Origin of the sequence: Fodinibius halophilus, from assembly GCF_011059105.1 — a bacterium.
Lineage (GTDB): Bacteria > Bacteroidota > Rhodothermia > Balneolales > Balneolaceae > Fodinibius > Fodinibius halophilus.
Map to the genome: position 1 here is coordinate 171,999 of NZ_JAALLS010000002.1, position 57,671 is coordinate 229,669.

The following is a 57,671-nucleotide window of genomic DNA, read 5'->3' on the forward strand; positions in this document are numbered from 1 at the left end:
CACCGGCGTTAACGATATCCGCAACACTGCCCAGTGGACGTATCTTGTAACTTTTATTTTGTGTAGTATTTGTGACTGTCTGTTTTTCCGGATCAATTTCCAGTTCATCCCCGGTTTCTACTTCTTTGCTTAGGTTTTCCAGGCTTTCATATGGGATTACAAAGCCCCCATCAACGGAATTACGATAGAAGATGCGCGCAAAAGTAGGAGCAATGATTGCTTCCACACCGGCAATGTCGAGTGAGGCCGGGGCATGTTCGCGGGATGAGCCGCAACCGAAATTAGGTCCGCCCACAATAATACTGAACTCACTTTCAAAGGCATCTTCTTCCACAAGGGGAATACCGCCTTCCGGTAATCCGGACTGCTCATCCGGCACACCCGAGAGGGCATGGCGGCCATAAAATTTCCGTTCTTCCGGATCATCGAGGCTGTAGACAAGATGCTCAGCCGGAATAATCTGATCGGTGTCGATATTTCTACCGAGTACAAAAGCTTTTCCTGTAATTTTTTGTTTACTCATGATTGTTTAACTAGTGATTATTTTTTGGATCAAACTTTAAATTTCAAAGCAGGATAATTGATATGAATCTATGTACTACCTAAAATTAGCCATTGTTTGAAATTGCTATCATCCCCCTTAATCCCCCTTCGAAGGGGGACTGGGGGATGATGGTCTATATAAAGTTGAGGCAATCGATTCAATAAAGAAGCTATTATCCTATTATTGTGATTTTTAAATGACCGTTTCTTGGATGAAAACGCGTGGATCGGTAACCTTTCCGGTTACGGCAGAAGCCGCCACGGTGTAAGGTGAAGCCAGGTATACAGCCGAATCCTTGGACCCCATACGCCCCGGGTAATTACGGTTAGTCGTAGAAATACAGACCTCCTGGTTATTCAGGCGACCGAAAGTATCCGACGGACCACCAAGGCAGGCCGCACATGAAGCATTTCCAATTTTGCAGCCTGCTTCTTTGAATATTTCGATAAGTGGACGCCCGTTAAGGGTTTCCGTTTCCAGTCTGCGGGCAATCTCAGTGGTAGCAGGAACGACATATGTATCGATCTTGAGATCGTGGCCCGTAATAATTTCTGCGGCTGCTTTAAAATCAGAAAGCTTACCACCGGTGCAAGAACCAATATAGGCACGGTCCAGTTTAGTACCCTCGAGTTCTAAGGCCGTTGCTTTGTTGTCGGGGCTATGGGGCTTGGCCACCATCGGCACCATCTCTTCCAGGTTGTACTGGTAGGTGCTGTGGTACTCGGCATCGGGATCACTGTATACCGGCTCAAAATCCTTATCGGTGCGTTCCCGCACATAAGCTTCCGTTTTGGCATCGGGCTCTACTACTCCATTTTTTCCGCCCGCTTCAATGACCATGTTGGTCAATGTCATCCGATCCTCCATGCTCATGCAGCTGATGCCCGGACCGCCAAACTCCATCGTACGATAGGTGGCACCGTCAACACCAATATCCCCAATAATTTGGAGGATAATATCTTTGGCCATCAGGTAGGGGGGCATAGAGCTGCCATTGAATTCAAAGCGCATAGTTTCGGGCACTTTTACCCAAAGCTGACCGGTACCCATAATAAAGGCGGCATCCGTATTACCGATGCCCGTGGCAAATTGGCCGAAAGCCCCGGCCGTGCAGGTGTGAGAGTCGGTACCAAAGAGTACTTCGCCCGGGCGTGTAAATCCTTCTTCGGGCAGGGCGATATGGCAAACTCCTTTATAACTTTCCGATCCTACATCATAGAAGTGCGGTAGATCCTGGTCGGCAGCAAAGGCGCGCAGGATATCTACATTACGATTGGCATATTTGTCATTGGTAAAAATATAGTGATCGGGGATAATAACGAGCTTATCTTTATCCCAGACGCGGGCATCTTCGCCAAATTGATCCCGAAATATGGAGATCGAAGGCGGTCCGCAGACGTCATGTGTCATAAGTACATCAACATCTACCCAGACACTTTCGCCGGGTTCCACGGATGAGGCGCCGCTGTGGTTTGCTAAGATTTTTTCTGTGAGAGTCATTCCCATAATTCTAAGTGTTTAATGAATTCGTTATTTGGTAATTATTGTGTAAGATCAGATTCAATTATCCAGCTACTTTCGGGTCCCCATCTGCTGGTTGGTGAGAAAGCGTATCTATGATAAGGTCAAGAATATCGCTTTCTTTAACTTTTTTCTTCTCGTCAGCAACTTGTGTGAACTTGAAATAAACCCGGTTCAACTCGTCTTTCTCGAGTTCATATCCCATCTTCTGGAGTTTTTTATTAAGGGCAAAACGTCCCGAGTGTTTACCCAGCACGATCTTGTTGCTTTCAAGTCCCACCGATTGTGGGGTCATAATTTCGTAGGTCATCGGATTGTTCAGTACCCCATGCTGATGGATGCCTGCTTCATGAGCAAAAGCGTTATCGCCCACAATAGCCTTGTTGGGTTGCACGTTGTGACCGGTAATTTCAGACAATAGCTTACTTGACGGCACCAGTTCTTCAGTTACTACCTTTGTTTCGCGGTCATCGTCACGGGTGGCAATAGCCATCACAATTTCTTCCAGTGAGGCATTACCGGCGCGTTCGCCGATACCATTAATGGTACATTCAACCTGGTCGGCACCATTTCGGATAGCCATCAGAGAATTTGCAACAGCTACTCCTAAATCGTTATGGCAGTGTACACTAAGAGTTGCCTGATCGATATTGGGGACATTTTCTTTAATACCTTTGATAAGGTTTCCGTATTCCCAGGGCATTGCATAGCCCACGGTATCCGGGACATTGATTGTTTTTGCCCCGGCCTTAATTACTTCTTCAAAAATTTGATAAAGAAAGTCGGGATCACTTCGGGAGGCATCTTCGGCAGAAAACTCTACATCATCACAATATTGTGTAGCATGTTCCACGGCATCAACAGCGGAATCCAACACTTCATCCCGGGTTTTCTTCAGCTTGTATTTCATGTGGATATCCGAAGTCGCAATAAAAGTGTGGATGCGCGGTTTCGCCGCCGGTTCTACGGCAGCTGCAGCTCGGTCGATATCTTTATGTCTGGTACGGCACAGGGCCGCCACAGTACTGTTGGTGATATGCTTGCTGATTTCGCGAACGGTCTCAAAGTCTCCATCCGAAGCGATAGGGAAGCCGGCTTCAATGACATCAACCTGCAGGCGCTCAAGTTGGTGAGCAAGCTGCAGTTTTTCTTCTTGGTTCATACTAAATCCCGGAGATTGTTCGCCGTCGCGAAGCGTAGTGTCAAAAATTTCAATGTGGTTGTTCATAATAATTGTCTGGTGGATTTGATGACGTTTTTTGTGCGATGAATGATCGGTTTGAGCATAGTAGTTGTAGGTTTAGTTTTGGCAGAAAACTGCCTAGTAGTCCGGATAGTAGCAGGTGTAGATTGGTCATTGTTATATGGCTTTTTTGTTGTGCGTTTGTTCGTGTTGATTGGCTAAATAGTAGTTAAAACTGTCTGAGAGGGCTTCCCAACTGGCGTCGATGATATTGCGAGAGACGCCTACGGTAGTCCATGGTTCATCATTTTTTACCGAATCGATGAGTACCCGTACTTTGGCGTCGGTACCGTCTTTGTGATCCAGAACCCGCACCTTATAATCCTGCAGGTGCATGTCGGCGATACCGGGATAGAAACGGTGAACCGCTTTTCGCAACGCTTTGTCGAGGGCGTGAACAGGTCCGCTCCCTTCGGCAGCGCAATGTTCCATCTGCCCGTTAACGGTTAGGCGGATAGTTGCTTCCGTTCGGGAATCCCCGGAAATATTCTTTTCTACGATGATGCGGAAGCCTTCAAGTTTGAAGTAATCTTCCCACTGTTTTTTCATTTTCTGAACTAACAGTTCCAGGGAGGCTTCGGCCGCCTCAAACTGGTACCCTTCATTTTCCATCTGTTTAAGCTTATCCACGATAGCTGGAATCTCTTCGCTCTCTTTGTCGAGATCGATACCCAGTTGATCGGATTTGTAGCGGATATTGCTTTTCCCCGAGAGATCTGATACCAGCACCCGGCGGCGATTCCCTACGCTTTCAGGAGTAACATGTTCATAGGTATCTGCATTTTTCATCACGGCACTAACGTGGATGCCTCCTTTATGTGCAAAGGCACTTTGTCCTACATATGGCTGACGATGGTTGGGATTAAGGTTTGCGACCTCACTGACAAAGCGGGAGAGCGAAGAAAGCTCAGATACTTTTTCTTCCGGCACGCACTGGTATTGCTGTTTCAGCTGCAGGTTGGGGATGATCGAGCAGAGATTCGCATTTCCACATCGCTCCCCATAGCCGTTGACAGTTCCCTGCAAATGAACACATCCAGAGTTTACCGCTGCAAGCGTATTGGCCACTGCCAGCTCGCAATCGTTATGGGCGTGGATACCGAGCGGTGTATCTACATGTTCTTTTACCTCATTGACAATTTTCCTGATTTCATTGGGGAACGTCCCGCCGTTGGTATCACAAAGTACCAAGGTATCAGCGCCGGCCGACTCAGCAGATTTAATAGTGGATAACGCATATTCGGGATTCGCTTTGTATCCGTCGAAAAAATGTTCGGCGTCGTAGATCACTTCTTTGTCGTGTTCTTTGAGATACCGCACCGAATCATGGATCATGCGGATGTTCTCCATGGTATCAATCTTCAGAGCCTCTTCGACATGGAGCAGCCAACTTTTTCCAAAAATCGAGACTGCTGGAGTCCCGGCATCAATAAGCATCTGTATATTGTGATCTTCCTCCGGGCTGTTATTAGCACGACAAGTACTGCCGAATGCCACAACCTTGGCATGATCGAAGGTGTGGTCACGCGCCAGCTCAAAAAACTGCATATCTTTGGGATTAGACCCCGGCCAGCCGCCTTCGATATAATCAATACCAAAGGCGTCGAGCCGTTGTGCAATACGCAGTTTATCTTTAGCCGAGAAAGCGACTTTTTCACCCTGCGTGCCGTCACGCAAGGTAGTATCAAATAGGTGGATCGTCTGGTTCATTATTCTGCGGCCTCTACCACTTCATCTTCACTTTCATCGATCCAGTTCATCATAGAGCGCAGTTGCTTGCCCACTTTCTCGATCTGGTGGTCGCCCAGTTTAGCCCGCAGTTGTTTTAGTTTAGGGATGCCGGCCTTGTTTTCTTCCATCCACTCATCAGCAAAGGTGCCTTCCTGAACTTGTTTTAGTACCTCTTCCATACGCTCCTTATTGACGCTATCCACCACATCAGCACCGCGGGTGAGTCCGCCGTATTCTGCCGTATCGCTTACTGAGTAGTACATGCGTTCAATGCCGCCTTCGTACATCAGGTCCACAATGAGTTTGAGCTCGTGGAGGCATTCGAAGTAGGCGATTTCGGGCTGATATCCCGCTTCGGTCAGTACTTCAAAGCCCTGTTTTACCATTTCTGATACGCCTCCACAAAGGATAGCTTGTTCCCCGAAAAGGTCAGTTTCGGTCTCTTCTTTGAAGGTGGTCTCAATGACTCCGGCTCTGGTGCCGCCAATGGCTTTGGCATAGGCCAGGGCCGTATCTTTAGCGGTGCCGGAATAATCTTGTTCTACGGCAACCAGGCAGGGTACGCCCGATCCTTTTTGGTATACGCGTCGTACCAGGTGCCCCGGACTTTTGGGGGCGATCATAAATACATCGACTTCATCTTTGGGTTCGATCTGTCCAAAGTGAATGTTAAAGCCGTGGGCAAAAGCAAGGACGTTGCCTTCTTCCAGGTTTGGTTCAATAGCATTTTCATAGAGATCAGCCTGGTATTGATCCGGAATAAGGACCATCACAATATCACCGCGCTTGGCTGCCTCGGCGGGAGCTACTACTTTCAGCCCTTCCTTTTCAGCTTCGGCCCGGGATGAACTTCCTTCCCGAAGTCCCACAACCACCTCAACACCGCTGTCTTTCAGGTTGAGGGCATGGGCGTGGCCTTGACTGCCGTAGCCTAGAATGGCTACCGTTTTTCCGTTTAAGTGATCAAGGTTTGCGTCGTCGTTATAATATGTTTTTGCTTTCATTGTAGGTGTAAGTGTTCGTTGTTTGATTTAAACTGATCCGTTGAATTCTCTTTTAAGTGCTACGCTGCCGGTCCGGGCTAATTCGATAATGCCGAAAGGGCGAACCATACCGATAAAGGCATCGATTTTATCCCGGTTACCGGTAATCTCGATAGCGAGTTTGCCGGGACTGATATCAATAACCTTGGCCCGGAAAACCTGTGTAATCTGCATGATTTCTGATCGCGCAGAATTGCTGGCTTTTACTTTTACCAAAGCCAGTTCGCGCTCCACAAAACTTTCGTAGGTGAGATCGGCTACCGTTACCACGTCGATAATCTTATGCAGCTGTTTGGTGATCTGTTCGATAATCTGCTCATCTCCATGCGTGGTGATAGTAATGCGAGCCAGTCCCGACTCTTTTCCCGAGCCAAAGCTGATGCTGTCGATCTCAAATCCCTTGCTGCTAAAAATGCCGATGATGCGTGAAAGGGCATTCAGGTTGTAGCTTACGACTACCGAGAGCGTATGCTTTTGTTCGTCTGTTTGAACTTGTTTCTGTGCAGTGCTCATCTATTCATCCCCCAAAACCATTTCGTTTATCGCTGCTCCGGCAGGGACCATCGGGTAGCAGTTTTCATGCTCCTCGACTTGGAAATCCATGACTACCGGCCGGTCGTTGACCTCCATGGCTTGTTGAAGAACTTTATCCATCTCTTTGGGAGTGGTTGCACGAAGACCAACAGCGCCATAGCTTTCGGCCAGCTTTACAAAGTCGGGATTCCCTTTCTTGAGGATAGAGTGGCTGTAACGCTCATCATAAAAAAGCTCTTGCCATTGCCGTACCATGCCAAGGCACTGGTTATTCATAATGGCAATTTTAAGCGGGATTTCATGTTCTACCGCAGTAGAAAGTTCATAGGGGGTCATCTGGAATCCGCCATCGCCGGTAATACAGACCACCGTACGATCCGGGCAGGCAAAAGCCGCTCCCATGGCTGCCGGGAATCCGTATCCCATAGTGCCCAGTCCCCCCGAAGAGAGAAATGAGCGCGGGTTGTTGAATGTGTAGTGCTGGGCGGTCCACATCTGGTGTTGCCCTACATCGGTAGCCACAATCGCGTCACCATTGGTGACATCAGAAATAGCTTCGATCATCTGTTGCGGCTTAATAGTATCTCCTTTTTCTGGTACGTTAAGAGGATGATCTTTTTGCCACTTTCGGATTGTCTGCCACCATTTACCGGTATTGGGCGTGTCCACCTTTTCGTCAATTTCGGGGAGTACCTGTTTTACATCGCCCACGATAGGAACCTCTACCGCTACATTTTTGCCGATATTTGTGGGATCAATATCGATATGGATCTTTTTGGAATGTGGAGAAAAGCCTTCCAGGTTCCCGGTTACCCGATCATCAAAGCGGGCACCTACTGCAAGCAGTACATCACATTCAGTAGTCGCCATATTAGCCGTATACGTACCATGCATTCCCAGCATGCCCAATGATTGTGGTTTGCCTTCGGGGAATCCGCCGAGCCCCATCAGCGTGGTCGTAACCGGGATGTTGTGGCGTTCGGCCATCACGGTAAGTTCGTTCCAGGCTTCACCCAATACCACTCCGCCTCCTGCATAGATAAGCGGTTTTTGGGCATCACTTAACAACTCTGCTGCCTTTTTGATCTGGCTAAAATGTCCTTTTTCGGTAGGACTGTAACTGGGAATAGAAACTTTTCGAAGTCCGCTATAGTGGCCTTTGGTTTTGAGCATATCCTTGGGAAGATCCACCAATACCGGGCCGGGACGTCCGCTGGTAGCTACGTGAAAAGCTTTACGTGTTACCTGCTCCAGGTCATTAACATCATCCACCAGGTAATTGTGTTTGGTAATCGGACGAGTGATGCCAACAATATCCGCTTCTTGAAAAGCATCATTTCCGATAAGGTCGGTAGGAACCTGTCCCGTAAAGACGACAAGCGGAATGGAATCCATGGCTGCCGTAGCAATACCGGTAACCGTATTGGTGCCGCCGGGACCTGATGTGGCAAGTACAACGCCCGGTTTTCCGGTTACACGAGCATAACCATCAGCGGCGTGGGTACCGGCTTGTTCATGGCGAACAAGCACGTGGTTAATGTCGTGAGTATCAAATAGTTCGTCATAAAGGGGGAGTACGGCCCCTCCCGGATACCCGAAAATGGTATCCACCTCGAGATCTTGCAGCGTGTTGATAAGAATCCCAGCACCGTTCAGTACGGACGGGCCGGAGTCTTCTGGAGGTTCTTGCTTTTTATTTTGTTTGAGTTTGTGAGCTTTTGCGTTGTCCATGACGTATAACGGATATAGTTTTCCCGCCAGAGGTCAGAGAAAGTTGGAATGTGATTCGGAACTTGGTTTCTAACCTCTGGCTGTTATGGTTAGCTAATAATTAGGATTAGGTTAATAATGCCAGAAATTAGAATAGGTAGAATAATTAGTAGACTTAGCACACTTAGGACAGTGTTTATACTAATTACATCTACCACAGGGGAGATAGAAATAGATACAGGTACTATAAGAGAGATAAGAGATACCACAAGTAACATAGCCATACCAAAAGCATCGGACAGCGCGGAAAGGAGATCCGGCAACCGGTTGGCGTTATTGGTATGTATTACTTGTGAGTACAAATGCAACTATTTCTTTCAATTTGAATTTTCATAATAGATAATGGAGATTTCGATGTCAAATAAAAAAACAAAAAGATGAAAGTTTAACTGTTTCGGTTTTTTACTAGTTGCCCAAAAAAAGAAATAAGGGTTTTAAAACCTTTCTTTTAGGGTGTTGTTATATTTGGTTACTTTATTTTTATAAAAATCAATAAATAGTGCTCATGGCCCAGAAACTCAATAAATACAGCTCAGAACTAACACAAAAAGAATCTCAGGTTGGCTCGCGTGCGATGCTCTACGGTGCGGGCTTGACCGATGAAGATATGGATAAACCTCAGGTTGGAATTGCCAGCACGGGTTGGGATGGCAATCCGTGTAACATGCACCTGAATGGGTTGGGTAAGCATATTCGTGAGAGCGTTTGGGATGCCGGACTGGTTGGATTCATGTTTCACAGTATTGGAGTAAGTGATGGTATTTCGATGGGAACGCAGGGTATGAAGTATTCGCTGCAGTCGCGAGAGGTTATTGCCGATTCCATTGAAACGGTGATGCGAGCCCAGTGGTACGATGCTAATATTTCTGTTGTGGGATGTGATAAAAACATGCCGGGTTCAATAATAGCTATGGCACGTTTTGATCGTCCTTCTATTATGGTGTACGGCGGAACCATCCGCCCCGGGAAGTACCAGGGAGAAGATCTGGATGTGGTTTCAGCATTTGAATCGTATGGCGAATACCTTTCGGATGAAATCACCAAAGAAGAGATGGATGAGGTACTCCGCCACGCTTGTCCCGGGGCCGGAGCTTGCGGGGGCATGTATACTGCCAATACCATGGCCTCGGCTATTGAGACAATGGGGATGAGCTTGCCGTTTAGTTCGTCTATTCCGGCTACACATCAGCAGAAGGTGGATGAGTGCCACCGTGCGGGAGAGGCAATACTCAACTTGATGGAGCAGGATATTACGCCCCGGGATATCATCACAAGAAAAGCACTCGAAAATGCAGTAACGATTACGATTGCGCTTGGTGGTTCCACCAATGCGGTGATGCACCTGCTGGCTATTGCCCGATCTGCGGAAGTGCCTTTTACCATTGATGATTTCCAGGATATTAGTACGCAAACGCCTTACTTGGCTGATCTAAAACCCAGCGGACAGTATGTAATGGAAGATCTGTATAATGTGGGAGGAGTACCGGCAGTGCAGAAATTGTTGTTAAAGGAAGAGCTTTTGCATGGTGACCCACTTACCGTTACAGGGAAAAGCCTCGAAGAGAATGTGGCCGACGTACCCGGACTGTTTGAGGAGCAGAAAATTATTTCACCGGTGAGTAATCCCATCAAAAAAACAGGACACCTGCAGATCTTATATGGAAACCTGGCCTCTGAAGGGGCAGTAGCCAAGATCACCGGAAAGGAGGGGACCCGATTTACCGGCACGGCGCGGGTTTATAACTCGGAAGAAGAAAGTCTTGAAGGAATTGAGAATGGCGAGGTGAAAGCGGGAGATGTGGTAGTGATTCGCTATGAAGGGCCCAAAGGTGGACCCGGAATGCGTGAGATGCTTTCGATAACGGCGGCTATTATGGGCGCCGGACTTGGAAAAGAGGTTGCTCTTATTACCGATGGACGATTTTCGGGCGGGAGTCACGGTTTTGTGATTGGTCATGTTACGCCGGAAGCACAGGTGGGTGGGACCATTGCCCTTATTGAAGATGGGGATACCATTACCATTGATGCTGACAGCAGGGAGATTGACGTGGATCTTTCGGATGAAGAGCTGGCAGAGCGTAGAAAAAGCTGGGAGCCTCCCTCGTTGGATGTAAAAGGGGCGCTCTATAAATATGCCCAGTTGGTATCGTCTGCCTCGGAAGGTTGTGTTACGGATAGGTAAATGTTATGACTGATAGGTACGCGGATTGTGTGTCTGCTGGTTATAGTGTGGGCTGTTTAGCACGAGCGGGATGCTCGCACTATCCATTGTTTGTGTCGGGGCAGAATTTGTAATATCGGGCAACCAATGCCCCCACAGGTCATTTCGAACGTAGTGGAAAATTTCCACCGTTCTACTCCTTCCAGAGCAGAGCACTGGAAGGAGTAGAATAAATTTAGCCCCCTCCTACTTCCAGTGCTCTGCTCTGGAAGGAGGTAGGGGCTATAACCAGTTTAAAACATCATCCTGGGGCTTCTCTATCTCAATATAACTCTCAAATATTTCGCTGAGACTGGCATCCTTCTGCAGCTCCTTGCGGCTTTCAGAATCCAGGTAAGCAATGATTTCCTGGTTGTGCAGGATGGCAATATCATCACAGAGATTCTCCACAATTTCCAGAATATGACTGGTAATAATAATGGTGACCCCTTTGTTTTGAAGCTGGTTAAGAATGGTTTTCATACGGCCGATAGAGATCACATCAATACTTTCAAAGGGTTCATCCAGGAACAAAATGTTAGGTTTGCTAAGAATAGCGGCGCAGAAAGAGAGCTTTTTTCGGCTGCCGGCAGAAAGTTTGTTAATTTTTGCATACTCAAATTCTTGCAGGCCCAAGTAATTGAGCAGGGAATTAATTTTAGGTTGACGACCTTCGCTGGGTATTTCGTAGATATCACAGATATAATGCAGAAAATCGTTACTCGTGAAGTGTTCAAAAAGAAGGGGCGGCTGTAGAACCGAGGCTACCCGTCGCTTTATTTTAAGTTCATTTTCTTCGGTCAAGGGTAAGCCATCGATGATAATTTGGCCATCGTCATAATCCAGTAGACCGGTAAGTATTCCGATCAGCGTACTTTTCCCCGCACCGTTGGGACCAATGAGTCCAAATATATTGCCCGATGGAACGCTAAGATCAAAATTATCAAGTACAGGCGTATCTCCATACGATTTTTGCAGGGCGTTAATTTCTATGGCTTGTTCCATACCTAGGGGGTGTTGAACTAACGAATTCGTTTCTATTCAACTACTCAAACAAAATTATTTCTAATTAATTTCATGGCAAAATAAGGAGTACGCTTAGGTGGTATAAACACTGGTTTGTTTAAGATTATATTTAGTTATTGTCCGGCATCATCCCAGACTTGGTGCAGAATATGTTTGTCAAAGGCGCGGACCAGTACATTCATATTGCGCCACAGGTATACGCTTATTGCCAGGATAAGCCCACCCATTACGTAGAGGCGATAGATTTGTAGATTACCAATAGGTGCAAAAACGGCGTATCCCAATCCAAAGATCAGGAAGACCATCATAAAAGTGACCTTTTGTGAAATAATGGGATGCTTGAAACTAAAAGAGGTATAGTCGGCCTTTTTGTAGTAGTAAAATGATGACCAGATGAATACCAACATGAAACAGGCAAAGAAAAAAGTATTTGCGATATAGATGCCAACTACCGAGCCCAGTTGGGGCAGGTAGAGTATTTCAGCTGTAGTAATCAGGTAAAAGATAAGAAGCGGGACAACGATAATCCCCAGGAAGCGCTCTTTAAGCTGCCTTTCAAAAGAACTGGGAAATTGTCGGTGTAGTAAAAATTCTTTGTTTTCGTAACCATACATATTAGCCATACCCATGGCCAGCAGAGCAACGGGGATTGCAGCGAGCATTGTGGGGATGAGTAGTGCGCTATAGTAATTGTTGTTTAGCTGCAATAAGAGGGGGATATAAACAGCAGGGATGAGCGCAATAGTTAACAGCTGCAGGCGATTGTAGGAGTGGGAGAGTACATAATAATAAAACTTGCCGGCATGTAGGCCCAACCACTTTTTGAGAAAGTGCCACAATTGGTTTTTTTTGTAGATTTTTCGTTCTTGTATGGGCTGCAATAATCCTTCTCTAGTTTTTAAAAAATGATCACGAAAAATTAAAAAGATAAGTAGGGCAGTGAAGCCGTAGATTGCAGAAGCCACACCAAGGCTATATTCACCGGTGGCTGTGTATTGTAACAAGCCTCCGGGGGTATAAAAGAGGTAGCTGTTTAGGGTTGTTATGCCTGGAAGGTATTGGGCGACGACATACTCAAATTCACGAGAGATAATTGCTATAGCTTGAATAGTTCCAAAAATGACAAACAAGGCACTAAACACAATAAGCTTAAAGCGTTTCTCGATAACTTTTAGAAATCGATGTTTTATGGAGTAGATAATGGCATAGTTAAGTAGTACTACGGCTAAAACCACGGGAACATACATAAGGTGTTTAATTTGTATGAGCAGAAAAACAAGCCACGTAAAGTTATAAATGAGATTGAGCGGGTGTAGAAAGCCCATTAAATTAAGATGCCAGCTTAGTTTTTTTACCGGGTAACCAAACGCAAGAAGCTTGCGGTTTTCTGGCATGTTTAGCAGGCGGGTACTAGTAAAAGAGAAGTGGAGTATCCATAGGACATTGGCAAAGATGAGTGTAATAAGCTGATGTATCTCGGAGGTAAGCCATGGCAGTTGACTTATTACTGCAGGGTTATGATCGAAGAGGACAATGACCAATGCAGATCCCAAGAGGTTGGAAAAGAGTATCAAAAGAAAGATGATATACCCAATAACCAAAAAGGCCTGAAAATTAGTAAGTCGTGCCAAAAAAGCCGACCAATTGAGATATATGAGCTTTCTAAACATAATGTTCTCAGAGCACTTAACTTATTGGCGTATTCCCTTAAAGGTTTAACTTACGAGCAACAAGCCGCTTTTAGAAAGAGTTCATCCCGGCAAAAGAAAAAGCAATGATAGGGATGATCTATTCAGATTTTCTGGGTACTTTTAGTATTGTTGAAGAGTGGTGGTGATTATTTATCCAATATTAATAGTGATCGTTATTTAAACAGATATTAAAGACGAATGACTTCTAAAAATATACTCAAATACATATTTATTGCTGCAGTACTAGTATTAGCGAGTTTAGCACTTGCTGATGCATTGGGCTATTTCAACCAGAAGTCGTATACCGCTGTGTCTCATGGTTCACATGCCCATTATGTGCCTCACGACCGGGATCCTGATGTGCCCATTAATAAATTTCCGCGTGAAGAACCGGCCCCGGGAGAAAAAATTACGCCTACTGGTCAGATAGTCCCGGCAGAGGAATAAATGCAAAGTGGTTATTTGTTTTTAGAAACTAAATCCGCCTACTATAGAGAGCACACTGTTTTTACCGGCGTCTTCAATATCAAGGTTAGATGTGAGCCCAAAATTATAACGGACACCAATATTTAGTTTGGCAGCACCGACATTTAGGTCCGTCCCTGCACCTACAACACCCCCGAAATCGGTCTTTGTGTTATCCAAATCAATACTCAAACTTCCGCCCGAGACTTCACTGTTGAAAACAAAACCGGCATACGGTCCAAAATAGACATGAGGTTGGACCGGGCCAGGGGCAAAGCTGAACTTGGCAAGTACTGGTACTTCAATATAATCCAGCTTTAAGGTGCCACCGAGTGCTTTGTATCCCTTTTGGGTATAGAGCACTTCGGGTTGAATAGATATCGGACTCATCGGGACTTTCAGGTTCAAATATCCGCCTAGCATTAGCCCGGTGCGGTTACTTGGATCCAAATTGTCAGGCTGATCATTGAGATTGCTGTAATTAACTCCGGCACGAATGCCGATCTCTGCCTGTGCTTTGGCTTTATTAACAGAAAAGATGGTAATAGTTGCGAATAGTAAGAGGGGTATTAATAATTTTTTCATAACGTCATTCTTCATTTTTAGGATTCTCTATAATCTTTTATGAAGAATCGAAGCCTTTTGTTCCTTTCGGATGGTTAGGGTATTAATTAAAGTCCCTGTATTTGAGCTAACTTTATGTCGGGTTACGTATTTATAGGTGTAGCAATGGTATACTTCGAGCTCATATTATTAATTGAAAAGGAATTGAAGAGATATGAATTATTTCAATAGCAGTCAGTTAAGAATTAGCAACTTTTTTATCGGTATGATGATATTCTGCAGCGTATTAACTGCATTTAGTTTTGTGACAGGCTGCGAAGGACCAGCCGGAGCAGAAGGGCCAAAGGGTGAAGAAGGGCAGGTAGGGCCTGCCGGTGAAGACGGCAGTGAAATGTATGCCGGGCAGGGTGCACCGGCATCCGACCTGGGAAGTAATGGTGATTATTATCTGGATAAGAATACGGGTGAAATTTACGGTCCCCAAACCGATACCGGTTGGGGAACGCCCCTGATGCTACGAGGAGAAGATGGAAAAGATGGCAGTGAAATACATGCGGGAAGTGGTTCACCGGCAGATACTCTTGGAAAGATAGGTGATTATTATCTCGATCGTAGTTCGGCTAAGCTGTATGGGCCTAAGACAGACAGTGGGTGGATCTCTTTTGTTTTCTTAAAAGGTCCCAAAGGTGATCCTGGTGAAGATGGGAATGCGAATGTTATTTCGAGTGGTTGGACTCAGATTCCTGCCGGTGATTGGATGCAGAGTGGAGCCTACGAATCCCCCAATGATATTTCAACTTATCCTATTTCGGCAGCAAGCGGGGGTTGGTTTGGGTTGAGTTCCGTAGATCAACTTAATGGGGCGGTATTTGTTTATGTTAGGGGGCTGGGCAAACAGTCTGGAGGTAGAGATTCAGATGTCATGCAGTTGCCTGCGAGCGCCAAAGTATCAGGAGGCGGACAATCCGGAGGTATAGAACTGAGGTTCACACATGGTGGAGACCCCAACTATGCCATGTGGATTGTACCTAACGTTGGTTTGCAGAGCGGTGCTTGGGATACCAGCTATATGATGAATACGTATCTGCCGGATTTAGAGTTTAAGGCCGTAGTTATTCCCGCCACTACCTATGAATCAAACGGGATACCTCCGCTTGATTTCTCGAATTACGAAGCAGTTGTGGGTTACTATAATTTAGATAGATAACCAAAGAATTAGGCATATTTGTAGGGCTCCATGTTATTAGGGAGCCCTATTTATTTGGATACTAGTTGGACAGTTTTGTTGGGTTTGGCTTTACTAGCAATTTTTCCTGTTTTAGCTAACTGAGCTGTTTATTGTAAGTGCTTTATAGCTACTTAGTATACCCTTCTTATTTTTGAGATAGGCACTTCTCATTGATCAATATTGGTAGCTCCTAAAAAATTTATTGTAGGTTATTTGAGGACAGGCAACCTTATAAAGGTAAAAAGGAATCTCTTGCATATAGATGATAAGAATAAGAAAAAAAGTAATTTGTCCTCTGATTAGGAAATATCACGCATAAACTGAGTGAGTCTACATTCATGCGTTACTGAATAATAAAAAATCAAGAAAAATGGATACGTCTACAGAAGAGCAGTTGCTTAAATACGTTAAAATGGAAAATGTAAAATTAATGGCATTGTCATTGGTTGTTGGTTTGGCAATGATTGTGGGATGTGAGGGACCGCAAGGTTCGGAAGGGCCAGAAGGCCCGCAGGGTCCCCAGGGACCAAAAGGTGATGATGGTACGGCCAATGTTATCTATTCGGATTGGCATAATGCGGATACATGGAAACCCGCTGAATTTTTTGGAGATTCTGTGAGACATTTTGATATGGTAACCTCTGATCTAACACAGGAAATCGTGGACCAAGGTGTTGTTAAGGTATATGTTGATTTTCAAAATGTAGAGGCTATATACCAGTTGCCGTTTTCTGGTGATGTGGCAGGTTTTCTTGACGGTCTTCAACTTTATCATAAAGTACTGCCGGATACCGTAAGGGTAGAAGTCTTTGACAAGAACAATCCAAATTCAGATCCGGGTTCTTTCTCTTCTGATAATAGATTTCGATATGTCCTTATTCCCGGCGGACAGGCATCTTCCGGGAGTTCGTCAAAAGTTAATCCTAACAGGGGAGTATGGGAAGACATGTCCTATGAGGAGCTACAGCAGCGTTTCGATATTCCTGATCATGGTTCGGGGACGATATCTCTTGACTAGTATATAACAGTAGTTAAATATTTTGTGGATGTGCTGCACCCTACAGGTGCAGCACATTTTTTATGTTAATAACAGTTAAAGTCACAGGTTATTAAGGTGTAAACTGGGCAGCCAAATTAGGTTTATCCCATACAGAGTAGAGTTTGCTGAGAGCTTTTTTGCTCCGTTGGGTTCTCCAGTTATTATTACCAAACTGTTCCTTAAATATTTGGTGGGTTCGTAATAATGTATTCTCGGCTTGCTCATATTTACCTTGCTCAATATCTATTAATGCAAGTATGCCCTGAGCGGCAGCCACCTTCCAATGTTCTGAGGGTAGATGCTGTTTAAAACTCCGGAATGCATTTTGAACCAGAGGTATAGCCTTGCTACTGTGCCCTTGTTCAATTACAACCCAACCGAGCCTGAGCTGAGAAGCTGCGATATAGGTATGTCCTGGAGGAAATGCTTTTTTTCGCATGGACAATACCCTTCTAAACTGTTTCTCAGCTTCTACTAACTCACCTTTTTGATGTTTGATTTGAGCAATACCAGAGAGGGCATTGGCATGAGAAATGCGAGCTTGTTTTTTGTCAGACAGCATATTAAGGCATCGTTGAAGGGTGGCTTCTGCTTTTTTGAACTCTCCCAGATCCTTCAATAAATAGCCCAGGTCATTTAAAGCGCCGGTAATGGCTGGCGAACTATTAGCCTCATAAATATTAATGGCTCTTTGATAATGACTGAGAGCCTTTTGCGGGCGACCAGTTTCTGAATACAGAAATCCCAGCATTTTAAGAGCATAGGCAAAATCAGGATTGTTTTTTCCCAGATTTTTCTTGAAAATCTGTTTACTGCGTTTAAAGGAAGCTTCAGCCTTATGGTAATTCCCTTGTCTCAGCAATAAATAGCCAAGTTTATTTGTCGTGTATGCAACATTCTGATGGTTAGTTCCTAGCTCATTAGCATAAATATCCACCGTATTTTTTAATAGAGGTTTTGCCTTGGGGTATAAGGCCAGGCCTGTATACACATTACCTAAAGCTCCCAGAAGTTCTGCTCGTACCAGCGGTTGCTTTTGTAGGGTGTTTTTAATCTTGGTGACGCCTCTGTCAAGTACTTCACGGACAGTGATATCTTTACTTCCGGTTTGTGAAAAGGGATCACCACTTTGAAAAATATCAATGAGTAAGGTTTTAACCTGCTCTGCTTTTTTGGCTTCTAAACGAGCAGTATCGCGCTCATCGGCAAGTTTTATAGTATAATACCCAATAAGTGACGTCAGGATAAGAATAAAAGATATAGCAGCAGCAATTTTTTTTCCATGCCGTTTAATAAATTTCACTATTCGATATTTTATGACATCTTTTTTTGCTAGCAGAGGTTTGTTCTGCAGATACAGCGAAATGTCATCTTTTAGTTGGCTAATTGAATCATAACGTGCCTCCGGTTCCTTGCGAAGGGTTTTTTGGATGATGGAGAGTAGGTCACCTCTCAGTGTCTTAATTAATTTTTGGGGTTGGGTTGATCGCTTTTTTGCTATTTTGCTAACCTTTACCCCATTGTTTAGGTCTTGCAATCTTTGGTGGGGATAAGGTGGAGCTTGACTGCTTATAGCATCCGTAATTTCGCTGTATTGTTTGTTCTCAACATCAAAGGGATGGAGTCCCCCCATTAGTTCATATAGTAGAATGCCAAGAGTATATTGATCAGATGCTGTTGTAACAGCTTCACCGCCAACTTGTTCAGGAGAAGCATATTCAGGGCTCATAAGCCGTAATCCCGGGCGAGTTTTGATGGCAGACAACTCATATAGGTTGGGATCAAGTAGTTTGGCAATACCAAAGTCCAATATTTTAATATGCCCCTGACCAGTAACTAATATATTTTGAGGTTTTAAATCACGGTGAACAACTAAGTTCTTATGGGCATATTGTACTGCATCGCAGATACCAAGAAAGAGATTAAGGCGTTTTTTAACTGTTAGTTGATGTTTATCACAGTATTCTAAAAGAGGTATTCCATCAATATATTCCATAACGAGATAGGGCAACCCATTTTTAGTTATGCCGCCATCTATTCTATGGGCAATATTGGGATGATTAAGCTCAGCCAATATCTGTTGTTCCAGCTTAAAACGCTGAATATTTGCAGGCGTTTTAAGGTTTTGATGCATTATTTTTAATGCCCCGATCTGATGAATTTCAGAATCTACTAGTCGGGCTTTATAGACACTTCCCATTCCCCCGTGGTCAAGCAGTTCAATAAGTTCCCATTGATCAATAGTTTCTCCTTCAAGAGAATCCTCGATTTCCGGGACTGTCATATTGATATGAGTAGCGAAATTCTCAAGAAGAGCCCTGTTATTTTGTAAGTGATGATTTGCAAGTCCCTCTGATTCCTCAGCAGATTGTAACAACTGATGAACTTCGTGCTGCAACTCAGGTTTGTCTGAACAAAGGCGGTGTATATAGTTTGTCCGTTGATTGGGAGGCAGACTAAGTGCTAAATCAAAAATACGACTTATTCTTTTCCATTTTTTCTTATCCATTGTACTGGTTTTTTAATTACTCTCTGGGTATGAGTCAATAGATTACGTTGCTTCAAGTGTATTGAGAAGGAATTAAACATTTTTGAGTTCTTTGTGAAGCCAACTACGGGCTTTAAGCCAGTCACGATCAATAGTCCGGGTAGATACATCTAATATTTCTGCAATCTCACGATTAGTCATGCCGGTAAAAAAACGCATTTCAGCAACCCGACTTTTGCGTTCGTCAAATTCAGCCATTTTATCAATAAGGTCGTTAAGAGCAATTAAATCCTGGGCATGTCGATCCAGGTCAATTTTACCTTCTTCAAAGGATATACGTTGCTGCTGACCACCCCGTTTTTGGGCGGTCTTTTTACGGGCATAGTCAATTAATATTTGTCTCATTGCTTTAGTAGCAATAGCAAAAAAATGAGCCCTGTTTTGCCAGTCCAGCTTATTGATGTCAGTTAGCTTTAGATAAGCTTCGTGGACGAGTTCCGTTTTTTGTAGGGTATGCTCTGTATGCTCTTTTCCCAACTGGCGATGGGCAATCTCTCTCAGCCGATTATAAACCATAGGAAATAGTTTATCATAGGCCTGTTGATCTCCAGAACTGGCTTGCACTAACAGCTGGGTAATATTTGATTTTGAATCACTGGACATGGATTAATTATCTACATCAAGATGAGATAACAAAAAGTTTCCAACATACCTCATAGATTATTAAAAGCACTCTCAACAACATCTATTGTAGCATCGCATATAGTTCTAACTGGATTTATCAGCAAATGTTTCGAGAGAGATATTGCAGAAAGCTTCGTTCTCATTTTTAAATAGCGAGGTGATCAAAAAAACGTGTCGTACTCTCTTTTGTTTTTACGCATAGTTAAATAGAGGGGCGAGTAGATAAAACGAAAAAAACCTCTCTTAATAAAAACTGTAAATCAAGATTACGTACTATGTTTATGAAAATAAAAAATACGACTAACCAAATAGCAGGTTTTAAGTTAAGTGTTATGCTGTTGTCAGTAGTACTTGTACTAGGTACTATTGCTTGTGAGGGACCGCAAGGCCCAGAAGGCCCACAGGGGCCACAAGGTGAGCAGGGTCCCCAAGGAGATCAAGGTCCCAAGGGAGATGATGGTAATGCTAATGTCACTTTATATATTTTTGATGGCCATGATTTTACTTCCTCAACTGTGACACGGCGCGAAATACATGGAATATCAGAAACTGAAATGGAGGAAAGCGAATGGGATGTGTATCTAAAACATTCTTCAGGCTGGTATTATCATCTTTCGGGTTACGGGATTAGTGACCAAACAATGTATTTTGTTGCCCATCGCTGGAATGACAGTGCAGACCCTATGTATATTGATTTTTGGATTGAGGCAGCTGATGGACCTGGGGAGAGTTATGAAGAGATTCGCATTATACGTACAGCCTCGAGTTCGGTCGTTGATAGTACCTCGTCAAAGTCTCCTGCTGCCCAAAAAAGCCTGGATTATTCCAATTATCACGAAGTAGTAGATTATCACCAATTGAATGAAGATGATATAGTAGATCTCACATCTAACTAAAAAAAAATAGCGAAAAGGGGGGCTTTCTGATAACAAGAAAGCCCCCTTTTTATTTATAACTCCTCTTTTAAATACCGCCCGGTATGGCTGCCTTCTGTTGCTGCAATTTCTTCGGGGGTACCGGTGGCAACAATCTGTCCGCCGGCAAAACCTCCTTCAGGCCCGATATCAATAATATGATCAGCACATTTGATAACATCCAGATTATGTTCAATAATAATGACCGTATGGCCGTTATTGACTAATTCATTGAACGAATCCAGCAGTTTGGCAATATCTTCAAAATGGAGTCCTGTAGTAGGCTCATCAAAGAAATAGAGGGTATGATTGCCCACTGATTTACTTAAAAACTTGGCCAGTTTAACCCGTTGTGCTTCTCCGCCCGATAGGGTAGGCGCGCTTTGTCCCAACTTAACGTAACCGAGCCCTACGTCCTCAAGAGTTTGTAGTTTAGTGGTGATGCGTTCTTCATCCACAAAAAATTCGATAGCTTCAGAGACCGACATCTCTAGCACATCATGGATATTTTTGCCCCGGTATTTTACTTGTAGTACATCCTTTCGATAGCGTTTGCCGCCACACTCTTCACAGGTAAGCTCAATATCGGCCATAAACTGCATCTCAATTTTCTGGATGCCTTCGCCCTGGCAGGTTTCGCATCGTCCACCGGGCACATTAAAAGAGAAGTGGCCGGGTTCATAGCCCATTATTTTAGATTGCCGAGTATTGGCAAAAAGATCCCGAATACCATCAAACGCTTTGGTATAAGTCGCAGGATTCGAGCGCGAAGAGCGTCCAATAGGAGATTGGTCCACCATTTCTACCGAGTCAATATTGTGAAGTCCTTCCACTTTCCGGTGTTTCCCAATGTTATCTTTGTAGGTGCCAAACTCGTTCTCAACAGCGGCATAGAGGGTATCATGTACCATGGTCGATTTTCCTGAGCCACTCACGCCTGTAACACATATCAGTTTGCCAAGAGGGAATTCAACATCCAGATCTTTAAGGTTGTTTTCCATTGCACCCTTAAGAACCAAAGACTTACCGCTTCCGTCGCGCCGCTTTTCGGGGACCGGAATTTTCTTTTCCTCACTCAGGTATTTTCCGGTCAGTGTTTTTGATTCTAACAGCTTGTCATAATCTCCGCTAAAGACTACTTCTCCGCCATGAACTCCTGCAAAGGGTCCGATATCGATGACATTATCAGCCGCTTTTATCATTTCGGGGTCGTGCTCTACTACGAGTACAGTATTACCAATATCGCGGAGTGATTTTAAGATATTGATTAGCCGATCGTTGTCTCTGGGATGTAGCCCTATCGTCGGCTCATCAAGCACATAGAGGCTTCCGATCAGGGAACTGCCCAATGAGTTTGCCAGGCTGATGCGTTGCGATTCTCCCCCACTCAGTGTTTTGGCTTTACGATTGAGAGTAAGATATTCGAGCCCTACTTCATCGAGGTATTTCAGGCGCTTACGAATTTCATAAAGAATTTGCTCTGCCACTTCCTTCTCAAAGTCACTGAGTTCTAACTCTTCAAAGAATTCACGGGCATGACCTATCGTCATCTCAGCAACCTGCCCAATATGTTTGTCATTAACTTTAACATATAACCCATCTTTACGCACACGATATCCCTTACAATCGGGGCAACGGCTGTAGCCTCGATAGCGTGAATAGAAGACGCGCATATGTACTTTGTATGATTGGCTTTTGACATCCTCAAAAAATGGACGGATGCCAATATAATCTCCTTTTCCTTCCCACAAGATCTCTTTTACTTCATCCGAGAGATCTTGGTAGGGGGTGTCAATGGGTAAGCTATTTCGAGCGGCAACTTTAATAAAGTCGCGTAGATTTTCGCTGAACTTTTCGCCATTGAAGGGCGCGATAGCACTATCACGGATGGTTTTGGTGGGGTCGGGGATAACTAAATCCTCGTCAATACCCGATACCTTCCCAAATCCTTCACAAGTGTCGCAGGCCCCATACGGGTTATTAAAGGAGAACATTTGAGGAGTAGGCTCCTGGAATTCCATGCCGTCCATCTCAAAACGCTCGCTAAAATTGAGCTCGTCGCCATCTCGGATTTTTACCGAGCAGCGTCCGCGTCCCTCGTGGAAGGCGGTTTCCAGTGATCCGGCTATTCGGCTGCGGGTATCTTCATCACTCTTTAGGATAAGTCGGTCAACAAGTACGCGATAGTTATCGGCATCTAAATCATCAGGATCAACTTCATCTGCCGTTAAGTCCAGGATCGATTCATCTTCGATATGCAGCAGGCGGGGGTAGCCCTTCTCTTTTAAAACCCGCAGTTCATCCTCAAGCCCCTTTTCTTCATGTTCGGGAATGGAAAAGAGGACATAAAATTTTGTACCGTCCTCAAACTGTTGGTGCAGCTCTTCAATAGCTGTTTTAGTGCTGTCCTTTTTAACCTCACGTCCCGATTTGGGAGAAATCGTATGCCCAATGCGTGCAAATAGCAGACGCATATAGTCATAAATTTCTGTTGTAGTACCAACCGTAGAGCGGGGATTAGAAGAGGTCGTCTTCTGCTGAATTGCCATGGCCGGAGAAATACCCTGCATGTAGTCTACATCCGGTTTATCCATACGCTCCAGGAACTGCCGGGCGTAACTGGAGAGGCTTTCTACATAACGGCGTTGCCCCTCAGCATAAATAGTATCGAAAGCCAAGCTCGATTTACCGGAACCGGATACCCCGGTTATTACCGTCATCTGGTTACGTGGAATCGTAACATCAATATCTTTGAGGTTATGAACACGAGCTCCCTTTACAATAATGGGGCGGTCTTCAGTAGGCTTTTTTTGTTTCTTTTGTGGGGATGTATCAGTCTGAGACATTCACTAAATCTTTGCGTTTGTATAAACGGGTAAAGGTATGAATTTTATGACAAAAAATGAGGTTTAATCCGATATAAAGTAGGAATGCAAACAGCATTGTGAATTGAGCTGTTTAGCCAGGTGTAAATAGATCGTTTTTCTTTATGGAAAGTACCCAAAAAACGTATTTGTATGATATTCTTGAAGGGGTATTACTATTTATCGGTTTACCTCTGATGTTTTATTGGCAATTAATTCCACTACCTAAAATATTGGCGTTGGTTTCTGTGGCCGTTTATTGTGGGTTTCGTTTATGGCGTGATCGTTCATTTAAGGTCGATTTATTCATCAGAGATGATCTGCATGATATTTCAAAAACGATTTTGATCAGGGTACTGCTAGTTGCCATCTTGCTTACCGGCTTGGTATGGGTTGTTTATCCGGGTCAGCTATTTGCCTTCCCCTTTGAACGTCCCTTTTGGTGGATGGTGGTGATGGTCTTGTATCCCTTACTCTCAGCATTACCGCAGGAATTTATATTTCGCACCTACTTTTTTCATCGGTTCGAGCAGAAGCTCCCCTTAAAGCATTTAACAGTTGTTTTGAGTGCCTTGGCATTCGCCTTTCTGCATATTATCTACGATAACTGGTGGGCGATAGCTCTCAGTTTTATTGGTGGACTCTTTATGGGGAGGACATATCAAAAAACCAGGTCGTTATACTGGGTAACGTTGGAACATGCTATATACGGCTGCCTGGTATTTACCACAGGAATGGGAAGTTTTTTTTATGAAGCTATGTAAGCGTCCTATTACTTATTGTCCCGGGTTACTTTTTCTGCTTTTCGGATGCCCTTGAATAAAATTAAGGTGGGGATAATAAATGCTCCAAAGAAAACAGGGACCGTTATTGAGTGAGAAATTCCCGGATTGTCGATATGGATAATACTGTACGTACCGACTAGTATTCCCATCAAAAATATGGCAAAGGTAATTATGCCAAGAGAGCGACTGTTAAAGTTGAGAGAACCGATTTGTAGTGAAAAGGAGCTGGTATCGTTTTTCATGATATGATTAAATGCAGGGTTGCGATTCAGTATGTTCTGTGTCAAACATTGCTTGATAGGCCCAATAGCTATATCCTATAACAGCTAGTAGGATTATAAAAAGGCCAGATCAAAAGCTGATCCCTCAGCAAATTTGTGTAGACAAAAAAGAAGGCCGCAAAGGGGGAGTAGTTTCTTCATAGTGTCTTGATATTTGATGGTTAACTATCAAGTGTATTGAATCTGTTCATTTCCCTCAAGTTTTTTAGCGAAGTAATCACAAAATAAACTTATTACACAAAGGTGTAAGGAAATGAGTGCTAACCACATGAAGTTAAAAGGGGCGAATATATCGGACCCAACGGATGCCATATTCTCAAAAAGTAAGATTAACTGTATGGTTACGAGGAAATTTAAAGTGATAGCCCATCGGAGTCTGCCGGTAGTGTATTTGCTCCTTTTTAAGGTCATAAAAATACAAAGAGGTATAGCTAAAAGTACTATGACATCTAAATAAGGAATTGCTGAAAGTGATTCCTGTAATTCAACAGTATCTAGTCGTGTTAATGTTTCGAAAAGAAAGATTAGGCCCAGGTTAAGAAAAATTGCAGCGGTGTTTTTCCAATGGATATAGGATTTTGATAATGTATTGCTGTTTGTATTCTTCAAGGGTACAAATTTTTATTTAGGATGTTTGGTGAAGAAACAGGGGACCCTTAAAGGTTATTGCGAGGTCTCTTTTCCCCAGCGCTGCGAGAATACCATAGTGATTGCAATTGCTGTTGCTATAGTTATGCCTTGTAGTATTAAGTCAAGCCAGTCAACGGTGTAAGGTCCTGTGTAATACACCATTAACTCATAAAGTAAAATACCAAGGAAACTCCCGATTAAATAGCCAATGAATTTATATAGTTTCATAATTTATTCGTTAATGAGTTGTGCGCAGGGTTGAAAATTAACTTCTTCGAAGCAGAAAAACACCACTTGTTAAACAGAGCAAAATAACTCCCATGGCAACAGCTACAGCTAAAGTAATAGATCCTCCCATAGATGCTACAAGGTTTTTCATGAAGGTATAAGGGCCTGTTTTACCAAATACTATTGCTGCTATTATGAGTAAAATGCCCAGTATGACATTTAATTGTTTTCTAGTATATCTTTTTAAAAATGTCATAATATGATAGTCTATTAGTGTAAAAGGCTATTCTTCCCAATCTGATTCTTCCAGTTCAAATAGTTCATCCACTTCGATCTCTAACACCGAAGCCAACTTAAAAGCCAGGGCTGTAGAGGGAATAAATCGCTTCGTTTCAATAGCATAAATGGTTTGCCGTGTAACGCCCACTTTTTCGGCCAGGGCCGTTTGTGAAAGGCCGTGCCGGGCTCGTTCAACTTTAATATTATTGTTCATAGCCTTCGCTTGTACTCGGAGATGCGCTTATCTTTTTGCTTTTCTTCGCTATCAGGAAGATGATAATCTGAAGTTCTATGATATAAAGAGCATCTAAATTTGTTTTTACATTAAAGAGGAGCAGAAAAGCAATGGTGAGTAATGAGATAAAAAATGTTAAGTGTACTGCCTCCATACGTAACCGTATTATAAATTCATCAGTTTTTTCATCTTTTGATAGTGCATAAATCAGCAATCCTATTGCAGATATAAGAGCAGTGATTTCAAAAAAAGAGTCTGAAAATATGGTTATTCCCATAACATCAAATGGAACTAGTTCAGGTATCTTCGTTGAGTCTGATCCATTATTATAACCATGGATAAAGCCATTGATAAGATTGACTGTTGCCGTTGGTATAAAAAGAGTAAGTCCTACTTTTTTGCAATAGTTTGGCAGTAAATACAACGTTTCGGTATCTGATTTCTCTTGTAATGAGATAGTAATGTAAAGTATAAATTACATTATGACAACTATAGTTATGGGTTTGTAAATTAATTACGGTTTTGGCCCAAGAGTTTTGTAATATTAAGTAAATGTGATGTGATAAGGTGGGCAAAAAAATAAGAGCCGCGCCTTTCATAGCACGGCTCTTAGGGTAGGTGTATAACTGTAGTAGGGTAACTACAGTGGGTATAGTAAAAAATGCTAGGTACTTAAAATTCAGTACATCGTAGTTTCATAAAATATGTTCGTGTTGAAGAGGACATAAAGGTTTGGGAGCCTTTTATCCTACGATATCTAACGCTTAGGTCATATCAATATTGCATATTAGTTGATAGTATCAACAGCCTGCTTTTGATAAGGCATTTTCATAAAGCTCAGAGAAGAATTGATCTAAGTATTCTATTTCTTCTTGAGGGATATGGTCTAAGAGTTCTTCATTTACATCTTTATCAATTTTTCGCGCTCGTTCCAACACATCTATACCCGGCTTAGTTACTAATAAGATTTTTCTTCTCTTATCGTCAGGATCTTTAGCCCGGGCCAGAAAATGGTTGCTTTCAAGTTTATCAATTTGTCGCAATACCGCTGACTTATCCCGATCAACTATTTCGGCCAGTTCTTGTAAAATAAGGCCTTCGTCACTTTCTATAATATTAAGCGTAAAATATTGGTCAATTGTAAGTTTTATATCCTCTTCTGCAAAACGCTTTTTGAGAAGTCGGATCATGCCTTTTACAGCGAACCCCATTTTACAGCCTAACGTACGGCAACATAATTCTTGCTTTAACTTCATAAGCTACTGTTATGAATTTATTGTGTTAAAGATAAAACTAATCGTTGATGTGTGCAACTAATATTTTGTTAATGTTTTTAAATGTTGGCTGTGTTTTATTAAATCATTTGAACTCAGCTAATAAAATGCCAAATATTGTTGTTGTAACCTGTATTCAAACAACATCCTGATTAGTTTTAATAGTTCAAAAATAAAAACTGCATCTTTTACAGCGCGGCTCTCAGGGTAGGTGTAAAACTGTGGTTATCCCTACTACAGTGGGTAAATAATTTTTTAGTTAAAAGTGCTTTTGAAATTAATTACTTATTTCTGTCGGTGTTTGTAATAGTTTCTGACATTTCCCAGCCTCCTCCCAGTGCCCGGTAAAGGTTTACACCAGCTGTAAGTTTTTGCAACCGATCATTAATATTATTGATCTGTGCTGATAGTAGTTGCTGCTGGGCTGTTAGTACCTCGGTATAATTGGCGTCGCCATAGGTTAGAAGTTCGTTAGAATATTTAACAGCTTTTTTTAGTGCAGAGAGTTGCTGTTGACGCATTGCAAGCTTCTGGTCAGCATTTTTGTATTGACTTAACGCATTTGAAACTTCTTGGCTCGCTTTAATAATAGTATTTCGAAGATTGTATTTGGCCTGTTTTTGTTGTGCTTTGCTTTTCTTTAAGCGCGCTTTATTTACTCCTTTATTAAATAAAGGTTGGGTAAGCCCGGCAGCTAGGTTATAAAATATAGACCCTGGTTTAAAAAGGTCTTCAGTTGTTAGACTTTGGTAACCGCCGCGGGCAGTAAGGGTAAAAGAGGGATAAAAATAGGCACGAGCATTATTTGTGAGTTCAAAGGCACTACGAAATTTATATTCAGCAGCTAAAATATCAGGACGATTGCGGAGAAGTTCTGCTGGCAAACCGGCAGCCAGCGAATCAATGGGGTGCTGTTTGTCTAGGCTCTCGCGTTTAATTTTGCCGGGAGATCGCCCCAGTAAGATACTTAATGCATGTTCTTGTTCCGTAATTTGTTGCTTTAATTCCGGTATAGTAATCTCTGCTGCATATTGACTAGCAATACTTTGCTGTACAGAAACGCCGGTAACGAGGGAACTTTCTTTAAGGTTTTTAATGGTTTCGGTTACCTCTTTTCTGTTTTTTACGGTTTTCCGGGTAATGGCTAATTGCTTATCAAGTGCGATAAGGCGGTAGTAGCTGTTGGCAACATTTGCAATAAGGGAGGTTTGAATAGCTCTACGGGTAGCTTCTGACTGTAGTAGCGTAGCAAAACGAGCTTTTTTAGCACTGTTGAGTTTGCCCCAAACATCGAGTTCCCAGCTTGTGCTTAAGCTGATTCCATATTGTTCGGTGGCGGGGATAACAGTATTTCCGGTGCCGGTACCAAGGCTATTATTATTGTCCGAAGGTTCATTGTGGGATACTGTGCTTCCCAGGCTAAGACTGGGCAGCATATTCATTTGCCCTTGGTAAAAATTAGCTTCAGCAATGCGGATCTGTTCAATTGCTTGTTTTAAATTGAAGTTGTTTTTGAGTGCTTCTTGAATAAGTTTTTGCAGCTGTGGGTCTTTGAAAACCTGTTGCCAAGGCATTTCTGCAAGAGAGCTACTATCCATGCTAAGTTGTTCAAATGGATATAGGTTTTGGGTATTTACGTCAGGTTTTTTGTACGACTTGGTAGCAAGGCATGATGATAAAATGGTTGCCAATATGATACTAAATACAAGTCTAGAAAGTGATTTATACATGAAAGCAAATAAAAAACTTTAAAATGTGAGCAAAAGATAAAATTACTTATTAACTGCTTTTGGGGGAGCCCCTGAAAATTTCTCCTGCAGTTTCTGAAACAGGATAAAAAGTATGGGTACAACTAAAAGTCCTATAAACGTTCCAATAAACATGCCCCCCGCTGTTCCAATACCGATCGATTGGTTAGCATTAGCATTAATACCTGTGGCCAATGCCAGTGGAAGCAAACCGGCAATAAAAGCGAAGGAGGTCATTAATATTGGACGTAGACGAGCTTCGGCACCATTGATTGCTGCTTTGGCAATACTCATTCCTTCTTCTCGGCGGCGTTGAAGAGCAAACTCAACAACCAGAATGGCGTTTTTAGCCAGAAGTCCCAATAGCATAATAGATGAGATTTGGAGATAAATATTGTTGGCAACGCCAAAAATATTTGCAAATATGAATGATCCGGCTAATCCAATAGGCAAAGGTAATATTACAGCCCAGGGCACAAGGTAACTTTCATACTGTGCACTCAACAAGAAGTAGACAAAAATTAAACAGAGCGCAAAAATAAGAAGTTCTTGTCCGCTTGCTTTGCTTTCTTCGCGGGTTAATCCCGAGAATGCATAGGTATAGTCATCAGAAATCTGATTATCAAACACCTCTTTAATAGCATCTATAGCATCACCGGAGCTATAGCCCGGATTGGTTGCTCCTGTCAGCTGTACAGAATTAAAGAGATTAAAGCGAGAAACATTTTGCGGTCCATATACCCGTTTAAGTTCTACAAAGGAGCTGGCAGGAGCCATTTCACCATTGCTGTTGCGGATCGAAATGTTCTGCAGGCTTTCTTTTGAACCTCGTGATTGAGGAGTCCCTTGCAAATATACCCGGTAGAGCTTGCCAAATCGGTTGAAGTTAGATATATAAAGACCTCCGTAATAGGCCTGCATAACGTTTAAGATCGATTTTGGGGAAACCCCAGCGCGTTGTGCTTTGGCTACATCAACATCTACCAGATATTGGGGGTAATTGGTGTTAAAATAAGAGGCGGCGTATTGTACTTCAGGTCTTTGAAAAAGAGCTTGTTGAACTTTTTGACTGGTTTTAGCAAGCTGTTCCAGTTCACCACTGCTAAGGTCTTGTACATTAACGGTAAAGCCGCTTGTATTGCCAAAGCCGGAAATTACAGGAGGAGAGAAGAATGTTATGTTTGCATCTTTAATACGAGCCGTTTTTTTACGGAGCTCTCCGATTACCTCTTTCACACTTCGGTTACGGGTATTCCAATGATTGAGTTTGCCAACAAGGAAACCATACTGGCTGCCGGACCCACTGATAATTCCGAATCCCGAGATGGCCAGTCGGGAATCTATGATATCCATGTCGGCCATAATGCCATCTACTTCTTCCATAACTTCTTTAGTACGTTCCAGTGAAGCGGAAGCTGGGAGGCTAATGTTGGCGAAGAAGGTACCTTGATCTTCATCAGGTACAAAGCCTGAAGGAGTAGTTTGGAATAGATACCCAAATAATACAATAGAGCCAATGACAATAGCTACGGCTGCCCATGCATTGCGAGTAAAGTATCCCAAAATTTTCTTATATCGATATTTGCCTATATCAAAAGCAGTATTAAATGCGATGGCAAATCGATCGGTAAGTGATTTCTTTTCTCCAATTTCTTTATGTTCCGGTTTTAATACCAAAGCACATAGGGCAGGGCTCAGTGTTAAAGCATTAACAGCTGAAATGATAATTGCTGTAGCCAGCGTAATGCCAAATTGTTGAAAAAATACCCCTGTAGAACCGGTAATAAAGCTTACGGGTACAAATATTGCCGACATTACAAGGGTGATAGAAACGATAGCCCCGGCTATCTCATTCATGCCCTCAATTGCTGCCTCTGTTCCCGACTCAGCCCCTTCTTCTAGCTTAGCGTGAATAATTTCAACTACAATGATAGCATCATCCACAACAATTCCAATGGCAAGAACAAGGGCAAAGAGCGTAAGCAGGTTGATGCTGTAACCAAAAATATTTAGGAAGAAAAATGTACCAATAATTGATACCGGTACAGCAATAGCCGGTATAAGGGTAGAGCGCCAATCCTGCAAAAAGACAAATACCACAATAAATACTAAGATAAATGCCTCAAGAAAGGTTATGTATACTTTATCAATAGAGGCTGTTAAAAAGCTGTTAGCATCAAAAACTGTGGTATATTCTATGTCATTGGGGAATGATTGGGAAGCAGCTTCGATCTCCTTTTTAACATCTTGAACGACTTCTTGGGCATTAGCGCCAGCCGTTTGAGAAACGAACATTCCAACACTGGGACCACCGTTAGCCGTACTGTGTACCCGGTATGTTTGAGATCCAAGCTGAATATTTGCCACGTCTTTTAATCGCAGCATGTCGGCATTTTCAGTGCCTTCCCGTATAATAATATCTTCATACTCCGGAACTTTAGAGAGGCGGCCTTTATATTTCATAGTAAACTGCATTGCCTGTCCGCTGTTTTGTCCAATAGCGCCTGGTGCTGCAACAAAACTTTGCTCGTTCAGGGCCCTGATAACATCATTGGGCACTAAGTTGTAGGAAGCCATAGCATCTGGCTGCAACCAGATACGCATAGCATAAGTGTTAGCCCCAAAGGCATCAGCAGTACCTACACCGTTTACACGTTGTAAACGCGGAATCAGATTAATGCGAGCATAGTTTTCCAGAAAGGTGCCGTCATGGCTGCCGTTGGGACTGTAAAGGGTAAAAATTAAAAGCCGACTTGTTTGCTGCTTTTGGGTAGTCACTCCCGTTTGGGTTACCTCTTGTGGTAAAAAGCTGGATGCTTGGGCAACTCTGTTTTGAACGTTAACAGCAGCAATATCAGGATCAGTACCCAACTCGAAAAATACTTGTATCTGTGCTCGACCATTATTGCTTGCTGTTGAAGTCATGTAGGTCATGCCTTCAACGCCATTAATTTGCTCTTCAATAGGGGCTACAACACTATTGAGTACAGTTTCAGCATTAGCTCCCGGGTAGGAAGCCGAAACTTCAATAGTTGGCGGAGCAATTTTAGGATATAAAGAAACGGGTAAGGCATAATATCCTAAAATACCCAAGATGACAATAATAATAGATATGACAGTTGATAAAACCGGTCGTTTAATGAAGCGTTGTATCATTGTTGCTAGTTTAAAAAACTTGTGGTTGCCTATAGAGGAATCTTGTGAAACGTATAATGACAGCTTTTAATTGGATAATGTGTTATACAAACTGTCGCTGTTTATTGATTGTGGCCGAATAGAGACTCCTTTACGTAGACTACCTAAGCCACCGGTAATAATTTTATCTCCGGGTGTTAGCCCTTCTTTGATTACAAAAAGCTGTTTTGTAGAAAGTTTGAGAGGATGAACCTCGGTACTTTGTACTGTATTATCGTCACTCACGGTATAAACAAATACCTTATTTTGTACTTCGTAGGTAGCTTTTTTGGGGATTACCATAGCTGAATCTTTTTGAAATGGTATTTCAATATTCCCACTACCGCCACTTCGTAATATTTTTTTAGGATTTGGAAACTGGGCACGGAAAGATGCTGATCCTGTCTGGGTGTTAATTAATCCGCTAGCCAATCGAAGAGTTCCGTTATGTTCGTATGTGGTGTTGTCGGCAAGTATAAGTCGCACGCCCGGCATGCTCTGGATGCGCTCGTGAAGTGAATGCGATTCCATTTCTGAGATGTTATTTTTTGTCATCTCCAATAGTTCACGTTCGCTCATCGAGAAGTAAGCATACACCTCGGAAATATCAGAAATTTTGGTTAACGGTTTTTGAATACTACTGTGTACAAGACTTCCGATACGATATGGAATCGTACCCATGACTCCATTGGCAGGGCTCTTGATTACAGTATAGCCTAAGTTAATTCGGGCATTTTGTAGTGCAGATTTAGCTTGTGCTAAAGCCGCTTTTTTTGCCTTATAATTGTTTCTGGCTTTCTGTAGCTGATAAGTACTTACAATATTTTTTTCAACTAGCTTAGTATATTGGTGGACTTTATCATTTGCAGTTTTAACAGCAGCTTTGGCAGCTTGTACATTCGCTTCACCAGAGCGAACGTCTTGTTTGTATTGTTCGCTGTTTAATTTAAATAAGGGTTGTCCTTTCTTTACTGTATCCCCTTCATCCACTAGGATTTCAACAATATATCCAGAGACACGCGGTCTTATTTCCATTGTTTGTGTGCCTTCCAGTGTAGCAGGATAACTGCTGGTTAACTCAATAGATCGGGGTTGCAACTCAATGACAGGGTAAGATTGTGGTTGCTGATTCTTGCGTTGCTTTTGATTGTTGCTACCACAAGAGGACAAGACAATTGAGGTAGTAATAAAAACAAATAGTAAGAAATAAGTCCGATGCTTAACGTTCATCTGATAATTGATTTTAGGTATACTAATATTCAAAATATTTTAAAGTAGTTGATTGGTTCAACAATTTGCTAATTCGAGGGCTTCTTCGTAGATATCTGAAAAAAAATTGTTGAGATATTTCATTTTTTCCTCAGGAATATCTTGCCAGAGTTCGTTGTTTACTTCTTGGGCAATTTTACGGGCCTGTTCCAACATGTTTAGGCCTTTTCTGGTAACAAGTAATATTTTTCTTCTTTGATCGTCGGGATCTTTTGCTCGGGCTAAAAAGTGCTTGTTTTCAAGTTTTGTTATGTGTCGTACCACGGCAGAGTTGTCACGATCAAGGATCTCAGCTAATTCCTTTAATATTAAACTCTCATCATTTTCTATAATGTTGAGGATAAAATATTGCTCTATTGTCAATGCAATATCTTCTTCTTGAAATCTCTTTTTCAGTACCCTGACAATGCCTTTTATGGCAAAGCCCATTTTGCAACCTAAAGTGCAACAACACAACTGTTGTTTTAATTTCATATATAATAACGTTAAAATTAGAATAGGTAAAGAAAAGGCAACTAGTTGACATGTGCAACTAGTTGCCTGGGTATTAAGAATAAATGATTCTTTTTTACATTTTTTTGCCTATCAATGGTTTTTGGTTAGATAAACCTTATCAAGATTATCGAGGAGATTTAAAGGGATTGTAATAAATCTACTTTCTTTTTAAAATCTTTAAAGTGTGAGCCTTGCCAATAAACTTTTTGACACTCTTGGCACTGGTAAAATAGTGAGTGTTTTTGTTGTACCTTAGGCGGTACTTTTTCTTGTACCTCTGCAAGAGCTACTCTGACGAGTCTGCCATTACATTCCATACATCGATTAAAAGGATTTATATTTTTAGATAGTTCAAACCGATTAAAAAGTTCCCGTAGCTGTTTGTCAGGATCAGTATTTCGAACCCAATACCCCTGTTGGGTATCACCATGACGTAAGAGGCCAATATTCCGTGTCAGGATCATTCTGTTTTCTGCATTCGAAATATGGATTATATCTTGCTCTGTAAAATTAGGATTGAGTATAGCATTAAAGCCGAATAAGCGAAGCTTCTTAGTTAGTTTTCCAAGATGAATATCCAGTATGAATTTTTCAGGGCTAATAAATTCGGATGATAAATTTGATTTTGAGATCTCCTCGAACGGGTAGGCTGTAATTTCCTCGCCACCGGTAAGGTTATATGTCAGGCTTTTGCGTTCTCCATTTATTTTAAGCCCAAATATTGCTGTATGTGGTATCCCTTGCGCTTCTATAAGGTCTTTAACTGCCGGGGTACCCTTAAATGAGACGCTTAGTAAAGAGATGTCATTACTGGATTTTTTAATAAAATCTTTTAGCGATGCTACCGGTCGCAAAGTTGCCTGTTTTGTCATTTTATTCTTTATTAGGTTAAAACATTTTGAACCCTTAATATTGAAGTTGCCAGAAAGTTTTGGGATGACAGGTTTAAAAGTATCTTAACTTTAATAAAATTAGGCATTTACCTGGCTTTTTTGAAGCTTCTTCCATTTTTGACAATAAGGTATTTTTCATTACCTTTTTTAAATGTTTTTACAGCCCGCATATTATAGGTTGGCAAAAATAATCTACACTTAACCAAAGATATAGTTCAGCAGTTTATGGATTTATTTGATAAGCTTGAGGGCAGACCGAGCCCATTGGGTGAATTTACCTCAGACGGATATGGATACTACACCTATCCTAAACTTGAAGGACCTTTAGGTCCCGTCATGAAGTTTAATGACGAAGATGTAATCGTTTGGAGCATCAACGATTACCTGGGAGTTGGTAGTAATGATGAGGTAAAAGACTATGATGCCGAAATAGCACAAGACAATAGCCTTAGCAGTCCTATGGGTGCAAGGCTAATGACCGGAAATTCAACTGAGCACGAAAAACTAGAAGAAGAGCTCGCAGATTTTGTTCATAAAGATGATGCATTTTTGTTGAATTATGGATATCAGGGAATTATGAGTGTGATTCATGCCCTGGTTGATCGTAAAGATGTATTAATATACGATGAGCTGAGCCATGCTTGTATCGTAGACGGTAAGCAGCTGGCTATGGCAGAAAAATATGTTTTCAAGCACAACGATATAGAAAGTTTTGAAAAACAGTTGGAACGTGCACATCGGAAAAAAAACGATGATGGGGCTGTTCTGGTAGTTACTGAAGGGGCTTTTGGGATGACCGGAGATCTCGGCATTCTGAATGAGATGATTGCCCTTAAAGAAAAGTATCCATTCCGTCTGCTTGTTGATGATGCACATGGGGTTGGAACAATGGGTGAGGATGGTTCCGGAACGGGAACACACCTGGGATGCCAAGATGGTATTGATATCTATTTCGGTACTTTTGCTAAGGCATTTGCTCTTATCGGTGCTTTTGTTGCTACTGATGAACGGGTGGTTGAATTTTTGAAAGCGAACGTACGAAGCCAGATTTTTGCAAAATCAGTGCCTATGCCAATTGTGAAGTCTGCTCGTAAGCGTCTTCAAATGATTAAAGATAATCCTGAATGGCGTGAGAAGCTTTGGGAGAATACAAATATGTTGCGCGGCGGTCTTCGTGATATGGGATACAACGTGTTGCCTGCAGAATGTCCGGTAACACCCGTTCTTACAAAGGGAAGTACTGATCTTTGCCAAACTATTATGCGTAAGCTTCGAGAAGAGCATGGCGTATTTGTGAGTGGTGTAGCATATCCTGTTGTACCCAAAGGAACGGTGCTCATTCGATTGATCCCAACAGCGGCTCATACCAAAGAACAGATCCAGAAAACATTGGATGGGTTCGAAGCTATTAAAGAAGTGGTTTTCGCAGAGGCTAAAAAGCAACAGAAGATGACTGCCTAGAAAACCGGTAATTTAATTTATATAGAAAAAGCCCCGATTTATCATCGGGGCTTTTTTCTTTTAAAAGTGATGTAATATTAAGAGAAGAGCTCTTTTATGAGGCCAATAACACCGGACTTTTGGTCTTTCTTGGCTTGCCCTTTACGTCCACCGCTTAGTTTATCATAGCTGGGACGCGGGAGTTCAAGATCGTCTTTCTTCTTTTTCTTTCGTTTGTTGCGTCCGTTATTGTGGCGTTTCTTCTTTTTATGTTTTGACTTCTTTTTACCCTTCTTCTTTTTCTTCTTTCGCTCCTTAAGCTTTTCTTTAACTTTTTTGGGTAGATTAAGCTCTTTTGGCGCTTGTTTTAATGTGCTTTCAAGTTCATTTATGTCACTACGATCTTGTTTCGAAACCAAAGAAACGACGCGTGAGGCCTTGCCGGAACCGACCAAATCAGCTCTGTATCTATATTCATCGGGGTTGGCAGGAACATCATAATTTATAACCTGGGTAACGCGTTGTATATCGAGTTCTGCAGCAGGAATGTCAGCCACTAAAAGATACTGTACATCGCCATTGGTAAAATTAGCAAACCGCTGGGCTCGCTTTTCATCAGAAAGCTTACCGTGTAGGCTGGTAGCCTTTAGGTTTTGTTTGCGTAGGGTACGGTACAAACGATCAGTGCCCCGTTTAGAGGCGGTAAAGATTACGCAATTATCAGTGGGCGTTTCCTCAATATGGGCCATTAATGTAGTAATCTTCATACGATTAGGAACATAAATGTAGCCATGGGAGAGATTGCTGTCCACCTTTGGAGGCTCTGAAAGCATTTTCGTAGATGAATCCAGCCCAATAACTTCAGGGTCTTCGAGGTAATGCTTTGCAAATTTCTTAACCTCATCATTCATCTCACCGGTATAAATGATGGTTTGGTGTTCGTTGAGCACCCGTCGTAAAATGCCCTTCAACTTCGATTGTAATCCCAGTTCCACCATGGAATCGGTAGCATCAATTACCACTAATTTCACATCGCGAAATACAAATCGAAGCTTTTTAGTGATATCAGCAAGCGGACCGGGGTTACCGGTAATAACTTGGACACTACTTTTTAGGGCCTCTTCCTGTTCTTCCGGTTCGGTATCCATATCCACAGAAGCACTTTCAATCTGCGCATGATATCCCATGGCCCAAACAAGCTCATCTATTTGTTGAGACTCTTCGGGATTAGGGGTCAATACCAGCACAGAAGCACTTTCTTTTTCTTCCCTGTCATCAATCATTTCTAAAGCAGGGATAACAAAAGAAGCAATTTTATCACTTCCGGGTTCGGCTTTAACCAATGCATCTTTCCCTTCCAACACCGCAGGAAGGACCTCTTCTTGGAGTTCAGTAAGTTCAGTGTAGTTTACATCTGCGAGCCCACTCATGATATCGGGGCCCAGGTCTATTTCTTCAAACTTCAACGTTCTAACCTTTCATTTAGTTAATGTTTGTTCATCATGCACTGCTTCAAAATCAAGCAATGCTCATAAGGTACCTGAATATACAAAACTTATTGCGCTTGCTCACCTGATTTTCCAGGCACTTTGTATCTATTTATTAATAAAGGATGAATTGACAGATCGCATCCTTTTGTTCTAAGATAAACGCATACCCCCCCTAACATTATTGCCATGCCTAACAGTACGAGCAGTCCGGCTTCAGGCCCAAAGTTTCCTCCTGTCCATAAATCGGGACCGGACTGCTGGATATTGAGAATTCCAACATCAAACTGTTTTCCACTAACGGGAAAACCAAAAAGCCCGGCCATGAAAAAGTTCCAGCCAAAGTGCAGGCCAGCCGAAAGAGAAAGACGGCCAGTAAAAATAAAAGGTATTGCCAATACAAATCCTGCAATAACAATATTACATGTCGAAAGTACCGAGGCATTGGGATTGTTATAATGAAGTAATCCAAAAACAGAAGATGTTAGAAATATTGCGATAAATACTATTAGCCTTTTGTTCAGCCACGGATAGCGCAACCCTTCTACAATATTAAGTATTTGGTATCCTCGTGAGAACAGTTCTTCATAAAAGCCAACCATCGCCATAGCCAAAAAGAAAACCAGCAAGTTTAAGAAGAAGGGTTGTTCCGAGGGTAAGTTCCACCCAAAATCGGAAATCGTAATCCAACCCAGCTGCCATTGCACGAAAAAGATAGCACCAATTGCTAAAAAAGCTAATACGGTGCCTACAATAAATTCTGTGATCCACTGTTTGTTTATATAGATACCGTAGTCGACGAAGTTACGATTATCAATATATTGGGCTGCAATCCAGATACTTGCAATAACACCTAAAAATTGTGGTATAACTGCCGTGAGTGGGGATGAGGCCGGTAAAAGAAGGAAGAATGGAAAGTAAAGTGGAGCAATAAATACGATAAGCGTAAAGAATTGAAGTAACAGTCGCCATCCTGCACGCAGACGTTGCTCTTTTTTATTTGTAAATACATTCATAAGTCGAGAAACATTCTTAGTTTTTATACGGTATGAGTATCATTAAAAAACGCTATAACTTACATTAAAAGACCAAGTAAATCAGGTTCATATGAGTGATCGATTTGTGTTTCAGGCATCAAAAGAAGAAGTAAAACAGTTATTCCATGTAACATCAGAGCGAGATGATTTTTTTAATTCTGATTTTAATATAACTCCGGGGTCATTAATTCCTGCAATCTGTAAAGAAGATGGAGAGCGAAAATTGTATAAATTTGTATGGGGTCTAATTCCAGAAAATGCCGAAGAAGAGAAAGAGGGCCGAGGAAATTACGAAGCTGCTATTGAAAACCTGGAAGAGAATAAACTGTTAATTGAATGTTTGGCTCAGCGTCGATGCTTGATTCCAGCCAAGGGTTTTTATAAATGGAAAACTACTGAAAAGAAGAGTACGCCATTTTTTATACGATTGCTTTCAAACGAATTGACAGCCATTGCAGGAATCTACTCGGTATGGAAGTCTTCTTCGGGGCGTGATGTCTATTCTTGTGCTATGCTTACAACATCTGCCAATGCACTGGTGCAACCCGTAGATGATAGAATGCCAGTACTATTACACCCGGATGATCATAAAAGATGGTTGGCTGATAATGAAATTAAGCCTGGTGACCTGAAACAGTTTTTGAATAGCTATTTAATAACTGATTTGGCAGTGAACCGGGTTTCGGAAAAGGTGAATGATCTGGATAATAATAATGCGGATCTGATTCAGCCTATTCCAAAGTAGTTAAGGTTATTGGTTGGGTTCTTTATAGATACGCATGGTGGGGTAGGCCAGTTCTATATCATCATGCTCATTAAAAGAGCGAAGCACATCTTCCCATATCGCTTGCGAAAGCCCCCGGCGCTGGCGTGGGTCGGAAAGATGCCGAATAGTGAGGCATACACCACTGTCTCTCACATCAGTATACACAATGGGCGTAAGGTAGCGGTAATAGATGAGATATGATTTTTTGGCTTGCTGAACCTGTTGTTCGGCGCGCTCAACAGAATCTTCAAGATGCTTATCTGATATCTGTTGCAGAAGTTCTTTGGCTTTTTCCCAGTTGCTCTCAAAGGTGACAAGAACTTCTATTTCATTCCACAAAAATTTAAAGTTGCTGGTATAGTTTGCCAGTGATTTGGAAAAAGCATAATGGTTGGGGACATGTACCACACGACCGGTACTCTGGTCGGCATGCACCCAGTTTCCAATCTCAAGTACGGTGAATTTAAAGAGTCGTTGGTCAATAACATCACCTTTGACGTCACCAATTTGTATACGATCGCCAACATCAAAGGGTTTGCGCCACAAAATGAAAAGCCAGGCAGCAAAGTCGCTTACGGGGTCTTTAAGTGCGATGGCAAGTCCCGCAGAGAGTAGGCCAAGGAAGGTAGCTACCGATTGAAGTCCCTCAAACCAGATACGCCCAACGATAAGAAAGCCCAGGAAAACAGAAATATAAGTGAGGTTTTTACGCCATTTATATTGTATTTTTGTCTCCGGTAGCTTTCTGTTGATTATGCGGATAGCAATAAAGCGTATCAACCAGATTGCGATAATAACAACAACAGATAAAATGACCTGGTAAGTGAAGCCGGGAGAGTTTTCAATAAATTGCTGAATGCGACCGGTGATGTTTTGCACGATTTGCTGTAGCTAAGTTAATGAAATAATTAGTGGAGTAAACGGTTGTATCTATATCAAACATAATATCATTGTAAAGAAAAGGAATTTTGAATAACTTTACTGGTCTGAAAAACACAGTTACATAGATTTTACCATGCTTTATTATATTATATTATCTGTAATTACGCTCATCTGTATTTTATTAACAATTGTTATCTTGCTGCAGCCGGGGCAGGGACAAGGCATATCCGGTGGTTTAGCAGCTGGTAATGCCGGAGGGCAGGGACTTGGTGCCCGCCGAACGGCCGACTTGCTATCAAAATCAACCTCTGTACTGGGAACGGCGCTATTAGTTCTTTGTGTACTGGCGAACTTTGCAATTGAACGGGGCGGAACTACTGAAAGTGCTGTTCAACAAAGTGGAACAGAGCAGTCGACGCAACAAAATAATATTAATAACCCATCTGAAACTCCTTCTGCTATTCCTGAGTTGCCGGCTAATCAGAGTAACAATGGTGGCGGTAATGGTAATGACGGTGGGTCTGACGACGGAAACTAGTCAGTTCCAGCTTTGAGTTTTTATAAAGCCTGATTCTGTAAAGGGATCGGGCTTTTACTATTGGCATCAGTAGAGGTGCTATATTTTGATATTGTTACTTACCGATACAGAAGCGAGAAAAGATGCTATCCAAAATATCTTCGGTGGTAATTTCGCCCGTAATAGTGCCCAGTTGTTTAAGGGCGGAACGCAGGTCAATAGATAGGAAGTCGCCGGTCATACCGCGGTCGAGAGCTTGAAGGGCACTTTTAACATCTTGCTGAGCCTTCTCCAGGGCATCGCGGTGGCGGCTCGACGTTACCAGAAGGCTCGATGAATCATAATGTTTGTTTTCAAGCGCACGTTGCTTCATTAGTTTTTTGAGATCATCGATAGCTTCTCCTTCTATTGCAGATATTTTAAGATCGTATCTAATACGCTCATCCTCTATTTCTTTGGCGATATCTTTTTTTGTACCGATCAGAATAAAAGGGGTGTCGCCCGCATTTTTCTGAAACTCAGCAATATCCTGGCGCTCTTCTGCAGTAAGTTCCCTCGAAAGGTCTTTTAAATAAACTGCCAGATCTGCCTTTTCAAATGCTTGTTGCGACCGTTTTACTCCTTCCGCTTCTACCACATCTGTTGTCTCACGCAATCCCGCAGTGTCTGTGAGCTTGAACCGTAACCCATCATAGCTCCAGTCCACATCAATGGTGTCGCGCGTTGTGCCGGCAATTTCAGTAACAATAGCTCGATCTTTACCGACAAGCGTATTTAGCAGGGTAGATTTACCAGCGTTAGGTAATCCAATAAAGACGGTGCGTACGCCATGTTTGACAAGGCGCCCGGTTTCATAGGTAGCTAAAAGTTCATCAATTTCTTCATCCAGCTCTTTTAGCAGCTCCTGGAGCTGCTCTTTATCGGCGAACTCCACATCTTCTTCTACAAAATCGAGTTCCAGCTCAACCATAGCTGTGGCATCAATAATTTGCTGGCGGAACTCTTTGATATGTTCACCAAGACGTCCTTCCAGTTGCTGGTGGGCGGCATCCAATGCTTTTTTACTTTTCGCATGAATCAGGTCGGCCACAGCTTCGGCCTGACTTAATTCCATTTTTCCATTAAGGAAAGCTCGTTGGGTAAATTCTCCGGGTTCTGCAGATCGAACCCCTAGAGAAAGTACCGTTTCTAATACGGCCTGTGTTACCAGTACACCACCGTGACAGGAAATTTCAACGGTTTCTTCCCCGGTATACGATTTTGGAGAGCGAAATAGTGTAGCTAATACTTCATCAACGACTTGTCCCTCATTGTCAACAATATTGCCGAAATGTACGGTGTGAGAGTCTTGTTGGGATAGGTCCTTGCCGGAAAATGCTTTATCGACGGTAGCAATAGCATCTTCACCGGATACCCGAATTACTGCAATACCCCCTTCTCCTACAGGAGTGGCAATAGCGGCAATAGGTTCACGTTCAGTAATACTAAGTGTCTGTTGTTCGTTATTTTTGAGGGCTTGATTTTTCATAGTTTCAAATATAACGACTCTAATACCTTAAATCAGGATCCGATAGTAGTTATTTCTTGTTTGATGAGTGTATCTAATTGTTAATGAATTACCTATTAAAATCAGATTTGTTATGCTTATGTCTAGAATTGCGCGCATCCTATTTTTAATGGGAGTATTAATTGTTTCGGGTGTTCTAAGTTGTAGTAATGTGGCTGGAGGTGGGAAAAAATTATCGGAGATAAGTCTTCAAAATGGAAAGAAATTGGTTGAGGCAAATGATTCTGATCTTTCGAAGCAAGAGAAGCAGAGAATACAGCAAATAGCTGAGAAGTTGGCAGTTAGATATGTGAATAACAGAAACCCGGACCAAGTAAAAATACCGGAAGAGATAATATCGTTTTTCTATAACGGTCTCATTCACCTTAAAAAAAGTACAATCCCGGAGGCCAAAAAAGTAACGGATGAATATGTATTGATAGCAAAGACTCCGGCGAATCCAAGAGAAGTACTGCTTTGGGCTGATAAATCAGCTTCATGGTTAGATGCCTGGCGAAATGGAGAGACAAAAACAGGGGTTTCGGAGATTGACCAGCTTATTGAAGAATTCGGTTTAACCCTAAGCGAATATCGTGAATTTACTACGACTAGCCCTGGGGCATTTGCAAGTATGGAAGCCGATCACGCGATCAATGTGTATGCTGTTGGGGATGCCTTTATGAGTCTGGAAGAAATTAAAAAAGCAGGTCCTGATGGATTATTAACCGGTGGACGTGATGTAAAGGCTAAAATTAAAGATAACTACTTAGTATTGGATATAACCGTTGGATCCGGAGATTGCCCGGCTGGTTGTATCAATAAGATTAACCAGAAGTTCCGTATTTTTTCAGATGGGCAGGTAGAACTGGTAGATTAAGTTTTTTAGCTGGGTATAAATAAAAAGCCCTGCCAGGAATAGAAGCCTGACAGGGCTTATTATTTAAATAATAATTCAGAAGTGAGACTATTCTATGTCACCCATTAATCTTTTGACGGGTGGTGCTGCAAGCAGAGCTACTATACCGCCACCGCCTATAAGTAGAGCAACACTCCAAAATAGACCGGTTGGTTCTAAGGTTTCTAATTGCCCAGCCATAAGACCGGCAAACAAGTTGCCAAGTGCGGCCGCCACAAACCAAACTCCCATCATTTGACTGACAAGACGTTCGGGAGCAAGCTTAGTCATTGAAGAAAGTCCAACGGGAGATAGGCAAAGTTCCCCACAAGTATGAAGAAAGTAAGTAACAATGAGCCAGGATGGAGCAACTGAGTTTGCCCCTGTGGCATTAGCGGCACCCCAAGAAATCACAAAAAACCCGGCAGCTAATCCAAGAAGGCCTAGTCCGAACTTTACAGGTATTGAAGGATTGGCGTTTCGGTTTGCCAACCAGGTCCAAAACCAACCAAAAACAGGAGCTAATATTACAATAAAGAGGGGGTTAATATTTTGGAGCATACTTGCCGGCATCTCCCAGGCAGTGGTAAGTTGCGACGAGACATAATAGGTGAAGCCAATAACGAGTAAGGAGAGTCCGACTACTCCTGCCTTGCCAACCCACCATAAATTATTCCGTTTGAATATTCGCCAGCTGATATATCCGAGTGGTAATGCCAGAATAAGTGCGGGTAAAAATGCTCCAATCTGGTTAATTATCCCAAATGGACCAAAAGTGCGATCAGTTTCTCTTTCGGCAAACAGGTTTAGAGAAGAGCCGGCCTGTTCGAAGCCGCTCCAGAAAAGTGCTGCCAGAATAAAGAGCCAAAAAATGACAAATAATCGCTTCTTTTCCAGAGAGACATTTAGGCTCGGCATAAACATTCGAACTGTATTAAAGATCAGAAAAGCTATTACTGTCACTCCAATACCAATTTGATATGAGAATATCGTGTACCCCCAATTAAAAGAAGCGATATAAAATCCTGCTGCGGCTATTAGTAATACAATTCCTATCCACTTAGAATCGTTTATGAGATAGGCAAAGAAAACTACTGCAATAAGTGCAACACTAGTACCAAGTGTTTGAGCTAATTGCTGTAGAGAAATTCCAATAACACCTGTATTCATTAAGATGCTAAACAGTACAATAATTGTCGTAGAAACAGCCGTTGTGATCCAGAAGTTTCGGCTTCGTTTTGATAGGGTCTCTTTACTATCATTCACTTTTAGTTTTCCTGCTTCTCCTAAATTATTCTCACCAATTTTATAGGAAATAAGTCCTAGAAGCATTCCAAAACCGGCCAGTGAAAATCCCCAGTGCCAGTTATAACCTTCTCCAAGAATTCCACAAAGAGTAGGTCCCAAAATAGCACCGAAGTTGATCCCCATATAAAAAATGGAGAATCCTGCATCACGACGAGCTCCTCCTTCGGGATAAAGCTCTCCTACCATGGAGCTTACATTAGGCTTTAAAAGCCCTGTTCCAATTACAATTAAAATAAGTCCCAGATAAAAAGATGACTCATCAGGAAGTCCCATCAAAGGGCCTGCCATGGTAAAGTGGCCTAGAGCAATAATACACCCCCCTACAAATACACTTTTCTTTTGCCCCCATAATTTATCAGCCAACCAGCCACCTGGTAATGCCAAAACATATACAAAAAAAGTATATAGACCGTATATAGCGGTTGCACGGCCATCGCTAAGTCCAAGGCCTGGGTTGTCACCCGTTATAGCAGCTGTCATAAAAAGGACAAGCAGGGCGCGCATCCCGTAATAGCTAAAGCGTTCCCAAAATTCAGTGAAAAATAACGTAGATAACCCTCGTGGATGTCCGAAAAAATCATCCTTTTGGCTAGGGTCAGCTGTTCCTGCCTGTTCGTTTGACATTGAGTGCTAGTATTTATTTAGAATTGCAGTTTCCCAAAAAAATTGTTCCATATTTATGCGGTACATGATAATTAAACCATTATAGTGAAGCAACTTCAAAAAAAGTGCTCCAATGCACCTACTTTATAAAAGATTAAGGGGTATTCCTATCGCAAATTCATGTTATAAAAATGAATTAGACTTATTACAGTGGCTCTGTTACCTTTGGAAAAACATTAACTAAGAGAAACCAATGAGTTCAAACACCGAAATGGTCAAAAACATAAAAGCACCCACCGGAACCGATATGCAATGCAAGGGTTGGCATCAAGAAGCAGCCATGCGCATGCTAATGAATAACCTGGACCCTGATGTTGCCGAAAAGCCTGATGAGTTGATTGTATATGGGGGAAGCGGGAAGGCTGCCCGAAATTGGGAGTGCTATCACAAAATTATAGAAACGCTTAAGCGTCTGGAAAATGATGAGACGATGCTTGTACAGAGCGGAAAGCCGGTAGGCGTATTTCGGACGCATGAAGAAGCCCCACGTGTTCTTATTGCCAATTCTCACTTAGTGCCTAATTGGGCTAATTGGGATGAGTTTCGAAGCCTCGAAAAGAAGGGGTTGACCATGTATGGGCAGATGACGGCAGGCTCATGGATCTATATCGGGACCCAAGGTATTTTACAGGGGACCTATGAAACTTTCGCCGAATGTGCGCGACAGAAATTTAATGGTACGTTAAAAGGGCAGCTGTTGGTAACGGCCGGCCTTGGCGGTATGGGTGGTGCTCAGCCCTTGGCGGCTACGATGAATGGTGCTGCTTGCATTGGAATTGAGGTAGATGAGCACCGTATCGACCGGCGGGTAGAAACCGGCTATTGTGATATCAAGTGCACCAGTTTGGATGAAGCCCTTGAAAAAGCATTGGATGCCAAAGAGAAAGGCGAAGCCTTGTCTATCGGTTTGCTGGGAAATGTTGCTGAGGTGCTTCCTGCAATGCTAGAAAAAGGAGTAATTCCCGATGTACTTACCGATCAAACATCGGCGCACGACCTGCATGTAGGGTATATCCCGGCGGGCATGTCCATTGAAGAAGCAGCCGAAGAGCGGGAGTTAAACCCGAAGATGTACCAGGAAGCTGTACTGGATTCTATGGTTACCCATGTAGATACGATGCTTAAGATGCAGGAAAAGGGGGCTATAACCTTTGACTATGGCAATAACTTGCGGGGACAGGTGGCCGATCATCGCGGAATGGAAGAGGCGTTTAATTTTCCGGGCTTTGTACCGGCCTTTATCCGCCCGTTGTTTTGCCGTGGTTCCGGGCCATTCCGTTGGGCTGCACTCTCAGGTAATCCCGAAGATATCTATACTACGGATAAAGCTGTGTTGGAAACTTTCCCGGAAAAAGAATCACTGGCTCGCTGGATACACAAGGCGCAAGACCAAGTACAATTCCAGGGGCTGCCATCACGTATTTGCTGGCTGGAGTATGGCGAACGTGCTGAAATGGGAGCAAAGTTCAACTGGCTGGTCAAAAAAGGAAAGGTTGATGCGCCATTGGTTATTGGCCGCGATCATCTCGATACTGGATCGGTGGCATCACCCAACCGCGAGACAGAGGCTATGAAAGACGGTTCGGATGCGATCGCCGATTGGCCCCTCCTGAATGCGATGCTCAATACGGCCAGTGGTGCCAGTTGGGTATCACTGCACCACGGCGGAGGAGTAGGCATTGGTTACTCTATCCACGCCGGAATGGTTTGCGTAGCCGACGGTACCGAGATGGCCGATGAGCGATTGCAACGGGTATTGACCAACGATCCCGGAAGTGGCGTTATGCGTCATGCTGATGCAGGATACGACGAGGCTGTCAAAACAGCTAAAGAACGCGGTGTCGATCTGCCGATGGTGGAATAGAGTTCCGAATTTATTTTATAATTAACGTCGGACGGGTTGGCAACCCGTCCAATTCGCTATAAAGTTATGTGTAGTTATTTTAATAAATGACCCTGAGGCAGAGTCATCGGAGAGTACTTTGATTAAATAATATCGCTTTTTTACAAGTTAATAAAGGACGGATTAACAATCCGTCCAACTTATGTAAGAGAGATGAGCTATTACAAGAGAAAACTGCCACACCGGCAACCGGCGGGAGCAGAATTTTTTGTTACAACTAGATTAAAAGGTTCATTGCCGCAGTCAGCAAGGTAGGTCGGACATCTTGTCCGACTTTTGATAAAAATAATCTACTTTAAAAAAACTGACGGACAGGGATGTCCGTCCTACTAATATGGCTTTTTATCGGAGAAAATTACCACATTGGCAGCCTAAAGAAGCGGAATTCTTTATTACTTTTCGACTAGCCGGCTCATTACCTGTTGAGGTTATAAAAAGGCTGAAATCCTACCGGAAAGAATTACATGATGAGGTCGATGAAGAGGAAAGGGATAAGATCGAACAAGGTATATTTCGGAAATACGAGAAACTACTCGATAGTGCTCAGGTAGGCCCAACATGGTTGGAGAATAGTGAAGTAGCGGAAGCTGTTGGAAATGCGATGCATTTCTTTGACGGTAAGCGGTATGACCTATATTGCTATTGCATTATGTGTAACCATGTACATATCGTCTTTAAGCATACTACTAAGAGTAAGGATAACGATAGTTCTAAAAGCGATTATCCCATTACAAAAATCATGCAAAGCATAAAATCTTATTCTGCCTTGAAGTGTAATAAGCTGCTTAACCGTACCGGTGCTTTTTGGCAGCCCGAAAGCTATGATCGTGTGATTAGAGATCAAAATGAGCTTGAGAAAACCATACGATATGTTTTGAATAATCCGGTAAAAGCAGGTCTGGTTACAAAATGGGAGCAGTGGCCACATAGCTATTGCAAACTGGAGTATCTGGATACCTTTCGTAGCAGCTAAACTGAATTTTGATAACGTAGGTCAGACATCCTGTCCGACATTGGGTAAAAATTCTACTTTAAAAGTCTTGACGGGCAGGGATGCCCGTCCTACTTTTATGTTTATTAATAGAGAAAGCTGCCGCACTAGCAACTACCGGGAGTTAAATTTTTATTACAACTAAGAGTCTGTCAGACATAGCCGAATCTACTGCGAAAAATCCAAGGTTGGCCAGATTGTGAGCTCTTTATCGTTAAACAGGTCCACTATCCGCCTCAAGAGACTCCCAATCTGACTCAAATCGACATCTTCTCGCTACAATTCACTAAGTCCGGTAGATACTTAGGTTAAAAGGTTCATTATCGCAGTCAGCAAAGCAGTAGGTCGGACATCTTGTCCGACTTTAAAAACATAATATATTTAAAGGGACCTTTGCAAAACCAGGCAGTCATCCTGAAGGTAATGAAGGATCTCCCTTTCAACGGCAGCAGATGGATACTGGAGATTCTTCGACAAGCTCAGAATGACGAAATCAAAGGTTTTGCAAAGCCCTCTTAAAAAAACTGACGGGCAGGGATGCCCGTCCTACTATCTTATATATAGGGTAGATAAGTTGAAATATTGGCAAGTCGTTCTACTATTTGTGTTATTAGACTAGCAATCAAACAAATTATTGAGTTAAGTTGGTCCGCTTATTTATGTCCAAATCTATTCCCAAACGTATTCTTCCTGTTATTGTGTTGGCCCAGTTTGCCGGAACTTCGCTCTGGTTTGCCGGTAATGCAGTGATACCGGATTTGGTACAAGAGCTTCAACTTACTGAGATGGCTGTAGGCTACATCACTTCTGCGGTGCAGTTTGGCTTTATAAGCGGCACACTGCTTTTTGCATTCCTAAGCGTGGCTGATCGCATTTCACCAAGCAAAGTGTTCTTGGGGTGTGCGCTTTTAGGTGCCGCCTGTAATGCAGTTACTGTTTATTCTGATACTTTTTTGTTGTTGATATTAAGCCGGTTCGGAACGGGTTTTTTCTTGGCGGGTATTTACCCGGTGGGCATGAAAATAGCCTCTGACTGGCACAAAGAAGGCTTGGGAAAAGCATTGGGATATTTAGTAGGTGCCTTAGTGTTGGGAACGGGATTTCCACACTTAATAAAATTTATGACATCTGATCTTCCGTGGAGAACTATCCTGTTTGCAACCTCAGCCTTTTCTGGTTTTGGGGGCATATTGCTTTATGCTGCCGTACCGGATGGTCCGCACCAAGGAAAGAAGGGAGAGTTTAGGCCGGCAGTGGTGTTCCAGCTATTTAAAAATAAGAACTTCCGATCTGCAGCTTTTGGGTACTTTGGTCACATGTGGGAGCTATACACCTTTTGGGCTTTTGTGCCAATCATGCTGGGTTTTTATGTAGAGCTAAATAATGGAATTTATGGGAGTGTTCCCCTCTGGTCATTTATCATTATCGGGATTGGAGGAATAAGTTGTGCGGTTGGCGGACATTGGGCACTTAAAACAAGCAGTAAAAAAGTAGCTCTGGTATCACTTATCGGTTCGGGCATTTGCTGCCTGTTGGCCCCTCTTCTGTTTGAGCTTTCGTTTATGGTATTTATAGTCCTGTTACTCACCTGGGGTATTTTTGTGGTTTCGGATTCCCCCCAGTTTTCAACGCTTGTCGCCCAGTCGTCAGATCGGGAATATGTAGCAACGGGATTGACAATTGTAAACAGTATCGGTTTTGCCATAACTATTTTTAGCATCCAACTGGTTAACATGATGTGGGCTCGCTGGCAAAGCCCGGCAGTGTTTTTAGTGATGGCAATGGGACCTGTAGTTGGGGCAATTTCTATTATGAAGTATCGTCTGCATCAGAAAAAAGATGAAACTATAGCTACGGTTTAAACGTGCACTGTAGGTAAATCATCCAATTAAACCTATCAATATGGAAACCATTCTTATACTTTTGGCCGGGCTGCTTATTGTTGCGGGATTTATAGGAGCCCTGTTACCCGTCGTCCCCGGTCCGCCCATCAGTTATTTGGGATTACTTGTTTTGCAGTTAACGTCTGCCCATCCGTTCAGTTTGCAGTTTTTCATTATTTGGGGTCTTATTGTTTTTGTCCTGATGGTTTTGGATAATGTCATTCCCGCCTACGGCGCAAAGAAATTCGGTGGGTCGCCTTATGGCATTTGGGGATGCATTATTGGAATGGTTATTGGGATCTTCTTCTCACCCATAGGATTAATTGTAGGCCCTTTAGTTGGGGCATTTGCAGGAGAACTTATTGGTGGACAAACCTCGGATCAAGCTATGCGTTCGGCAGTAGGTTCTTTTTTAGGATTTATGGCAAGTACCGTGCTGAAACTCATAGCCAGCGGGATGATGGGCTACTACTTTTTTATCAATGCACTTTAATGTTATGCTGAGGCGGCTTCATTGACTTCCAGCCAGTAGCCGTCAGGATCTTGAAAGTAGACCTGTCGAACTCCATCGGCTCTGGTTGTAATATTTTCGGGGATCCCCTTTGAATTATGAGGAGTAATATTGTGTGATTTTAGGTGATCGATAAAATCATCAACGGCGGCCAGCTTAAGTGCAAGGTGAACTCCGATATTGAGCTGTAGCCCTTCCTGTTTCTCCCTCTACAATATGCAGTTCATTTCCATTGCCCAGTGAAAACCATCGGATATGTTCTTTTTGGGTGCGGTTTTTAATCTCACGGAGACCCAGCACCTTTTTATAAAAGGAGACACTTGTCTGAAGGTTTTCAACTTTTAACGTATAGTGATCAAAAGATAAATCGAACATGATAATGCAAAGTGATTTTAGAGTGAGTAAATAAAAATTACTCCGATTTTTTAAAAATAACTACGCGTTTAGCGGGAAAATTGATCGAGGCATTCCATTTGTTTGCCAGCCATTCAAAAGTCTGTTTAGTATAAAAGGTAACGTGGGTTTCATCCAGTCGATAGTGCCAGTTGGCAAAAAATGTTTTATCATCCTCAGCAATTTTAGTCATAATGCCCAAGTAGCCGCCAGGTTTTAGGCAATCCCATAGTCTGTCGAACTCCTTTCGGGGATGAAACAGATGCTCCACAACCTCAGTAGCGGTTATAAAATCGTACTTTTCGTCAAAGAAAGTCTCATCATCCGCATAAAAAGGATCGTAAATATTCATATCATGTCCCTGTTCTTCAAACATGAGGTTGAGGGTTGGTCCCGGACCTGATCCGAAGTCAAGTCCCTTGCTTCCCGGTTCCAGCTTTTTATTCAGTGGTTCAAAGAGTTGTCCAAGGAAATTCCGATAGCCCTCATCATTGGGATCATTTTCGTGTGTTTCATATCGCTCAAACTCTTCTTCTGTTGAGGGGCGGTCTTTGGGTGAAGCAAAGATTAGTCGGCAATTTGGACACTGGTAATAATCACTGGCATAGTGATCCGACTGATCTTGATAAAAAAGGTGAACATTGGCATTGCCGCATAAAGTGCAAGATGATACAGACATATTGGTAAAAGGTTAAATCAATACTTTTTGTAGAAGATACAAATTACAGCTCCTTTCTTGTTATAAAGACTGGAGAAAACTGAGGAGAATGAATTAGGTGTATCCGGAACATATAGATAGTTAGTATATTTTTTATATATTAAGTGAATGAACGTTCATTCATTATTGTTGTATTGTCCAGCAGCACAAAAAACTACTACAATGACAGACAAAAATACCGATAAGCGTACCGCTTTGCTATCAGCCACACTAGACCTGGTAAGCAATCATGGATTTCATAATGCTCCGATGGCTAAAATTGCCAAGCTTGCTGATGTTTCGGCGGGGACTATCTATAATTACTTCAGTAATAAGCAGGACCTTGTAGATAGTCTTTACCTGCATATTAAAAATGAGTTTACCAATGCTGCGTTTCAGGGTTACGATGAAGAAAAGCCTGTTAAAGAAGGGATTAAGCTTATATGGTTTAATATGATTGAATATAAAATGGCTAATCCCAAGCAGGCTAATTTTTTGTCGCAGTGTGAAGATTCTCAGATCGTATCAGCGTCGGTACGTGAACAGGCGTTAGAACACCTGCAACCTTTGTTAAATCTATGGGAACGCGGGCAAGGGAAAGGGGTGATACGAGATGTTTCTCCCTATTTGCTTTATGCCTATATGGTGTACCCATTGTCATTTTTTGTAGCAGTTAAAAAACGAGATGAGTTTCACCTCACGTCAGAAATGCAACAACACTCTTTTGAGATGGCCTGGAGTGCCATCACAATAAAATAACAGAACAAATATTTGAATTTAAAAAAAGTATCAGATGAATAAAGTAATAAAACTAGCAAACAGACCCGTTGGAAAGCCTGAGGTATCGGATTTCGATTTTGAAGAAATCGATAAACCTACTCCTTCAGAAGGAGAACTACTATTAGAAGCCAAATATGTGTCGGTAGATCCATATTTGCGTGGTCGAATGAGTGAAGCAGAATCCTATGTAGAACCATTTGAGCTGGATAAACCAATTAGTTCGGCTATAGTCGCAAAGGTAATCTCAAGCAATAATGGAGAATTTAATGAAGGCGATTATGTGTCGGGTGAACTTGATTGGAAGGAATACCAAGTATCCGATGGAAAAGAACTACGGAAAGTGGATCCTGATGGAGCCCCGTTGTCTGCGAACCTTGGGATTTTGGGAATGACCGGAATTACCGCCTATATAGGATTAACAGAAATAGGTGAATTAAAAGAAGGAGAAACATTAGTTGTTTCCGGTGCCGCAGGTGCTGTAGGCAGTGTTGTGGGACAGATTGGGAAGATCAAGAATTGTCATGTTGTAGGTATCGCTGGCTCGGATGAAAAAGTTGAGTTATTAAAAACAAAGTTCGGCTTTGATGAGGGAATCAACTACAAAAAGACAGAAAATATGGGGCAAGCTATTGCTAAAGCATCTCCCGATGGCGTAGATGTGTATTTCGATAATGTTGGCGGGCGCATCTCTGATGGAGTGTATCAAAATATGAATGACTTTGGCCGGGTAATAAACTGTGGCGCTATTGCCCTGTATAATGCTACCGAAATGCCGACCGGTCCCCGGGTGGAACCAATGCTGGTCCAAAAGCGGCTATCAATGCAAGGCTTTATTGTAGGAGACCATCAAGATAAGTTTGGTGAAGCAGTAAAACAGCTGGCAGGATGGTTGGCAGAGGGAAAACTGGAGTATTCAGAAACAATTGTTGAAGGATTTGAAAATATTCCTCAAGCCTTTTTGGATCTGTTTGAAGGGAAGAATCAAGGAAAAATGATCGTTAAAGTTTAAACCACATCATATACAGAATGCAAAATTTCGACTTTTATAATCCGACAAAAATATTATTTGGTGAAGGAAAAATTGAAACTATAACCGAAGAAATTCCAGATGATGCCAAAGTGCTGATGACGTACGGCGGTGGAAGTATCAAGCGCAATGGTATTTATGAACAAGTTACCGAAGCACTAGTCGATTTTGAAGTTGTTGAATTTGGAGGTATCCCCCCGAATCCAGAATACGAAGTACTTTTGGAAGCACTGGACGTTATTAAGGATGAAAATATAGACTTTATATTGGCCGTTGGTGGCGGATCGGTCATTGACGGAACCAAGTTCCTGTCTGCCGCGGCCCTGTATGACGGTAACGAACCGTGGGAGCTCTTATCGGACCCCATTCGCGTGGAAGAAGGTTTACCCTTTGGAACGGTATTAACACTACCCGCGACGGCATCTGAGATGAATTCCGGTGCTGTGGTGTCTCGTGAAGAGACCAAAGAGAAGTTAGCTATGGGCGGTCCGGGACTTTTCCCAAAATTTTCGGTATTGGATCCCACTGCTGTTAGAACTATACCCGAGCGTCAATTGGCAAATGGGATCACGGATGCGTTTACGCACGTGCTCGAGCAATATATGACATATCCCGCCGGAGGACATCTGCAGGATCGTTTTGCCGAAAGCATTATGCAGACTCTTATTGAATTAGCGCCAAAGATCATGGAAGACCCGTCTGATTATGAGGCTGCCTCTAATTTTATGTGGAGCTGTACGATGGCATTGAATGGGTTAATCCAAAAGGGAGTACCCACTGACTGGGCCGTGCATGCAATGGGACACGAACTTACGGCCTTGTATGGAATAGACCATGCGCGTACTCTTGCTATCATTGCCCCGCGTCATTACGAAGAGAACTTTGGTCACAAGAAAGAGAAGCTAGCTCAATATGGCGAGCGCGTTTGGAATATCACCGAGGGGGATACCGATACAAAAGCAACCAAAGCTATTGAGAAGACCGAATCTTTTTTCCATTCTCTCAATATAGATACAAAACTCTCTGATTATACGGATGATTACGAAGGGACTGCCCAGATCATAGCAGAACGCTTTAAAGAACGCGGATGGACCGGGTTGGGAGAGCATAAAGAGCTAGGTCCTGACCAGGTGAAAACCATTGTGGAAAAGAGCTACTAGCATTTAAATGAATATACAATCAAATTTTAAGTAACAAGTAACATTACTATGGACATTTTATTTGTACTAACATCGCACGATGAATTGGGAGATACCGGCAAGAAGACCGGTTTTTGGGTCGAAGAATTTGCCAGTCCCTATTATACCCTTTTAGATGAGGGGGCAAATATAACACTGGCAACCCCCAAAGGTGGGGCTGCTCCTGTTGATCCCCAAAGTGAAGCCGATGATGCCCAGACAGAAGCTACAGAACGATTTTATAACGATGAGGAAACAAAGCAAAAAATTAACAACACAAAGCGTATCTCGGAGGTAGACGCAGATGACTTTGATGCGGTATTTTATCCCGGAGGACATGGTCCGCTTTGGGATCTGGCCGAGGATGAAGAATCTATCTCACTCATTGAAGCCTTTAATGCCCAGGGGAAACCCGTTTCATTTGTTTGCCATGCACCGGCTGCATTGAAGAATGTGAAAGGAACAGATGGAGAACCCTTGGTGAGCGGTAAAAAGGTAACCGGCTTTTCCAATGATGAAGAAGACGCCGTTGGTCTTACCGAGGTTGTTCCATTCTTGGTTGAGGATATGTTGGCCAATAATGGAGGTAACTACAGTAAGGCTGAAAGCTGGGCTCCCTATGCTGTAGCAGAGGGGAATCTTATCACCGGACAAAATCCTGCATCATCAGAATTGGTAGCTAAAAAATTGTTGAAGAAGATTTAGCATAATCAATTAAGGCAAAAACAAGAAGGGACAGTACTTAAATTGTGCTGTCCCTTTTTTTGTGAGAAGATACTTACCAAGTCCACAGTTCAACATTAATATGAAGAAATCTTAAGTGTTTGCCGAGATCGCAAGTTGGGCAACTGCTGTGTTTATCCTATCTTCGGGAAAATAAAAGCAATAAGGTATTCAAATGATTACGCTACAAAACCTATACTCAGATTTATCCGAAAGTATTGAAAGTTTAAAGCAAAACCCGGAAGCGGTACGGTCCTCCCGAGAAATTGTGGAAGAAGCCCTGAACCGGGATGAGCCTATGTATGGCATCAATACGGGGTTCGGAGCACTGGCCAATAAACGCGTTGGCGACCAAGAGCTAAAGCAGTTGCAGCGGAACCTGATTCTTTCGCATTCTGTAGGGGTTGGGGACCTTATCCCCAAAGATATTTCTAGGCTGATGTTGCAAATTAAGATCCATTCATTGGGTTTGGGCAATTCAGGAATATCAGAAGAAACCTTTCGTCGGCTTATCTATTTTGTAGAACATGATCTTATTCCCGCTATGCCCGAAAAAGGGAGTGTGGGCGCATCCGGTGATTTAGCCCCGTTAGCTCATATGTCGCTGCCCTTGTTGGGATATGGAGTATTTTGGAATGCTGATGGGACAGATACCATCCCCGCTGAAAAGGTATTAAATGAACACGATCTCGAACCCATCGATCTGCAGGCCAAGGACGGTTTGTCATTGATTAACGGTACGCAGTTAATGAGTGGGTATGGGGCATATGTATTAGAGAAATCGATGAGCTTGATGAAGACGGCAGATCTTATAGCAGCGATGAGTCTTGAAGCTCTGCAGGGTAGTATTAAGCCGTTTGATGAGCGTATTCACAAGATTAGGCCTCACAAAGGTCAGCAAGAAGTGGCAAGAAACGTCCGTGAACTACTGGTAAAAAGTGAGATTCTGGAATCTCATCGTAATTGTGGGAAAGTGCAGGACCCATATTGCCTGCGCTGCGTGCCACAGGTACATGGAGCCAGTCGGGATGGATTACGATATTGCAGCGAGCAAATTGAGACCGAGTTAAACTCCGTAACAGATAATCCTTTAGTGTTTGAAAATGGGGATATTATCAGCGGAGGTAACTTTCACGGGCAACCGTTGGCATTGGCTCTTGATCACGCCAAAATCGCTTTAGCTGAGTTTGCAAGCATCTCGGAGCGCCGAACGTATCTATTATTAGAGGGGCACGACGGACTTCCTGAACTGTTGATGGAAGAGACGGGTATTAACTCCGGCTTTATGATTCCGCAATATACGTCAGCATCGTTGGTATCAGAAAACAAGGTATTATCCCATCCATCTTCTGTAGATTCTATCCCCACTAGCCTGGGACAAGAAGACCACGTGAGTATGGGGAGTATCAGCGCATTAAAGTTGTTAGATATTTATCAAAATGCAGAACAGGTGCTGGCTATTGAGCTATTTACCGCTGCGCAGGCGTTGGATTTCAGAAAACCCTTGCGCCCGGGTCGTGGTGTTGAGATTGCCCATGATTATGTGCGCAATGCAATACCTCATGCCCAAAAAGACCATTATTTTAAGGATGATATTAATGAAGCGGTATCCTTAATACAAAACCGAAGCATGGTTAAAGAGGTTGAAAAAATGTTAGTGGAGTTGATATAGCTAATTTGCAGATTATTAGTTTCGCAAATAGGATACAAAAAATTGGGGCTAAGAAAAATCTGCAGTTTAGTTCTTTTTGCTAATAATTATTACTCCGTTTTTGCCTTCTTCTCCATATCGTATTGTTGCACTTGATGAACCGAGGAAATCAATTTTAACCCATTCGTTCTTATCTACAATATTTAGAATGCGGGAAAGACTTCTGCCCATTTGAACATCATCAAGAACAAAAAGTGGTTTTGTAGTTCCTTTGATAGTAGTGGAGATGGTATTATAAGCTTCGTTGCCACGTACAGTTATTCGAGGTAATCTGTTTATCCGAAGCTTAAGTTTATCGGCTGTGAAATAAGAATCGGTACTTGATGGTTTTGTACTATTTCCTGTACCCGCACAACTTATTATAACGAATGAAAATATAATGATCAGTACTGTTGAAGTTAAGCGCATAACGTCTTTTTTGGTTATCAATTTTAAGTGTAAAAAGGTATATCTCTCTACTAAAATCTAATTTATTAGATTGTCAATAATTTAC

At 42.6% G+C, this 57,671-nt stretch carries 51 protein-coding genes and 1 pseudogene (1 of these 52 only partly in view); 20 read left to right on the forward strand and 32 right to left on the reverse strand.

Annotated elements, in window-relative coordinates:
- From G3569_RS02460 to ilvB, 7 genes and pseudogenes are all read right to left on the reverse strand, one after another.
- Positions 1–523, reverse strand: partial view of a 3-isopropylmalate dehydratase gene (locus G3569_RS02460; protein ID WP_165265737.1) — the 5' portion only. It extends 50 nt beyond the left edge of the window; 523 of the gene's 573 nt are visible here — the first part of the coding sequence; it begins with the start codon at positions 521–523; the stop codon falls past the left edge of the window.
- Positions 524–736: 213 nt separating this feature from the next.
- On the reverse strand, positions 737–2,050 hold the full coding sequence (locus tag G3569_RS02465; RefSeq protein WP_165265739.1) for a 3-isopropylmalate dehydratase large subunit: 1,314 nt from the start codon (positions 2,048–2,050) through the stop codon (positions 737–739).
- Positions 2,051–2,138: 88 nt separating this feature from the next.
- Positions 2,139–3,293, reverse strand: a pseudogene (locus G3569_RS02470) (2-isopropylmalate synthase); the annotation flags it as partial.
- 132 nt (positions 3,294–3,425) lie between these two features.
- On the reverse strand, positions 3,426–5,018 hold the full coding sequence (gene cimA / locus G3569_RS02475) for a citramalate synthase (protein ID WP_165265741.1): 1,593 nt from the start codon (positions 5,016–5,018) through the stop codon (positions 3,426–3,428).
- Positions 5,018–6,043: a ketol-acid reductoisomerase gene (ilvC, locus tag G3569_RS02480; RefSeq protein WP_165265743.1), complete on the reverse strand. Its 1,026-nt coding sequence runs from the start codon at positions 6,041–6,043 to the stop codon at positions 5,018–5,020. Before ilvC ends, cimA begins: the two co-directional genes overlap by 1 nt.
- Before the next feature lie 27 nt (positions 6,044–6,070).
- Positions 6,071–6,595 (reverse strand): acetolactate synthase small subunit, encoded by a 525-nt coding sequence (gene ilvN / locus G3569_RS02485; protein ID WP_165265745.1) that lies wholly within the window; start codon positions 6,593–6,595, stop codon positions 6,071–6,073.
- Positions 6,596–8,347 (reverse strand): biosynthetic-type acetolactate synthase large subunit, encoded by a 1,752-nt coding sequence (gene ilvB, locus G3569_RS02490; RefSeq protein ID WP_165265747.1) that lies wholly within the window; start codon positions 8,345–8,347, stop codon positions 6,596–6,598.
- A 544-nt stretch (positions 8,348–8,891) separates the two neighbouring features.
- Here ilvB and ilvD point away from each other — a divergent pair.
- Entirely contained in the window at positions 8,892–10,568 is a 1,677-nt protein-coding gene (gene ilvD / locus G3569_RS02495; protein ID WP_165265749.1) for a dihydroxy-acid dehydratase, read from the forward strand.
- 261 nt (positions 10,569–10,829) lie between these two features.
- Here the strand turns inward: ilvD and G3569_RS02500 are convergent, their stop codons facing one another.
- Complete coding sequence (locus G3569_RS02500; RefSeq protein WP_165265751.1) at positions 10,830–11,591, reverse strand: ABC transporter ATP-binding protein; 762 nt, start codon at positions 11,589–11,591, stop codon at positions 10,830–10,832.
- Positions 11,592–11,725: 134 nt separating this feature from the next.
- A complete protein-coding gene (locus G3569_RS02505) occupies positions 11,726–13,282 on the reverse strand; it encodes a hypothetical protein (RefSeq protein WP_165265753.1) in 1,557 nt (518 codons plus the stop codon).
- A gap of 219 nt (positions 13,283–13,501) precedes the next feature.
- Between G3569_RS02505 and G3569_RS02510 the strand changes: the two genes are divergently transcribed.
- Entirely contained in the window at positions 13,502–13,750 is a 249-nt protein-coding gene (locus tag G3569_RS02510; RefSeq protein WP_165265755.1) for a hypothetical protein, read from the forward strand.
- Positions 13,751–13,771: 21 nt separating this feature from the next.
- Here the strand turns inward: G3569_RS02510 and G3569_RS02515 are convergent, their stop codons facing one another.
- Positions 13,772–14,353: a porin family protein gene (locus G3569_RS02515; protein WP_165265757.1), complete on the reverse strand. Its 582-nt coding sequence runs from the start codon at positions 14,351–14,353 to the stop codon at positions 13,772–13,774.
- 193 nt (positions 14,354–14,546) lie between these two features.
- On the opposite strand from G3569_RS02515, the gene G3569_RS02520 reads away from it, so the two are divergent.
- Both G3569_RS02520 and G3569_RS02525 read left to right on the forward strand, forming a co-directional pair.
- Positions 14,547–15,539: a collagen-like domain-containing protein gene (locus G3569_RS02520; protein ID WP_165265759.1), complete on the forward strand. Its 993-nt coding sequence runs from the start codon at positions 14,547–14,549 to the stop codon at positions 15,537–15,539.
- A gap of 391 nt (positions 15,540–15,930) precedes the next feature.
- On the forward strand, positions 15,931–16,578 hold the full coding sequence (locus G3569_RS02525) for a collagen-like protein (RefSeq protein ID WP_165265434.1): 648 nt from the start codon (positions 15,931–15,933) through the stop codon (positions 16,576–16,578).
- Positions 16,579–16,669: 91 nt separating this feature from the next.
- Here G3569_RS02525 and G3569_RS02530 read toward each other — a convergent pair whose 3' ends face one another.
- Together G3569_RS02530 and G3569_RS02535 are read right to left on the reverse strand one after the other, a co-directional pair.
- Positions 16,670–19,108, reverse strand: coding sequence for a protein kinase domain-containing protein (locus G3569_RS02530; protein WP_165265761.1), 2,439 nt, complete (start codon positions 19,106–19,108; stop codon positions 16,670–16,672).
- Between the two features lie 72 nt (positions 19,109–19,180).
- A complete protein-coding gene (locus G3569_RS02535) occupies positions 19,181–19,750 on the reverse strand; it encodes a sigma-70 family RNA polymerase sigma factor (RefSeq protein WP_165265763.1) in 570 nt (189 codons plus the stop codon).
- Positions 19,751–20,046: 296 nt separating this feature from the next.
- Between G3569_RS02535 and G3569_RS18305 the strand changes: the two genes are divergently transcribed.
- Positions 20,047–20,667 carry a collagen-like triple helix repeat-containing protein gene (locus tag G3569_RS18305; RefSeq protein ID WP_205719994.1) on the forward strand — a complete coding sequence of 207 codons (621 nt, stop codon included), beginning with the start codon at positions 20,047–20,049 and terminating at the stop codon, positions 20,665–20,667.
- A gap of 53 nt (positions 20,668–20,720) precedes the next feature.
- Here the strand turns inward: G3569_RS18305 and uvrA are convergent, their stop codons facing one another.
- Positions 20,721–23,531 (reverse strand): excinuclease ABC subunit UvrA, encoded by a 2,811-nt coding sequence (gene uvrA / locus G3569_RS02545; RefSeq protein ID WP_165265765.1) that lies wholly within the window; start codon positions 23,529–23,531, stop codon positions 20,721–20,723.
- 143 nt (positions 23,532–23,674) lie between these two features.
- On the opposite strand from uvrA, the gene G3569_RS02550 reads away from it, so the two are divergent.
- Positions 23,675–24,313: a CPBP family intramembrane glutamic endopeptidase gene (locus tag G3569_RS02550; RefSeq protein WP_165265767.1), complete on the forward strand. Its 639-nt coding sequence runs from the start codon at positions 23,675–23,677 to the stop codon at positions 24,311–24,313.
- Positions 24,314–24,321: 8 nt separating this feature from the next.
- Here G3569_RS02550 and G3569_RS02555 read toward each other — a convergent pair whose 3' ends face one another.
- From G3569_RS02555 to G3569_RS02605, 11 genes are all read right to left on the reverse strand, one after another.
- Positions 24,322–24,576: a hypothetical protein gene (locus G3569_RS02555; RefSeq protein WP_165265769.1), complete on the reverse strand. Its 255-nt coding sequence runs from the start codon at positions 24,574–24,576 to the stop codon at positions 24,322–24,324.
- Between the two features lie 702 nt (positions 24,577–25,278).
- Positions 25,279–25,473 carry a hypothetical protein gene (locus tag G3569_RS02560; protein ID WP_165265771.1) on the reverse strand — a complete coding sequence of 65 codons (195 nt, stop codon included), beginning with the start codon at positions 25,471–25,473 and terminating at the stop codon, positions 25,279–25,281.
- A 37-nt stretch (positions 25,474–25,510) separates the two neighbouring features.
- Positions 25,511–25,729: a hypothetical protein gene (locus G3569_RS02565; RefSeq protein ID WP_165265773.1), complete on the reverse strand. Its 219-nt coding sequence runs from the start codon at positions 25,727–25,729 to the stop codon at positions 25,511–25,513.
- 27 nt (positions 25,730–25,756) lie between these two features.
- Positions 25,757–25,966, reverse strand: coding sequence for a helix-turn-helix transcriptional regulator (locus tag G3569_RS02570; RefSeq protein WP_165265775.1), 210 nt, complete (start codon positions 25,964–25,966; stop codon positions 25,757–25,759).
- Positions 25,956–26,411, reverse strand: coding sequence for a hypothetical protein (locus G3569_RS02575; RefSeq protein WP_165265777.1), 456 nt, complete (start codon positions 26,409–26,411; stop codon positions 25,956–25,958). Before G3569_RS02575 ends, G3569_RS02570 begins: the two co-directional genes overlap by 11 nt.
- 376 nt (positions 26,412–26,787) lie before the next feature.
- Entirely contained in the window at positions 26,788–27,243 is a 456-nt protein-coding gene (locus tag G3569_RS02580; RefSeq protein WP_165265779.1) for a MarR family winged helix-turn-helix transcriptional regulator, read from the reverse strand.
- A gap of 299 nt (positions 27,244–27,542) precedes the next feature.
- Entirely contained in the window at positions 27,543–28,991 is a 1,449-nt protein-coding gene (locus tag G3569_RS02585) for an efflux transporter outer membrane subunit (protein ID WP_165265781.1), read from the reverse strand.
- Between the two features lie 42 nt (positions 28,992–29,033).
- Positions 29,034–32,165, reverse strand: a complete 3,132-nt coding sequence (locus G3569_RS02590) for an efflux RND transporter permease subunit (protein WP_165265783.1) — start codon at positions 32,163–32,165, stop codon at positions 29,034–29,036.
- A 66-nt stretch (positions 32,166–32,231) separates the two neighbouring features.
- The gene (locus G3569_RS02595) at positions 32,232–33,413 is read right to left on the reverse strand and encodes an efflux RND transporter periplasmic adaptor subunit (protein ID WP_165265785.1); all 1,182 of its coding nucleotides are present in this window, start codon (positions 33,411–33,413) and stop codon (positions 32,232–32,234) included.
- Positions 33,414–33,470: 57 nt separating this feature from the next.
- A complete protein-coding gene (locus G3569_RS02600; RefSeq protein WP_165265786.1) occupies positions 33,471–33,926 on the reverse strand; it encodes a MarR family winged helix-turn-helix transcriptional regulator in 456 nt (151 codons plus the stop codon).
- 158 nt (positions 33,927–34,084) lie between these two features.
- Positions 34,085–34,819 (reverse strand): Mut7-C RNAse domain-containing protein, encoded by a 735-nt coding sequence (locus G3569_RS02605; RefSeq protein WP_165265788.1) that lies wholly within the window; start codon positions 34,817–34,819, stop codon positions 34,085–34,087.
- Positions 34,820–35,065: 246 nt separating this feature from the next.
- Between G3569_RS02605 and G3569_RS02610 the strand changes: the two genes are divergently transcribed.
- On the forward strand, positions 35,066–36,301 hold the full coding sequence (locus G3569_RS02610; RefSeq protein WP_165265790.1) for an aminotransferase class I/II-fold pyridoxal phosphate-dependent enzyme: 1,236 nt from the start codon (positions 35,066–35,068) through the stop codon (positions 36,299–36,301).
- Positions 36,302–36,378: 77 nt separating this feature from the next.
- Here G3569_RS02610 and G3569_RS02615 read toward each other — a convergent pair whose 3' ends face one another.
- A complete protein-coding gene (locus G3569_RS02615) occupies positions 36,379–37,746 on the reverse strand; it encodes a DEAD/DEAH box helicase (RefSeq protein ID WP_165265792.1) in 1,368 nt (455 codons plus the stop codon).
- A gap of 89 nt (positions 37,747–37,835) precedes the next feature.
- Positions 37,836–38,783 carry a CPBP family intramembrane glutamic endopeptidase gene (locus G3569_RS02620; protein WP_165265794.1) on the reverse strand — a complete coding sequence of 316 codons (948 nt, stop codon included), beginning with the start codon at positions 38,781–38,783 and terminating at the stop codon, positions 37,836–37,838.
- Between the two features lie 91 nt (positions 38,784–38,874).
- Between G3569_RS02620 and G3569_RS02625 the strand changes: the two genes are divergently transcribed.
- Positions 38,875–39,549 carry an SOS response-associated peptidase gene (locus G3569_RS02625; protein ID WP_165265796.1) on the forward strand — a complete coding sequence of 225 codons (675 nt, stop codon included), beginning with the start codon at positions 38,875–38,877 and terminating at the stop codon, positions 39,547–39,549.
- A 6-nt stretch (positions 39,550–39,555) separates the two neighbouring features.
- Here the strand turns inward: G3569_RS02625 and G3569_RS02630 are convergent, their stop codons facing one another.
- On the reverse strand, positions 39,556–40,449 hold the full coding sequence (locus G3569_RS02630; protein WP_165265798.1) for a mechanosensitive ion channel family protein: 894 nt from the start codon (positions 40,447–40,449) through the stop codon (positions 39,556–39,558).
- 136 nt (positions 40,450–40,585) lie between these two features.
- Between G3569_RS02630 and secG the strand changes: the two genes are divergently transcribed.
- Positions 40,586–40,990 carry a preprotein translocase subunit SecG gene (gene secG, locus G3569_RS02635; protein ID WP_165265800.1) on the forward strand — a complete coding sequence of 135 codons (405 nt, stop codon included), beginning with the start codon at positions 40,586–40,588 and terminating at the stop codon, positions 40,988–40,990.
- Positions 40,991–41,084: 94 nt separating this feature from the next.
- On the opposite strand, the gene mnmE is transcribed toward secG, so the two are convergent.
- The gene (mnmE, locus tag G3569_RS02640; protein ID WP_165265802.1) at positions 41,085–42,497 is read right to left on the reverse strand and encodes a tRNA uridine-5-carboxymethylaminomethyl(34) synthesis GTPase MnmE; all 1,413 of its coding nucleotides are present in this window, start codon (positions 42,495–42,497) and stop codon (positions 41,085–41,087) included.
- Positions 42,498–42,609: 112 nt separating this feature from the next.
- On the opposite strand from mnmE, the gene G3569_RS02645 reads away from it, so the two are divergent.
- Positions 42,610–43,392 (forward strand): hypothetical protein, encoded by a 783-nt coding sequence (locus G3569_RS02645; RefSeq protein ID WP_205719996.1) that lies wholly within the window; start codon positions 42,610–42,612, stop codon positions 43,390–43,392.
- Between the two features lie 87 nt (positions 43,393–43,479).
- Here G3569_RS02645 and G3569_RS02650 read toward each other — a convergent pair whose 3' ends face one another.
- Entirely contained in the window at positions 43,480–45,342 is a 1,863-nt protein-coding gene (locus tag G3569_RS02650) for a peptide MFS transporter (protein WP_165265806.1), read from the reverse strand.
- A gap of 250 nt (positions 45,343–45,592) precedes the next feature.
- Here G3569_RS02650 and hutU point away from each other — a divergent pair, with 250 nt between their 5' ends.
- The 5 genes from hutU (at position 45,593) to G3569_RS02670 (ending at position 50,651) form a co-directional block, all read left to right on the forward strand.
- On the forward strand, positions 45,593–47,245 hold the full coding sequence (gene hutU / locus G3569_RS02655; RefSeq protein ID WP_165266012.1) for a urocanate hydratase: 1,653 nt from the start codon (positions 45,593–45,595) through the stop codon (positions 47,243–47,245).
- Positions 47,246–47,618: 373 nt separating this feature from the next.
- A complete protein-coding gene (locus G3569_RS02660; RefSeq protein WP_165265807.1) occupies positions 47,619–48,257 on the forward strand; it encodes a transposase in 639 nt (212 codons plus the stop codon).
- A 411-nt stretch (positions 48,258–48,668) separates the two neighbouring features.
- The gene (locus tag G3569_RS18695) at positions 48,669–48,794 is read left to right on the forward strand and encodes a hypothetical protein (RefSeq protein ID WP_276611284.1); all 126 of its coding nucleotides are present in this window, start codon (positions 48,669–48,671) and stop codon (positions 48,792–48,794) included.
- A 140-nt stretch (positions 48,795–48,934) separates the two neighbouring features.
- Positions 48,935–50,137: an MFS transporter gene (locus G3569_RS02665; RefSeq protein ID WP_165265809.1), complete on the forward strand. Its 1,203-nt coding sequence runs from the start codon at positions 48,935–48,937 to the stop codon at positions 50,135–50,137.
- Between the two features lie 40 nt (positions 50,138–50,177).
- Complete coding sequence (locus G3569_RS02670; protein ID WP_165265811.1) at positions 50,178–50,651, forward strand: DUF456 domain-containing protein; 474 nt, start codon at positions 50,178–50,180, stop codon at positions 50,649–50,651.
- A gap of 174 nt (positions 50,652–50,825) precedes the next feature.
- On the opposite strand, the gene G3569_RS02675 is transcribed toward G3569_RS02670, so the two are convergent.
- The gene (locus G3569_RS02675) at positions 50,826–51,044 is read right to left on the reverse strand and encodes a VOC family protein (protein ID WP_165265813.1); all 219 of its coding nucleotides are present in this window, start codon (positions 51,042–51,044) and stop codon (positions 50,826–50,828) included.
- Positions 51,045–51,081: 37 nt separating this feature from the next.
- Positions 51,082–51,741 (reverse strand): class I SAM-dependent methyltransferase, encoded by a 660-nt coding sequence (locus G3569_RS02680; RefSeq protein WP_165265815.1) that lies wholly within the window; start codon positions 51,739–51,741, stop codon positions 51,082–51,084.
- A gap of 201 nt (positions 51,742–51,942) precedes the next feature.
- On the opposite strand from G3569_RS02680, the gene G3569_RS02685 reads away from it, so the two are divergent.
- The 5 genes from G3569_RS02685 (at position 51,943) to hutH (ending at position 57,139) form a co-directional block, all read left to right on the forward strand.
- On the forward strand, positions 51,943–52,518 hold the full coding sequence (locus tag G3569_RS02685) for a TetR/AcrR family transcriptional regulator (protein WP_165265817.1): 576 nt from the start codon (positions 51,943–51,945) through the stop codon (positions 52,516–52,518).
- A gap of 34 nt (positions 52,519–52,552) precedes the next feature.
- Positions 52,553–53,548: an NADP-dependent oxidoreductase gene (locus G3569_RS02690; RefSeq protein ID WP_165265819.1), complete on the forward strand. Its 996-nt coding sequence runs from the start codon at positions 52,553–52,555 to the stop codon at positions 53,546–53,548.
- A gap of 17 nt (positions 53,549–53,565) precedes the next feature.
- Positions 53,566–54,726 (forward strand): iron-containing alcohol dehydrogenase, encoded by a 1,161-nt coding sequence (locus tag G3569_RS02695; RefSeq protein ID WP_165265821.1) that lies wholly within the window; start codon positions 53,566–53,568, stop codon positions 54,724–54,726.
- A gap of 48 nt (positions 54,727–54,774) precedes the next feature.
- Complete coding sequence (locus G3569_RS02700; protein ID WP_165265823.1) at positions 54,775–55,449, forward strand: type 1 glutamine amidotransferase domain-containing protein; 675 nt, start codon at positions 54,775–54,777, stop codon at positions 55,447–55,449.
- A gap of 193 nt (positions 55,450–55,642) precedes the next feature.
- The gene (gene hutH, locus G3569_RS02705; protein ID WP_165265825.1) at positions 55,643–57,139 is read left to right on the forward strand and encodes a histidine ammonia-lyase; all 1,497 of its coding nucleotides are present in this window, start codon (positions 55,643–55,645) and stop codon (positions 57,137–57,139) included.
- A gap of 66 nt (positions 57,140–57,205) precedes the next feature.
- On the opposite strand, the gene G3569_RS02710 is transcribed toward hutH, so the two are convergent.
- Positions 57,206–57,586 carry a hypothetical protein gene (locus G3569_RS02710; protein WP_165265827.1) on the reverse strand — a complete coding sequence of 127 codons (381 nt, stop codon included), beginning with the start codon at positions 57,584–57,586 and terminating at the stop codon, positions 57,206–57,208.
- Positions 57,587–57,671 lie beyond the last annotated feature (85 nt).

Excerpts from the sequence above, each read along its gene's own strand:
- G3569_RS02465 (WP_165265739.1), bottom strand. The coding sequence starts at position 2,050 with ATGGGAATGACTCTCACAGAAAAAATCTTAGCAAACCACAGCGGCGCC.
- cimA (WP_165265741.1), bottom strand. The coding sequence starts at position 5,018 with ATGAACCAGACGATCCACCTATTTGATACTACCTTGCGTGACGGCACG.
- ilvC (WP_165265743.1), bottom strand. The coding sequence starts at position 6,043 with ATGAAAGCAAAAACATATTATAACGACGACGCAAACCTTGATCACTTA.
- ilvN (WP_165265745.1), bottom strand. The coding sequence starts at position 6,595 with ATGAGCACTGCACAGAAACAAGTTCAAACAGACGAACAAAAGCATACG.
- ilvB (WP_165265747.1), bottom strand. The coding sequence starts at position 8,347 with ATGGACAACGCAAAAGCTCACAAACTCAAACAAAATAAAAAGCAAGAA.
- ilvD (WP_165265749.1), top strand. The coding sequence starts at position 8,892 with ATGGCCCAGAAACTCAATAAATACAGCTCAGAACTAACACAAAAAGAA.
- G3569_RS02500 (WP_165265751.1), bottom strand. The coding sequence starts at position 11,591 with ATGGAACAAGCCATAGAAATTAACGCCCTGCAAAAATCGTATGGAGAT.
- G3569_RS02505 (WP_165265753.1), bottom strand. The coding sequence starts at position 13,282 with ATGTTTAGAAAGCTCATATATCTCAATTGGTCGGCTTTTTTGGCACGA.
- G3569_RS02510 (WP_165265755.1), top strand. The coding sequence starts at position 13,502 with ATGACTTCTAAAAATATACTCAAATACATATTTATTGCTGCAGTACTA.
- G3569_RS02515 (WP_165265757.1), bottom strand. The coding sequence starts at position 14,353 with ATGAAAAAATTATTAATACCCCTCTTACTATTCGCAACTATTACCATC.
- G3569_RS02520 (WP_165265759.1), top strand. The coding sequence starts at position 14,547 with ATGAATTATTTCAATAGCAGTCAGTTAAGAATTAGCAACTTTTTTATC.
- G3569_RS02525 (WP_165265434.1), top strand. The coding sequence starts at position 15,931 with ATGGATACGTCTACAGAAGAGCAGTTGCTTAAATACGTTAAAATGGAA.
- G3569_RS02530 (WP_165265761.1), bottom strand. The coding sequence starts at position 19,108 with ATGGATAAGAAAAAATGGAAAAGAATAAGTCGTATTTTTGATTTAGCA.
- G3569_RS02535 (WP_165265763.1), bottom strand. The coding sequence starts at position 19,750 with ATGTCCAGTGATTCAAAATCAAATATTACCCAGCTGTTAGTGCAAGCC.
- G3569_RS18305 (WP_205719994.1), top strand. The coding sequence starts at position 20,047 with ATGTTTATGAAAATAAAAAATACGACTAACCAAATAGCAGGTTTTAAG.
- uvrA (WP_165265765.1), bottom strand. The coding sequence starts at position 23,531 with ATGTCTCAGACTGATACATCCCCACAAAAGAAACAAAAAAAGCCTACT.
- G3569_RS02550 (WP_165265767.1), top strand. The coding sequence starts at position 23,675 with ATGGAAAGTACCCAAAAAACGTATTTGTATGATATTCTTGAAGGGGTA.
- G3569_RS02555 (WP_165265769.1), bottom strand. The coding sequence starts at position 24,576 with ATGAAAAACGATACCAGCTCCTTTTCACTACAAATCGGTTCTCTCAAC.
- G3569_RS02560 (WP_165265771.1), bottom strand. The coding sequence starts at position 25,473 with ATGAAACTATATAAATTCATTGGCTATTTAATCGGGAGTTTCCTTGGT.
- G3569_RS02565 (WP_165265773.1), bottom strand. The coding sequence starts at position 25,729 with ATGACATTTTTAAAAAGATATACTAGAAAACAATTAAATGTCATACTG.
- G3569_RS02570 (WP_165265775.1), bottom strand. The coding sequence starts at position 25,966 with ATGAACAATAATATTAAAGTTGAACGAGCCCGGCACGGCCTTTCACAA.
- G3569_RS02580 (WP_165265779.1), bottom strand. The coding sequence starts at position 27,243 with ATGAAGTTAAAGCAAGAATTATGTTGCCGTACGTTAGGCTGTAAAATG.
- G3569_RS02585 (WP_165265781.1), bottom strand. The coding sequence starts at position 28,991 with ATGTATAAATCACTTTCTAGACTTGTATTTAGTATCATATTGGCAACC.
- G3569_RS02590 (WP_165265783.1), bottom strand. The coding sequence starts at position 32,165 with ATGATACAACGCTTCATTAAACGACCGGTTTTATCAACTGTCATATCT.
- G3569_RS02595 (WP_165265785.1), bottom strand. The coding sequence starts at position 33,413 with ATGAACGTTAAGCATCGGACTTATTTCTTACTATTTGTTTTTATTACT.
- G3569_RS02600 (WP_165265786.1), bottom strand. The coding sequence starts at position 33,926 with ATGAAATTAAAACAACAGTTGTGTTGTTGCACTTTAGGTTGCAAAATG.
- G3569_RS02605 (WP_165265788.1), bottom strand. The coding sequence starts at position 34,819 with ATGACAAAACAGGCAACTTTGCGACCGGTAGCATCGCTAAAAGATTTT.
- G3569_RS02610 (WP_165265790.1), top strand. The coding sequence starts at position 35,066 with ATGGATTTATTTGATAAGCTTGAGGGCAGACCGAGCCCATTGGGTGAA.
- G3569_RS02620 (WP_165265794.1), bottom strand. The coding sequence starts at position 38,783 with ATGAATGTATTTACAAATAAAAAAGAGCAACGTCTGCGTGCAGGATGG.
- G3569_RS02625 (WP_165265796.1), top strand. The coding sequence starts at position 38,875 with ATGAGTGATCGATTTGTGTTTCAGGCATCAAAAGAAGAAGTAAAACAG.
- secG (WP_165265800.1), top strand. The coding sequence starts at position 40,586 with ATGCTTTATTATATTATATTATCTGTAATTACGCTCATCTGTATTTTA.
- mnmE (WP_165265802.1), bottom strand. The coding sequence starts at position 42,497 with ATGAAAAATCAAGCCCTCAAAAATAACGAACAACAGACACTTAGTATT.
- G3569_RS02645 (WP_205719996.1), top strand. The coding sequence starts at position 42,610 with ATGCTTATGTCTAGAATTGCGCGCATCCTATTTTTAATGGGAGTATTA.
- G3569_RS02650 (WP_165265806.1), bottom strand. The coding sequence starts at position 45,342 with ATGTCAAACGAACAGGCAGGAACAGCTGACCCTAGCCAAAAGGATGAT.
- hutU (WP_165266012.1), top strand. The coding sequence starts at position 45,593 with ATGGTCAAAAACATAAAAGCACCCACCGGAACCGATATGCAATGCAAG.
- G3569_RS02660 (WP_165265807.1), top strand. The coding sequence starts at position 47,619 with ATGGCTTTTTATCGGAGAAAATTACCACATTGGCAGCCTAAAGAAGCG.
- G3569_RS02665 (WP_165265809.1), top strand. The coding sequence starts at position 48,935 with ATGTCCAAATCTATTCCCAAACGTATTCTTCCTGTTATTGTGTTGGCC.
- G3569_RS02670 (WP_165265811.1), top strand. The coding sequence starts at position 50,178 with ATGGAAACCATTCTTATACTTTTGGCCGGGCTGCTTATTGTTGCGGGA.
- G3569_RS02675 (WP_165265813.1), bottom strand. The coding sequence starts at position 51,044 with ATGTTCGATTTATCTTTTGATCACTATACGTTAAAAGTTGAAAACCTT.
- G3569_RS02680 (WP_165265815.1), bottom strand. The coding sequence starts at position 51,741 with ATGTCTGTATCATCTTGCACTTTATGCGGCAATGCCAATGTTCACCTT.
- G3569_RS02685 (WP_165265817.1), top strand. The coding sequence starts at position 51,943 with ATGACAGACAAAAATACCGATAAGCGTACCGCTTTGCTATCAGCCACA.
- G3569_RS02690 (WP_165265819.1), top strand. The coding sequence starts at position 52,553 with ATGAATAAAGTAATAAAACTAGCAAACAGACCCGTTGGAAAGCCTGAG.
- G3569_RS02695 (WP_165265821.1), top strand. The coding sequence starts at position 53,566 with ATGCAAAATTTCGACTTTTATAATCCGACAAAAATATTATTTGGTGAA.
- G3569_RS02700 (WP_165265823.1), top strand. The coding sequence starts at position 54,775 with ATGGACATTTTATTTGTACTAACATCGCACGATGAATTGGGAGATACC.
- hutH (WP_165265825.1), top strand. The coding sequence starts at position 55,643 with ATGATTACGCTACAAAACCTATACTCAGATTTATCCGAAAGTATTGAA.
- G3569_RS02710 (WP_165265827.1), bottom strand. The coding sequence starts at position 57,586 with ATGCGCTTAACTTCAACAGTACTGATCATTATATTTTCATTCGTTATA.